Below are 57671 nucleotides of genomic sequence, written 5' to 3' on the forward strand. Positions count from 1 at the left end.
CCAACGTCGAAACCCTGGTTCCACGCCCGTAGAGCCATCCCGAATGCAGCGGTCGATTTCCCTTTACCCGGACCGGTGTGGACGGCCAAGATCGGCTGGTTTCGGCGCTGTCGCGTCGTCAGTCCGTCGTCGGGGACCGATCCCGGACTTGGCACTCCCTGTGGCATCGTGCAAACCCCCTCAGGCCGCGGCGCGAACGACGGCAGCAACCTGCTCCGCCGAAAGGTCGGCCAGTCGAACGTAGCCGCCCTGGAGGTGACGGGCGAAGTCGGCGGCAAGTCCCAGTCGAACCATGCCGGATTCGCAGTCGACGACGACCGACGCGACACCGTCGGCGGCGAGTCGAGCTGCCGCGATTCGCGCGCGACCGACCGGGTCGACGCCGCCGGTCGCTCGACCGTCCGTCATCGCGACCACCAGCGCTCGGCGCAACGGATCGCGGACCTTCTCGCGCAACACCACCTCGCGAGCTTTGACGAACCCTTGTGCGAGCGGTGATCTGCCGCCGGTCTTCATCCGACGCAAGAGCGTGGCCGCGACATCGACGCTGGAGGTCGGGGGTAGCACCAGGTCCGCGTCCCGGCCCCGGACCGTGACTACTGCAACCTTGTCTCGACGTTGGTAGGCGTCGCGTAGCAGTGAGCGCACCGCCCCTGTCACAGCGGAGAGACGATCCCGCGCGGCCATGGATCCGGATGCGTCCACGACGAACACGATGAGATTTCCTTCGCGCCCCTCACGCAGCGCGCCACGCAGGTCTGCCGGCTCCAGCCGAAATCGGCCGGACGTGCGACCCCTGGCGACCTGTTCCTCCGCGGCGGCGAACAGGGTGCCGACGAGGTGCAGTCCTTTGCCGCGCTCGGTGGTCGAGCGAACCGCTCGCCCCTGAGTCGAGCGAGAGCGGGATCTGCGCCCCGGCGCGCCGTCACCGACACCGGGTATTTCCATCGACCTGGCCCTGAATTCGCTGGCCGGTGCACCGGCGTTGTTCTCCCGCGCTCGGCTCCGCTCCGGGTCGCTGTCCTCTGACTTGCTGCTGGCTGGGTCGCTGGCGGTTGGGTCGCTACTGGTCGAGGGTTGCGGACCATCGGAGTCGGTGTCCGGAGCGCCGCCGCCATCCGGGTCGGTCGGGTCAGGGTCGGGCTCGGTCGGGTCGGGGCGTTCGGACTCTGCCTGCTCAGCGGCGTCGCGCATGGCGTCGTCCAACGCCTGTTCGTCGATGCCAGGCTCGTCGAATGGATCCCGTCTGCGGCGGTGCGGTAGGGCGAGCTCGGCTGCGACGCGCACATCGGACTCTTCGACTTTGTCCGATCCACGCCATGCTGCGTGGGCTGTGGCCGTTCGCGCGACGACCAGATCCGCTCGCATCCCGTCCACGTCGAACGCCGCACACAGGGCAGCGATTCGGCGTAGCTCGATATCGTCGAGCTCGATCGCGTCGAGAGCTGCTCGGGCAGCGAGGATCTTGCGCGCAATGTCGGCGTCCGCATCGGCATACGCGGCCGCGAACCGGGACGGATCGCGCTCGTAGTTCAACCGCCGACGCACGACATCCATCCGTGTGTCGACCTCCCGCGAAGCCCTCACATCGACGGCCAGACCGAACCGGTCCAGCAGCTGCGGACGCAACTCACCTTCTTCGGGGTTCATCGTTCCGACGAGGACGAACTGTGCCGCATGCGAATGTGAGACACCGTCACGCTCGATGTGAACGCGGCCCATCGCCGCGGCGTCGAGCAACACATCGACGAGGTGGTCGTGCAGGAGGTTCACCTCGTCGACGTACAGAACACCACGGTGGGCCGCGGCGAGCAGACCCGGTTGAAAGGCCCGCTCACCGTCCCGAAGCACCTTCTCCAAATCGAGGGAACCGACGACGCGGTCCTCCGTTGCGCCGACCGGTAGTTCGACGAGTCGAGCCGGTCGAGGCCCATCGCCGTCCTCCACGGCGGGCAGCAGGGCGGCGAGCGCGCGCACCACCGTGGACTTGGCAGTGCCCTTCTCCCCGCGCACCAGAACGCCACCAATACCGGGGTGCACCGCGCACAGGATCAACGACAAACGCAGTTGATCCTGGCCGACTATCGCACTGAAGGGGTACCCCGGTTGCGGTGCCGCCTCGACTCTCGATGAACCCCGGTCGCTGGATGAACCGCTGCCCTGCTGCACAAAAACTCCTTCGTAACCCGGTTTCCGCGCCGGGACGGTGTCGGCCACGCCGAGGGCGACGCGCCGTGTTCTACGAGACCGAGCGGTGATCTGGCTTCGAGTGAACGTATCGGTGCACTCGTACACAGTGGCGGGACCGCGCCTGATTCACACAGGACTTCCCCGCGTCGGCTTCGTTCGTGCTGTCTTAAGACTCGTTCCAGGGCGTACCGCCGCCGCGGCGCATAGGCGTGTGCGGAATGCCGTCTTCGAGCACTTCCTCACCGTCCGGCTGGAATCCGTGCTTGGCATACATGTCGACGAGGTAACTCTGCGCGTTGATCCGGCACGGTGCTTCCCCGACCTCCGCCAACGCCGCGCGAAGTATCCGAGTCGTGTGACCCTGACCGCGAGCGGAACGTTGGGTGCACAGACGCCCGATGCGGAACGCTTTCTCACCGTCGTCGTGCTCTTCCATCAGCCGAAGAGTGCAGACGACTTCACCGTTGCGCTCGAGCCAGAAGTGACGGGTTTCGGCGAGCAGGTCACGGCCGTCCAATTCAGGGTAGGCGCACGCCTGCTCGACGACGAACACCTCGACACGCAGCTTCAACAGGTCGTACAGAGTGTTGTTGGAAAGATCCAGAGCCCAGGATCTCTTGAGGGCAGCCGCTTGCGTAGTCATCAACTGTTGCTATCACACGCCGGTTGGCTGTGCGAGTTGAGTCGACTCGTCGAGCAGCAGTCGATCGGAGGTCCAGTCGAACACCTCGCGGAACAACGCGGGGTCCTCGGCGAGCTTTTTGCCCAGCGACGGGACCATCTCCTTCAGCTTGGGCTGCCACCCGTCGTAGCGGTCAGCGAAGCAACGCTGAAGCACGTCGAGCATCGCAGGCACGGCCGTCGACGCACCCGGAGATGCACCGAGCAGGCCGGCGATGGTGCCGTCAGCGGCGTTGATGACTGCGGTACCGAATTCGAGGACGCCGCCGCGCCCCTTCTTGCGGATCACCTGCACTCGCTGGCCGGCAGAAACCAGTTCCCAATCCTTGCCCAGCACCGTCGGTGCGAACTCCCGCAGTGTCTCCACGCGAGCGGCCTCGGACTGAGCGAGTTCGGATACCAGGTACTTGACCAATCCGAGCTCGGTGACACCGACACCCAACATGGACATCAGGTTGCCCGGCTTGATCGAACTGGGCAGGTCGGTGAGTTTGCCCTGCTTGAGGAACTTGGGTGACCAGCCAGCGTACGGCCCGAACAGTAGGCCCGGCTTGCCGCCGATGACACGGGTATCGAGGTGAGGCACCGACATCGGCGGCGCCCCGACGGACGCCTTTCCGTACACCTTCGCAGAATGCTGGGAAATCAGATCAGGATTGGTGCAGCGCAACCACTCACCGCTCACCGGGAAGCCGCCGAATCCCTTGATCTCCTCGATGCCGGACTTCTGCAGCAAGTGCAGCGCTCCCCCGCCCGCACCGACGAAGACGAACTTCGCGTTGACGGTCTTCTTCGCCCCGGTGCGCAGGTTGGCGACCTTGACATCCCAGGTGCCGTCGGACTGTTTGGAGATGTTTCGGACATCGCTACCGAAGTGAACGGTTGCGCCTGCACCCGCGAGGTAGTTGAGCAGCTGGCGAGTGAGGGCACCGAAATCGATGTCGGTGCCCTTGTCGCTCCAGTTCAGAGCAACCGGATCGCTGAAATCGCGGCCGCGGCCCATCAGTGGCAAACGCCTGGTGAACTCGTCGGCATCGGCGATGTACTCCATACCCTCGAACAGTGGGTTCGTCGCAAGCGCGTCGTACCTGGCACGCAGGTACTTCACGTTCTCTTCACCGTGCACGAAGCTGACATGGGGAATCGGGTTGATGAAGTTCTTCGGATCGCTGAGGATTCCGGAGTCGACGCTGTGCGCCCAGAACTGACGTGAGACCTGGAACTGCTCGTTGACGTTGAGCGCCTTCGAGATATCGACGGAACCGTCTTTGTTCTGCGGGGTGTAATTCAACTCACACAGGGCCGAGTGGCCGGTGCCGGCGTTGTTCCATGCGTCACTGCTTTCTGCAGCGGCCGCGTCGAGTCGCTCGTACACATCGATCGACCATTCAGGTTCGAGCTGCCGCAACAACGCGCCCAGAGTGGCACTCATGATTCCGGCGCCGACCAGAACCACGTCGGTCTTGACCCGTTTGACCTGCTCTTCGTTGGAACGCTGTTCGTTTGACACTGGAGATTCGACTTCCTTGTCCGTGAGTACTCGTTGCCGAGTTCTGCTTCAGGTAGCGGTTACGTTACCCGCCCGTACATACCCGTCCCGACCCCCGTGAAAAGCCCCGTGAAACGCCCGCGAAATGCACTGCCTCGATTGTGCTCCTCACGGCATCGCCGAACTGCCAACTACAGTTGTGATCTGTGACTACCTGGGTGCCCGATGTCCTCGGCGACGGCTACGAACAGACAACCATCCCACTCGGCGACGACCCGGACGGCGAGGGGCAGGTCGAAGCCACGCTGGTCCGTTACCAGCCGGCCGACGCTCGACCCGCCGGGCGTGCGGTGATCTATGTCCACGGATACACCGACTACTTCTTCCAGCAGCACCTCGCCGAACACTTCACCGAGCAGGGCTTCGCGTTCTACGCCCTCGATCTCCGCAAGTGCGGCCGTTCACTACGTGCCGGGCAGACACCGCACTTCGTAACGGATCTGGCGATCTACGACGCCGAACTCGACGAGGCTCTAGCGCTGGTTCGCGCAGACACCGGCGGGGGGTCGGTGGTTCTCACCGCTCACTCGACCGGAGGACTCATCCTCCCGCTGTGGCTCGACAGGCGCAATCGGCGTGAAGGGGGCACTGCGGCAATGGGGATAGACGGCGTCATCCTCAACAGCCCGTGGTTCGACCTGCAGGGCCCCGCAGCGATGCGAACCGTCGGGACCACGGCAATCGACGTCATCGGACGCGTCAGGGCCAAGGCTCCGGTACCCGGACAGGGCCTCGACACCTATGGACTTTCCCTCGCCAAGGATCACTTCGGCGAATGGGAATACAACCTGGATTGGAAGCCACTCGCCGGGTTCCCCGTTACGTTCGGCTGGATCCGCGCCATTCGACAGGGTCACGCTGCATTGCATCGTGGGCTCGACATCGGCGTGCCATCGCTGATCCTGCGTTCGAAGGTCACGCATTTCTCGCGCAAGTACAGCTCGCGAGTCGATGTCGCCGACGCCGTCCTCGACGTGCGCCAGATCGCGCGGTGGGCAGGGTGCTTGGGCGATCGAACGACCGTCGTACCGATCGAAGGTGCACGGCACGATGTGTTTCTCTCCCAGGAGATCCCGCGAACTCGGGCATTCGAAGAGGTCGACGAATGGCTGGGTTGGCTCTATCGCAGCGCCCACATCGAACGCGAATCGGGCAAGGACCACAACGAAACGGGTACCGCTCGATGAGCGAATACAGGCATTTCGATCTCGCCGTCATCGGCTCGGGCTCCGGCAACTCCATTCCCGACGAGCGATTCGGCGATCTGAAGGTTGCTCTGTTCGAGGAGCATTCCCCGTTCGGCGGCACCTGTCTGAATGTCGGGTGCATTCCGACGAAGATGTTCGTCTACGCGGCTGAGGTCGCGCAGACCATTCGCGAATCGGCTCGGTACGGGATCGATTCGACCATCGAGAAGGTCAGATGGACGGATATCGTCGACCGCGTCTTCGGCCGAATAGACCCTATCTCCGCCGGCGGGGAGAACTATCGCGAAACCGGAAGTGACAACGTCACGCTCTTCCGTGGCCACGCATCGTTCGTCGGCCCGAGAACGATCGACACCGGCACCGGTGAGGTGATCACAGCTGATCAGGTCGTCGTGGCCGCCGGTTCCCGACCGGTGGTTCCGGAGCAGGTACGCGAGAGCGGTGTCGCGTTCCACACCAACGAGGACGTGATGCGCCTGCCTTCGCTGCCCGAGCACCTCGTCATCCTGGGTTCCGGATACATTGCGTCCGAGTTCGCGCACGTGTTCGGCTCGCTGGGCTCGAAGGTGTCGATGGTCGCCCGCAAGGACAACGTCCTACGTGGGCTCGATACCGACATCTCGAACAGATTTACCGAACTGGCACAGAAGAACTGGGACGTCCACCTCAATTCCGGCGAGGCGCTGGCAGTCTCCGAGGGTGACCGAGTCGGCCTCGAACTGCGTGACGGAACGCGGGTTCTCGGCGACGCACTGCTCGTCGCAATCGGTCGTGTGCCGAACGGTGACCACATCGGCGCCGAAGCCGGCGGCATCGAACTCGACGACGAAGGACGGGTGGTCGTCGACGAGTTCGGGCGCACGACCGCCGAAGGCGTCTTCGCGGTCGGGGACGTGTCCTCGGAGCACCAGCTCAAGCATGTCGCCAACCACGAAGCTCGCGTGGTGCAGTACAACCTGCTTCAGCGCGAGTGGGACGACACCTCTCGATTTCGGGCGTTCGATCACCGATTCGTGCCTGCCGCTGTGTTCACGCACCCACAGATCGCTGTTGTCGGCCTCACCGAGGACGAGGCCCTCGAGGCAGGCCTCGACATCACGGTGAAAATTCAGTCCTACGGAGACGTCGCGTACGGCTGGGCCATGGAGGATCGCGAGGGCTTCTGCAAGATCATCGCGGAGAGGAAGACCGGCCGCATTCTCGGCGCGCACGTCATGGGCGCGCAGGCCCCGACGGTTCTGCAGCCCCTCATCCAGGCAATGAGCTTCGGAACGACCGCAACCGAGATGGCCCGTGGTCAGTACTGGATCCATCCGGGTCTGCCGGAGGTAGTGGAGAACGCCTTACTGGGCCTCGATATCTGACGAGGCTCGATATCCGACGAGGCTCGGCGGCTCGTCACCAGGGACTGGTGCGAAGAACGATCTCGGTGGCGAGCTCCGCCGTCGCATCGGCCGGAACCTTGCCGACGCCGTCGAGCTGAACCACGCGGAAGTCTCCGTAGACGAGACGGCCGCTGCTGTCGGCGACCGCGCGTCCGAGCGAATTTCCGACGACAATCGTCGTCGGAAGCTCGACCGGCGGGCAGTCTGCCGCGAGCACGAGGCCGTTCTGGTCTGCGACGGCCGGATGGCCGCGGTCGCAGACGACGAGACTGGCGATTCTGCCGAACGTCCGCGCCGCGAGTGTCCATGCCAGCTCAGCGCCCTCGTCGGTGCCGACGAGGTGGACCCATGGCAGCGACAACTCGTCCAGGACCGCCAGCACCGCACTGTGGTCCAGGCCTGCGATATCTTCCACGGCAACGGTTTTGAGATCCGAGTTGTGCAGCCGCTCGGCGACGCCGTCGTACAGGTCGGGAGGGTCACCCAGTCCCGGAAGCATCAGCACTGCGTGCCTGGAATCCGGCCCTGCGATACGCAGCGAGCAGCTCCCGTCTCGGGTCGTCACTTGCTTGTGGTCCATGGCCTCGACGCTACTGCACCACCCGCCTCCACCTCGATAGCCGGCATGGAGTTGCACAGCCGATGGACAGGTTCTATGGTTAATTACATGAGTAAGGAACCATGTAGCCAAACAGTCTCATGGCGATCGACTTGATCGACGAGGGCCGACCTCTCTTCGTACAGATCGCCGAAATGATCGAGAACTCGATCATCGACGGCACCTACGCCGACGAGGCGCAAGTTCCATCGACGAACGAGCTGGCTGCCTTCCATCGAATCAACCCGGCGACAGCAGGCAAAGGCCTCGCCAAACTCGTCGCCGACGGAATCCTCTACAAGAGAAGAGGAATCGGCATGTTCGTCACCACCGGCGCCTCGGATGCACTCCGCTTCCGCCGTCGCGAGGATTTCGCCAAGCAATACATCGAGCCGTTGATCACAGAAGCGAACAAGCTCGGCATGACCGTCGACGAGCTCAAGACCATGCTCGATACCTGGGAGGAAAGATCATGACCGATCGTCACGACCTCACCCTGGTCGACGACGCGCCCGTCATCGCATCCGCGCGCAATCTGACCAAGTCGTACGGAAACTTCACCGCGGTGGACGAGATAAGCTTCGACATCCGTGCCGACAAGATCTACGGTCTGCTCGGTCGCAACGGCGCCGGCAAGACCACGTTGATGCAACTCCTCACCGCGCAGTGTCGTCAAACCACCGGCAACATCGACGTTTTCGGAATGCAGCCCTATGAGAATCGCTCGGCGCTGGCTGACATCTGCTTCATCGGCGAAAGCCAAAAGTTCCCCGATGACTTCAGAGTGCGACACGTACTCGATTGTTCCGCAAGGCTTCTCCCACACTGGGACCGAGATTTCGCAGACGAACTGATGCGCGACTTCGATCTACCGACCACTCGGAAGGTGAAGAAACTCTCGCGCGGCATGACATCCGCACTCGGCATCGTCATCGGGTTGGCCTCACGCGCGCCACTGACATTCTTCGACGAGCCATACCTGGGACTCGACGCCGTCGCACGGCACATGTTCTATGACCGGTTGCTTGCCGACTATGCCGAGAACCCCCGCACCGTCATCCTGTCCACTCATCTGATCGACGAGGTCAGCGATCTGATCGAACACGTCCTCCTCATCGACAAAGGTCGCATCGTCATCGACTCCGATGCGGACGAGCTGCGGCGAAGCGCTTTCGTGGTCTCCGGCACCGCGAGCGCAGTCGAGCAGTTCGTTGGCGGACGTGCAGTGCTACACCGAGACTCGCTGGGGTCGCTCGCACGGGTCAGTATCGACTCTGCACTCTCGCTGGACGAACGCACCCGAGCGACAGCCCTCGGACTCGGTGTCGAACCGTTGTCACTGCAACAACTGATCGTTCGAAACACCACCGCGAAGGAGTCGGCTTCATGAAACGCACACTCGATGTCGCACGACTGCACCTCACCGCGTGGCCGTTGATCATCGGCTGGCCTATAGGTGTGCTCGTCATCGCCTTCGCGCTGAGCTACACGTTGTTCGCGCTCCTCCCCGAGACCGACAACGAGTACAACTTCACCGGAGGCATGTTCTCGATGTACGGATTCGCAGTGGGCTTCTACCTGCAGGCAGTGACCCAGACCTTCCCGTTCGCTCTCGGTATCAGTGTGACTCGCAAAGAGTTCTTCAGAGCGACCGCGCTGGTCGGAACCGTACAATCGGCACTGCTTGCGACACTGGTAGTCGTGCTGTCTGCGCTCGAAAACGCTACTGCCGGCTTCGGAGTGAAATCTCGGATGTTCGGCCCCTTCCGTTACGCCACCGAAAATCCGTTCCTGGAATGGCTCGGAATCTTCACGACACTGCTGCTCGTCGCCTCCGTCGGCATGGCCTTGGGCGTTGTCTATCAGCGCTACCGCGTTACCGGCATCCTGGCCACCGGTCTGGCCGCGCTCGTGGTGGTGGGCAGCGCTGTGATCGTAGTGTCGTGGCAGCAGTGGTGGCCCGCGGTCGGCCGCTTCTTCATCGAGACACCGACCGTGCTGCTCCTGGGTGCCATCCCGCTCGCACTGAGCGCACTCTTCGCTATAGCAAGCTGGACAGGACTGCGACGCGCAACCGCTTGAGCCACAGCAGACCTCACACGTCGATGCCGCGCTCGATGATCCCGAGCACGGCGTCGACATCGACATTGTTCTCCACCAGGTCCGCGAGTAGGTCGAGTTGCTGCTCGCGCATTGCCCCGACCGACGTATCCGCTGCCACCTCGAACCCTCCACGGCCGGCCCGGTCCGCCGCCCAACGCAACAGGTGTCGACGGAAGCCGTCGGATTCGAGCATCCCGTGCCAGTGCGATCCGAGCACGCTTCCGCGGACACTGCCCTCCGCTTCCCCGTCCGCGTCATGCAACAGCGGCTCATCTCCGTTTCGCACCACTCGGCCGTGGTGTATCTCGTAGCCGGTGACGTCACCGACGTCGAACAGAGGCGAGGACCCCGACACCCGCGCGAGCACCTTCTCCGAGCGAAACTCGACGTCGAGGTCCAGTAACCCGAGTCCTTCGACTCTTCCCGAAGAACTCTCCACGGTGTCGGTGACGGTGCGCCCGAGCATCTGATAGCCGCCGCAGATACCGAGCACCGGAAGATCCGCGTTCACTCGCGATACCAGGGCATCGGCCAAACCGGTTCGACGCAGCCACTGCAGATCCGACAGTGTCGCCTTGGTGCCCGGAACCACGACGAGGTCAGCATCGGTCAGCCGGGAGGGCTCGGTCACCCAGTGCACCGATACCCCCGGTTCACAGGCCAGCGCCTCCACGTCGGTGGTGTTGGAAATGCGAGGAAGACGGATCGCCGCCACCCGTAACCACTGCTCCCCCAACGGCGGCCGAGGACGACCGACCGGAGCATCGGCCACCGTCCCCAACGAGTCTTCCGCGTCCATCCACAGATCCTCGCAGTAGGGCACCACCCCGAAAGTCCGCCTGCCGGTGAGCGCTTCGAGTTGAACGAGGCCCGGATCCAACAGCGCGGGATCACCTCGAAACTTGTTGATGACGAAGCCTTTGATGAACTCCTGGTCCTCGGGTGACAGCACGGCGACGGTGCCGAACAGGTGCGCGAGCACCCCACCACGATCGATGTCCCCCACCACGATCACCGGCAGGGAGGCAGCAGTCGCCAAACCCATGTTCGCCAGATCCGTTGCACGCAGATTGATCTCGGCCGGTGAGCCCGCACCCTCACAGATAACCACGTCGTAGTCTTCCCGCAGCGATGCCAGTTCTGCAGCGACTACCTCCCGCAAGGACTGCCGATGCTCGATGTAGCTCGACGCCGACACCTGCGCCACCGCGTGACCACGCACCACGAGTTGGGATGTCCGATCACTACCCGGCTTCAGCAGCACAGGATTGAACCGCACGCTCGGCTCGAGACCGCAGGCACGAGCCTGCAACGCCTGCGCCCGGCCTATCTCACCTCCGTCGAGGGTGACCACCGAATTGTTCGACATGTTCTGCGCCTTGAACGGGGCAACCGACACGCCTCGTCGAGCCAGCATCCGACACAGGCCGGCGACCAGCACACTCTTACCGGCATCGGAGGTACAGCCCGCCACCAGCAGAGCACCCGTCACCCCGCTCAGTGCACCCGGGTTCACTCCGCAGGCTCCGCTCACGGCACCCGGGTTCACTCCGCAGGCTCCGCTCACGGCAGCGTCAGGATCTCGCTGCCTGTCTCGGTCACGACGAGCGTGTGCTCGAATTGTGCCGTCCACTTGCGGTCGCGCGTGACGACAGTCCAGCCGTCGTCCCACATCTCGGCATCGATCCCGCCGAGGTTGATCATGGGCTCGATCGTGAACGTCATGCCCGGCTCGATGACCGTCTCCACAGACGGCTGGTCGTAATGCAGCACAACCAGCCCGCTGTGGAAGGTGGTACCGATTCCATGGCCGGTGAAGTCCTCGACGACGCCGTAGCCGAAACGGTGCGCATACGACTCGATGACGCGGCCGACGACGTTGAGGGCGCGACCGGGCTTGACGGCCTTGATCGCACGCATAGTCGCTTCATGAGTCCGCTCCACGAGCAAGCGAGCCTCCTCGGAAACGTTGCCGGCAAGAAAAGTCGCGTTCGTGTCTCCGTGCACGCCGTCGATGTAGGCGGTGACGTCGATATTGACGATGTCACCGTCCTCGATGACAGTCGAGTCGGGGATGCCGTGACAGATGATCTCGTTCAGCGATGTGCAACACGACTTGGGAAATCCCTTGTATCCCAGCGTGGACGGATATGCACCGTGATCGATCATGTAGGCGTGTGCAATGCGGTCCAGTTCGTCGGTGGTGACACCCGGCGCAACCGCCTTGCCGGCTTCTTGCAGCGCGCCGGCCGCGATCTTCGAGGCCACACGCATCTTCTCGATGACCTCAGGCGTCTGAACCCACGGCTCGTTGCCCTCGTTCGCCGTCGGCTTCCAGGCGTACTCGGGTCGTTCGATCGAGCTGGGCACAGGCAGGGTAGGCGATACGACGCCCGGCACGAGTGGCTGACGGGGCTTGCTCTCGGCGGTCACAGACATGCCCACCAGGGTAGTCGTTGGCCTCAGCGGGCACGTACCGCGTCTACGGCCCGCAGGCGGCCCTACCATCGACGCACCCGAGGGCCTCAACTACTATGATTCAGCTCACATGAATCGAAGGGAGTCGCACGTGTCACGTAGTGACCTGTTACGCCCTCGCGACAGCGATGCACTGCGCAGCGAACTGCGGCGGATAGCCGCGGTTTCGGGTGTTCCCGTCGTGTTCGGCGGAGAAGTGTCGGCGCACACCCTGCGCCTGAGCGAGTTCCATGGCACCAGGACTCGTGGGCTCGACGGCCTGTTGATCCCGAGTCGATCAGGCCTCGGCGGTCGGGTGATGGACCAGTGCACACCCGCTGCGGTCAGCGACTACGGCAGCTCGCGCTACATCACCCACGACTACGACCGCCCGGTACTGAGCGAGGGACTTCGTTCGATACTGGCCGTTCCCGTCGTCGTCGGCGGAGCATCCCGAGCCGTGATGTATGCCGCCGTGCGCGAGCGTGGCCCTCTCGGTGACCGAGTGGCGGACACGATGGTGCAGGCCTCCAAGCGCCTCTCGCAGGAGTTCGCGATACGGGACGAAGTCGACCGCCGCGTCGACATGCTCGAAGCGCAGTCGCAGTCGGCGGGATCGACGGTCGCGACGGAGATCCTTCGCGAACTCCACGCCGAGCTGCGTACGTTGTCCACCTCGACCACCGAGGCCACGGTGAGAGAAAAGCTGACGCTGCTGTCCGATCGAATCACCGACGCGCTGCGCCCCGCTCCCATCGATACCGACGTCACGCTGACCGCCCGCGAATCGGACGTGCTCGCGCAGATTGCGCTCGGCTGCACCAATGCCCAAGCCGCCGAGAGGTTGTCGCTGCGACCGGAAACGGTGAAGTCGTACTTGCGCACGGTCATGACCAAGACTGGTACACGCACTCGCCACGAAGCCGTCGTCGCAGCACGAAAACTCGGCCTGCTCCCCTGACGAACTCGGTGGCTACTGCCGCCGTTTCAGTATCCCGGCGGTAGCTGCTCGAACATATCTCGCGTGACGGCCACAGCGTTGTCCGAACTGCCGCCACGCACCACCAGAGTCGCGAAGGCCAGGTCGCCGCGATAGCCGACGAACCATGCGTGTGAACCGCCTTCGACTTCAGCCTCTCCTGTCTTGCCGAACACCTCGCCCTGATCCGCGATGCGATCGGCTGTGCCACTCGTGACCACCGAGCGCATCATTCCGCGCAGCCCGTCGACCATGGCCGGCTCGATCGGGGGGTGATCGCCCTCGATCGTGGTGTCCGCACCGACGATCAACGTCGGGATCGGAGTCGATCCGTTCGCGACGGTGGCTGCGGCCAACGCCATTCCGAAGGTGGAGACGACAACTCGGCCCTGCCCGAATCCGTCCTCGGTTCGCTGCACGAGCTCGGCGGCGGGCGGAACCGATCCGGAGTCGGTGGGCAGGCCCGTCACCTCGTAGTCGGGTCCGATACCGAACTGCGATGCCGCAACCGTCAGTGCATCGGGCCGCATCTCACTGGCCAGCTTCGCGAACGAGGTGTTGCAAGAACGGGTGAACGCCGTCGCCATGCTCACGTTCCCAAGCGAGAACTCGTTGTAGTTGGGGATGCTGCGTTCGCCGATGACAATGCGGCCAGGACACGGAACAGTGGTTGCCGGACCCGCGATGCCCTCCGAGATCGCTGCTCCGGCGGTGATGATCTTGAATGTCGATCCGGGCGGGTACAACCCAGCCGAGGCAACGGGACCATCTCGATCTGCTTCCTCGTTCTGCGCCACGGCAAGGATCGCCCCCGTCGACGGTTCGATGACAACCATCATCGCCTGCTCGACACGCGCGTTCACCGCATTCTGAGCAGCTACCTGGATATTGCGATCCAGCGTGACCGAGAACGACGGCGCAGGCTCGGGCGGTGTGTCGGTCAGTACGTCGACTTCGACGCCGTTCCGATTCACCGTCACCACGCTCCATCCGGCCTGACCGTCGACCTCGTCGATCACGGCCTTTTTGACCTGCGAAACGAGATCGGGTGCGAAGGTCCGGTCGGTAGAGACGAGATCCGATTCGTCGGAGATACTCACGCCGGACAGCACCGAAAGCGGCGCCGCCACGCTTCGATAGTCCTCCTCACGGAGCAGAGCTACCGGGTATTCCCCGTCGATGGACGTCGCGGACTCGACGATGCTCTGGGCGGAGAGCCCGGGGGCCAACGGCTCGAGGATCTCGACGAGTTTCGTCGCCGACTCGACGACGTTCGCCGCCTCGTCGGCGTCGATCTTGATCCGGTACACGACGCCCGGGACCAGGACGTCGGTTCCGGACCTCTCGTTCACTCGCGCCCGTGGGGGCGCGGTGGAACGCAATGCCATGGTCTGGGTTTCACCGAGACCGGGGTGAATGTCGGTCGAGGTCCACCGAACACCCCATTGGTCGTTGGCTCTGCCCATCTGCAGTTCACCGTCGTAGGTCCAGACTCGATCCCGCGGTAGCTGCCACCGGTAGGTGTAGCCGACCGTTGCGGTGTCGCCGTTGACCCGTACGGAAGTTGTTGTCGCCTCGAGTGATTCGGCCTGCAGGTTGTCCCAGGTCTCGGCGAGTGCCGCGGCGGCCGCCGCCGGTCGATCCGTGTCGGACGCCGCGGTATCGATATCGCGGGCGGAAATGGCGGCGAGATACGCCTGCGCAGCAGGTTCGGGACCGTCCGGACTCGGCGTACACGCCGACGACGACGCCACGATCGCGAGGGCAACCGCAACAGTCGAGATTGCGCGCCGCGCGCGTCGGACATCCGGAAATCTCATCGTACCCATCGTAGTTCGGCTTCTGCGCAACTACAGTCAGCGAATCGCGGTCAGTCGAGAAGAACCGTCGCAAATGTCGCGACTTGAGTCAGTCCGATGCGCGCGTAGGCGCGCCTGGCCGGAATGTTGAAGCTGTTGACATACAGGCTTGCCGTTCGGCCGCTGCGCACGACTGCATCGACGACGCTGGCAGTGCCGGCGGACCCGATCCCGCGTCCCCGATAGAGCGGATGCACCCACACTCCCTGGATCTGGCCCACGGTCGCCGATTGAGATCCGATCTCCGCCTTGTAGATCACCTCGCCGTCTTCGATACGCGCCCACGCGCGACCGGCGGCGATGAGACTGCCGATTCGACGTCGGTAACCCCGACCACCATCGTTGGCGCGAGGATCGACCCCGACTTCCTCGATGAACATCGCGACCGCAGCCGTGAGATACACCTCGATTTCGTCGGCCCGAACGAGCCGCACACCAGGATCGGGCGCGAAGGTCGAGTACTGCGAGGTGGCGAGCAGCGGTTGCTCGCTGCGCAGTTCACGAGGCGGACCCCAATCCGGTTCCAACATCTCCCACAGCGGCAGCGTCAGCTCAGCCCGTCCGACGAGCGAGGAACACATACGCGGTCCACGGCAGGCCCGGTCTGCGAACGAACGCAGATCGTCCACCGAACCTCTCAGTGGGACGAGATTCGCACCGTAGAAACACAGCGACTCGTCCGGACCGCCGCGACTCCACATCTCACCGTGAAACGAGCGCGGGTCGAGACCGTTCTCCTGAACGCGCGCCGCAATCATGCAGGACGCTATGGGATCAGCATCGAGCACGCGCAGCACGTTGGACGTGTCCTTGCCACTCAGAGGCTTCGCACCGAGAAGCTTGAGCACCTGGGGTCACCTCCTGCCCGCCGCATCCACGTGGAGACAGCGTCACCGAGCACAACATCACCGAGCCGAACGTGCGCCGATCGCCGAGTCACCGCTCACAGATTGCCAGACTTTCGAGGCGACGTCGGGCATTCCTGCCACTTCGCCTCAACCGACCGTGACGACCGGCGTGCCGGGATCGGCACCCTCACCTTCGCCGAACTCCTCGGCGATGCGCATCGCTTCCTCGATCAACGTCTCCACGATCTGCGCTTCGGGGACCGTCTTGATGACCTTCCCCTTGACGAATATCTGGCCCTTGCCGTTGCCCGAAGCCACTCCGATGTCGGCGTCTCGCGCTTCGCCGGGACCGTTGACGACGCACCCCATCACGGCCACACGCAACGGTATGTCCATGCCCTCCAGCCCTGCGGTGACTTCGTCGGCGAGGGTGTAGACGTCCACCTGCGCGCGTCCACAAGACGGGCAGGAGACGATCTCGAGTTTGCGTGGACGCAGGTTGAGCGATTGCAGAATCTGATTGCCGACTTTGATCTCCTCGGCCGGCGGAGCCGACAGCGAGACGCGAATGGTGTCGCCGATGCCGCGAGAGAGCAGCGCACCGAAGGCGACCGCCGACTTGATGGTGCCTTGGAACGCGGGGCCGGCCTCGGTGACGCCGAGGTGCAGAGGGTAGTCGCACTGCGCTGCGAGCTGCTCGTATGCAGCGACCATGACAACCGGGTCGTTGTGCTTGACGGAGATCTTGATGTCGCCGAAGCCGTGCTCCTCGAACAGGCCGGCCTCCCACAGTGCCGACTCGACGAGCGCCTCGGGCGTCGCCTTTCCGTACTTGTCCATCATTCGCTTGTCGAGCGACCCCGCATTGACGCCGATGCGAATCGGAATGTTCGCATCACCTGCCGCCTTGGCGACCTCTTTGACTCGGCCGTCGAACTCCTTGATGTTTCCTGGGTTGACGCGCACTGCAGCGCAGCCCGCATCGATCGCGGCGAATATGTACTTCGGTTGGAAGTGAATATCCGCGATGACCGGGATCTGGCTCTTCTTGGCGATGACGGACAAGGCGTCCGCATCCTCCTGGGTGGGGCATGCGACGCGCACGATATCGCAACCGGATGCCGTCAGTTCCGCAATCTGCTGCAGAGTCGCGTTGATGTCGTGAGTCTTGGTCGTGCACATCGACTGCACCGAAATAGGATGGTCACTACCCACCCCAACCGATCCGACCTGCAGTTGACGCGTCTTCCGGCGGGGTGCGAGTACGGGAACCGGAGGAGCCGGTATTCCCAATCCGACTGACACAGTCACTTCGTTGCCTTCTTCCCTAGCTATATGCACGAGTCTAGCTAGAACAATTGAATGGGGTTCACGATGTCCGCTGTGAGCGTGAGCAACATGTATGCCCCACCGATCACGATCACCACATATGTCGCGGGCATCAGCTTCATGTAATCGACCGGCCCACCGTTCGGCAGACCACGCCGATTGCGGAAGAAGTTGCGAATCCGCTCGTAGATGGTCACCGCCATATGCCCACCGTCCAGCGGCAACAGCGGCAGCAGGTTGAAGATTCCGAGGAAGAAATTCAAACTCGCCAGCAGCAGAATGAACACCGGCCATAAGGACCGCTCTACCAGCTGCCCGCCGATGACACTGGCACCTACCACGCTGATCGGTGTCTCCGGATCGCGCTCACCGCCGGTGACGGAGGTCCAGAGGTCGGCAACCTTGCTGGGCATCTGCACCAGGCGCTCGGCGGTCTCGACGAACATTTCGCCGGTGAAGGCAAAGGAGGCCGGGATGGCCGCGAGCACGTTGTACGGCTCGACGATTTCCCGCGCCACACCCACGGCTCCGACAGTCGCGGATCTGATGCCATCCTCGGTTCCATCGCTGACCCAGCGCTGAACCTGCTGAACCTGCACCGGGAACGTCAGCTGCTCGCCATCGCGTTCGACGACGAAATCGACCGTCCCCGACAGTGGCTGCGTGGCCGCGACGACGTCGGAGAACGTCTCGGTCTCGGTGCCGCCCACCGAGGTGATCACATCGCCCGGTCGGATCCCCGCAATGGAGGCCGGGGAAGGACCGCTGCACGCGGGGAAGCTCAGGTCCTCGTTCTGTGTCGTCGTCACGCACGGCGTCTCTGCAACCACCGCCCCTGCAGTGAGTTGCGGCAGCCCCCAGCCCACGGCCAGGATGAAGATCAGCACGAAGCCCAGGAGGAAGTTCATCCAGATTCCGCCCATCATCACCAGCAGACGCTTCCACGTCTTCTGCCGGTACATGGCACGGTCTATCTCGTCCGGTTCGAGAACGTCGATCGCAGTCATTCCGGCGATGTCGCAGAAGCCGCCCGCAGGTATGGCCTTGAGGCCGTACTCGGTTTCGCCTCGCCGGAACGAGAACACCTTGGGGCCGAAGCCGATGAAGAACCGCCGTACCTTCATGCCCGTGGCGCGGGCGGTCCACATGTGACCGGCCTCGTGCAGGGCGATCGACACAGTGATGCCCAGAGCGAAGAGAATGACGCCGAAAGCGAACACCATCGTTGATTCAGTCCTTCTGGTTCAAGAACGAGCGGGCCTGCCTGCGTGCCCAGGAATCGGCTTCGAGTACATCGTCCACGCCGCGGGGGGTGGACGTCCAATCGCCGCTACCTGCGTCGACCACCTGAGCGACGGTCTCGACGATCCGCGGAAAGCTGATACGTCCGGCGAGGAACGCCTCGGCGGCTACCTCGTTGGACGCGTTGTAGACCGCGGTCATACATCCGCCGAGAATTCCGGCTTCGCGGGCCAGCTGGACGGCCGGGAACACTCGATCGTCGAGCGGTTCGAAATCCCAGGTGAAGGACGTGGTGAAGTCGATGGCCCGGGCCGCGTTACGCACTCGGTTCGGCCATGCCAGCGCCAGCGCAATGGGTAGACGCATATCGGGCGGGCTCGCTTGCGCAATCGTGGAACCGTCGAAGAACGTCACCATGGAGTGGACGATGGACTGGCGATGCACAGTGACGTCGATTCGGTCGTACGGAACACCGAACAACAGGTGTGTCTCGATGAGTTCGAGCCCCTTGTTCACCAGGGTGGCCGAGTTCAACGTGTTCATCGGCCCCATCGACCAGGTCGGATGCGCCGCTGCCTGCTCGGGTGTCACAGATTTCAGTTCCACCTCGGACCAGCCTCGGAACGGGCCACCGGATGCCGTGAGGATCAACCGCTCCACTTCCTCGGCGCGGCCACCGCGTAGACACTGAGCCAGTGCGGAGTGTTCGGAATCGACCGGAACGATCTGCCCCGGCGCGGCAGCGGAAACGACGAGCTCGCCGCCGGCGACCAGCGACTCCTTGTTCGCCAGAGCCAGGGTGGCGCCCGAGGCGAGCACGGCGAGAGTCGGTTCGAGCCCGCGCGAGCCGACCAGCGCGTTGAGGACGATGTCCGCCTGTACGGATTCGACCAATTCTGTGACTGCCCGATCACCGACCAGGGTGTCGGGCCGATTCAGTTCGGCGCCCGCCGCCGGGTCGGCCACCGCCACCGCAGTGACACCGGTTTCGCGAATCTGTTTGCTCAGTAGGTCGAGGTTGCCACCGCCCGCTGCAAGCCCGACCACTTCGAACTGCGACGGATTTGCTGCGATGACGTCGAGAGCCTGCGTACCGATGGATCCGGTGCTACCCAGAACGAGCACGCGCTTTCGAGGACGATCCCCCATGGCCGGCGTGTCGATGGCGATCTCGGCGTGTGTTCGATGCTCTGGCACCCGTTCATTGTCCCTGATGGAGTCTGAGAGACAGCTATGTGTCGACGGCCTGCCCGTTTCACGCCGGATGCGGGTGGTTCGCCGCCCAGTGTCGGGCGATATCGACGCGTCGCGCGATCCAGACCTTGTCGTGGCTCTGCACGTGGTCGAGGAACCGCTCGAGCGCGGCGATCCGAGCCGGGCGACCCACCAGTCGACAGTGCAGCCCGACCGAGAGCATCTTCGGTGCGCCCGCCACTCCCTCCGCGTACAGGACGTCGAAAGCGTCGCGCAGGTGCGCGAAGAACTCCTCGCCCGTCGAGAATCCGCCCGGCGACGAGAATCGCATGTCGTTGGTGTCCAGCGTGTACGGGACCACGAGGTGCTGCGTCGTTCCGGAACCCACGTCCACCCGTTCCCAGTACGGGAGATCGTCGGCATACGAGTCGGAATCGTAGAGAAATCCACCGTGCTCGACCACGAGCGATCGCGTGTTCGGCGAGTCACGTCCGGTGTACCAGCCGAGCGGAGCGCTTCCGGTCAACTCCGTCAGAATGTCCACGGCCTCGGCCATGTGGGCACGCTCGACATCCTCGTCGACCATCTGATAGTTGAGCCAACGCAACCCGTGCGAGGCGATCTCGTGACCGTGCTCGACGAAAGCAGCCGCGGCTTCGGGGTTGCGTTGCATCGCACGTGCGACAGCGAAGACCGTCAGGGGCAGACCGCGCCGTGAGAAGACCCTCAGCACTCGCCACACGCCGGCGCGTGAGCCGTATTCGTACAGAGATTCCATGCTCTTGTGTCGATTGGGGAAAGACTGAGCACCGATCATCTCCGACAGAAAGGTCTCCGAACCCGCGTCGCCGTCGAGAACATTGTTCTCCGAGCCCTCCTCGTAATTGAGGACGAACTGCAGCGCGATCCGCGCGCCCCCGGGCCACGCCGGATCGGGCGGGATGGCGCCGTAGCCGACCAGGTCCCGTGGATAGGCGGACCCTGCGGGACGAGCGGCCGGTGTACGAGGCGCACCTTCGGTGTTCACGCCGAGCAGTCTCCCAGCAACTGCCTGCCGGCGCTCGACTACTTCCCTGACGGGCGCGACTACTTCGCTGACGGGCGCCCGACACACACCGTCGGGGCCCAGCCGACCCTGCTGGCTACGACGGCCGGTCGTATGCAAACATTGTCACCATCGATGCATGCCGTACCGACGGTGTGAACATGACCCGAGAGGATCGACCGGTGGCCCAAACCGAGCTGACCCCCGCTTCGTACGACCCGGTCGAGTACACCCACGAGGACATCGCCGAGGTGCCGTCGGCCGATTGGGGCTGGACCGGGGAATCCCGGCGCGCCATGCGAATCGCCGCACTCGTCGTCGCGGCCTTCCTACTGTTCATGATGCACGGCAATCACACCGGACTGGTCGAGGACCTCTACCTCATCGGCTTCGCGGTCGTCCTCGTCGGCATCGTGGTGCGCGACATCATCGTCCGACGCAAGCCGCGGTAACGAACGGCCCGAAGCTCCTCGTCAGTTCTCCGCCGCGAGCTGACCGCAGGCGGCGGCAATTTCCTGTCCGCGGGTATCACGGACGGTGCACGAGACGCCCTGCGCGATCACTCTTCTGACGAATTCACGCTCGACGTCCTTGGGGCTCGCGTCCCATTCACTGCCCGGCGTCGGGTTCAGCGGAATGAGATTGACGTGCACCCGGGAGCCGAGCGCTTTGTGCAGCTTCTTGCCGAGCAGGTCCGCTCGCCACGGCTGATCGTTGACTTCCTTGATCATGGCGTACTCGATCGAGACTCGGCGGCCGGTTCGATCGGCGTAATAGCGGGCCGCTGCCAGAACCTCCGCCACCGACCAGCGGTTGTTCACCGGCACAAGGGTGTCGCGTAGTTCGTCGTCGGGAGTATGCAAGGAGACCGCCAACGTCACCGATAGCCCTTCGTCGGCGAGCTTGCGGATCGCCGGTGCCAACCCCACGGTCGACACGGTGACCGAACGCTGTGACAGACCCAGACCGTCCGGTGCGGGTGAGACGATCTTGCGTACCGCCGCGACGACGCGCTTGTAGTTGGCAAGGGGCTCCCCCATCCCCATGAACACCACGTTCGACAACCGTCCTTGACCGCCCGGCACGACACCGTCACGCAGGTCGGCGGCCGCAGAGCGGACCTGATCCACGATCTCGGCGGTGGTGAGGTTCCGGTCGAGTCCGGCCTGGCCGGTGGCGCAGAACGGGCACGCCATTCCGCAACCCGCCTGACTGGATATGCACAGCGTCGCTCGATCCGGATAGCGCATGAGCACGCTCTCGAGCAGCGTCCCGTCGTTCGCCTTCCACAAGGTCTTGCGTGTATCGCCGTCGTCGCAAGACAGATGCTTGAGCGGGGTGAGCAACGGGGGAAAGAGATCGGCACCGACCTTTTCCCGGGCCGAGGCGGGCAGGTCTGTCATGTTCTTCGTGTCGGCTTCGAGCCTGCCGTAATAGTGGCGAGCGAGCTGGTCGGCACGGAACGCAGGTAGGCCTAGTTTCTTCACAGCCTCCCTGAGGCCCTCCCGATCAAGATCGGCCAGGTGCCGCGGGGGCATACCGCGACGCTTGTCCGCGAACACCAACGGAAGCGACGGCCTCGTCGTCGTGGGCGTGTTGTCGTCGGTGGTCACATCGGATGCGGTAGCGGGGTCACTCATAATGCCTACCAGTGTCCCATTAGCAGGCCGTGAGTCCTATTCGTAGACCACGCGGGCGGTCTGGTTTTCACTCCCCCGCATACGGGTAAACACATGGCACGCTAGATCGGGCTTCGGCATGGAAGGATCGCACAATGACCACTCCGACAGGCGATGGCAAGTACGCGGACCCTACCGGTGAGCCCCTGAGCTCCCGAGATCGATCGGATTCGGACCGAGCACCGTCACCGATCACGACGCCCGATTCCGACGAGCACAGCGCACCCGACCCGGACTCAGTCCACGATGACCGGCTGCCATCCGGGCAGTCGCCCGACGGAATCGCGCACACGAGAGCTGCAGCTCTGTGGACCGGATTGGTCGTCGGCGCGCTCGTTCTGATTCTCTTGCTGGTGTTCATTCTGCAGAATCTCGATGCAGTCCCAGTGAACATCTTCATCTGGACATTCGACCTGCCTCTCGGCGTGGCGATGCTGCTGGCCGCAATCGCCGGCGCCCTGGTGATGGCCTTGGCAGGCGGGGTTCGCATCCTGCAGATCAGACGCGCAGCGAAACGAAAGTAGTTCACGAATCGATGAACACTATGCACAGAAGCTCGCTACGCCCGACTGAATCGATCACGATTGCGGTGCCCCACCTCACCGCAAGGAGTTGATGTGACCACTTTCATGCAGAATCGAGTGACACCAGCGGTCGCGCCGGACCGCGCACGCTCGTGGCTGCTGGTGCCGGCCACCCGGCCCCAAGCCTTTTCCGCCGCTGTCGACTCCGAGGTCGACGCGGTGATCCTCGACATCGAAGATGCCGTCGCCCCTGCAGCGAAACCGGCTGCGCGTGAGGCTGTCGTGTCCTGGCTCGAGGCCGGGAACACCGCGTGGGTTCGAATAAACGACGCCACCACGTCGTTCTGGGCCGACGATCTGGCCGCCCTCGCCGGTGTGGGAACCCTCGCCGGCATCATGCTCGCGAAGACCGAGAGCGGAAGTCAGGTCGACGCCACGGCGGCGAGGCTCCCTGAAGGCACCCGGATTCTTGCGCTCGTCGAATCCGCGGTAGGCCTCGAAGCCGTCGCCGAGATCGCGCGCGCCGATTCGACCTTTCGGCTCGCTTTCGGCAGCGGCGATTTCCGCCGCGACACCGGAATGAGCGACGAACCACTTGCCATGGCGTATCCACGGTCGCGACTCGTAGTCTCCTCGCGCGCGGCCCGACTCCCGGGCCCGATCGACGGACCGACTCTGACGGCGAACGACGGAATTCTTGCCCGGGACTCGGCGCTGACGGTGTCGATGGGCATGACCGGAAAACTGTGTATGCATGCCGAACAGGCACCCATCGTCAACCGAGAGTTGGCCCCGACACCGAACGACGTCACCTGGGCCCACGAGGTCGTCGAAGAACTCGGTGCAGACGGCGCACACGTCAAGGACGGCAGTGACCTGCCTCGATTGGCCAAGGCTCTGAAAATCCGCGCGGCCGCCGACGTATTCGGAATCCGAGCTGACTAGAGCGACCGAGGTCCGAGCCGGCTCGTCTCGAGCCCGCTGGGCTTGGCTCGCCAGTGCACGCGATACCGCACTCCGAATTCGAGGTTGGGAACACTTCGAGCCGCCCGCTCCGCTGTCCGCCTGGTGAATTCGATTCCCAGCACCGAACGCAGCGTTTGCCGGTCCTCGAAGCGCCATCGAGTATCGACTCTGCGCAACGCGAATCCTTGCGCGTCGAAGAACCCCTCGACGGCCGCGCAGTTGTATTTCGGTAGATCAGCCCGCATCCAATGACCATAGGGCGAAGCGGAAACATCGAGATCAACCACGATCAAGGTCCCACCTGGACGGAGAACTCGCATCGCCTCGGTGATTCCGGCTCCACATCCCGGACCGAAGAAGTACGCGGTGCGGGCGTGCACGATGTCGGCCACGGAGTCTTCGAGTGGGATTTCCTCGGCATGACCTGTGAGCACCTCGACATTGCTCGATCCTGAGACGCGTACTCGCGCGCGGCGGACCATCGGCTCATACGGTTCGATGCCCACCACTCGCCGAGCCGAGGCGGCGAACCCGGGAAGGTGAAAGCCGGTGCCACAGCCGACGTCGACGATGGTTGCGCCATCCCAGGGTGCAATTCGGCGCAGTTCGGCCGGGATCGCGCCATCGACATCCTGCGCTCGGTTCTCTGCCTCGTAGATCTCGGGCCAGTGCCAGATGTTCGGGCTGGGAATGGTCCGGCGATCGGTCACAACAGGATTGCGAAGACCAGCCACGCGACGAACGCCGACGGAAGCAGGGAGTCCAAGCGGTCCATGATGCCGCCGTGGCCCGGCAGCAGCGTACCCATGTCCTTGATCCGCAGATCTCGTTTCACCTGTGACTCGATCAGATCGCCGAGGGTTCCCGACACGACCAGGACGACTCCCAGCAGCACACCGATCAGCGAATTCGCTCCGAGAATGAGCGTGACGGTCAACAGTGAGCCGATCACGCAGAACAACAACGAACCCGCGAGTCCTTCCCAGGACTTCTTCGGACTGATTGCCGGCGCCATCGGGTGCTTTCCGAACAGCACCCCAGCGACGTACCCGCCCACATCGGAGCAGACCACGGCGATGAGGAAGACGAGCACCCGTTCGGGACCGTTGTCCTCGAGGACCATCAACACGGCAAACGAGGCGAGAAGCGGCAACCAGCATGCCACCAGCACCGTTACCGAGAGTTCGCGCAGATAGTTCTTCGGTGCAGACCTGAGACCCTGCTGTAGCAGCAGCCACACCATGCAGACCAGGACTGTTCCCGCGGTGGCGCTGAGGACACCGGTGGTCCCCCACGGCCAAGCCGACCAAATGATCGCCTGACCACCCAGTATCAGCGGGATACGCGGTACGAGAACAGCCGCTTCGCGGAGACGATCGGCAACCTCGTAGGTGGCGACCGCGAGCGCCACGGACACCACACCGATCCACACCAGGGGCACGAACACCATGATCAGGATCAACGAGATCCCCAACGCAGCGCCCACTGCAATGGCGGCGGGTAGATTTCGACCCGCCTTACCGGGGGGCTTCGCAGCGTGGTCCGGCGCGCCGGGCACCGAACCCGACGCGCCCGGGGTCTGTCCCGGCCCGTCGGCCGCCGAAGGATCGGAACCGGCAGACCCACGTGGCCGATCCGAACCCACCACGACGCCATCTCCTTGCTTTGTCATCTTGTACAACCGAACTCGACCGAGGTCAGACCTCCATCAAGTCGGCTTCCTTGCGCTTGACCAACTCGTCGATCGACGCGGTGTATTTCGCGGTGGTTTTGTCGAGTTCGTTCTCCGCACGCACCACATCGTCCTCGCCCGCTTCGCCGTCCTTCTGGATCCGCTTGAGCTCTTCCATCGTCTTGCGCCGAACGTTGCGGATGGAGATCTTCGCGTCCTCACCCTTGCCCTTCGCCTGCTTGACGAACTCGCGGCGTCGTTCCTCGGTCAACTGAGGCACGCCGATGCGAATGAGGTTGCCGTCGTTGGTGGGATTGACACCCAGATCGGAGTTGCGAATCGCAGTCTCGATCGGACCGAGCTGAGAAGCCTCGTACGGCTTGATGACCACCAACCGCGCTTCGGGGACATTGATGCTCGCGAGCTGGGTGATGGGCGTCAGCGCACCGTAGTACTCGACGACGATGCGATTGAACATGCCCGGATTCGCTCGACCGGTCCGGATGGACGAGAGGTCATCACGCGCAACGGTGACAGCCTTCTCCATCTTTTCCTCGGCATCGAATAGCGCTTCGTCGATCACGGTCTGTCCTCCATCGTCATCGCTGGAAATCCAGCTTGTCTACCTGTGTTGTCGGCGTCGCTCACGACTGCACCAGAGTTCCGATGTCCTCGCCTGCAACAGCACGCGCTATGTTCCCCTGCGTGAGGAGGTTGAAGACCATGATCGGCATCTGGTTGTCCATGCACAGGCTGAACGCCGTGGCGTCTGCGACCTTCAGGCCCTTCTCGATGACCTGACGATGAGTGATGGTCCGATACATCGTCGCGTCGGGATCGACACGAGGATCGGCGGAATACACTCCGTCGACGGCCTTGGCCATCAGAAGTACCTCCGCGCCGATCTCGAGCGCGCGCTGCGCCGCCGTGGTGTCAGTGGAGAAGTACGGCATGCCCATGCCTGCACCGAAAATGACGACGCGACCCTTCTCCAGGTGTCTGCGGGCACGCAACGGTAGATACGGCTCTGCAACCTGACCCATCGTGATCGCGGTCTGGACGCGGGTGGCTACCCCCTGCTTCTCCAGGAAGTCCTGCAGAGCAAGGCAGTTCATGACTGTTCCGAGCATGCCCATGTAGTCCGAGCGGGAACGATCCATTCCCCGCTGCTGCAGTTCGGCGCCGCGGAAGAAGTTTCCTCCCCCGATGACGACAGCAACCTGAACCCCGGTCGAGACGACCTCGGCGATCTGTTCGGCAACGTTGTTGACCACGTCAGGATCCAGACCCACCTGGCCTCCGCCGAACATTTCACCACCCAGCTTGAGCATCACACGCTTGAACCCGGGGCGGTCGGTGGCGGGATCGGTCATAGCTCTCCTCGGTTCTCGCCTGTCGATTGCGCACGATAAAGCAAGGTGCACTGATTTCCAACGATAATTCTGCGCACCCACACTCATCCTGCCCTATCGAGGGCGCCGTGGACGACACCACCTTCCATCGCCGTCGGTTCACCGCCCGGCCCCGGATCGAACGGTGCCGTCCGTTCGACTCGGAGTCGAACGGACGGCACCGTCGGTGGTACTACTGCGCGTTACGAACTCAGTTCGCGCCGACCTCGAAGCGAGCGAAACGAGTGATCGTCACACCGGCCTCGTCGAGGATGGCCTTGACGGACTTCTTGGAGTCCTGCACCGAGGACTGCTCGGTCAACACGACGTCCTTGAAGAAGCCGTTGACGCGGCCTTCGATGATCTTCGGCAGCGCCTGCTCGGGCTTGCCTTCCTCGCGTGCAGTCTCCTCGGCGATGCGACGCTCGGACGCGACGGTCTCCTCGGGCACCTCGTCGCGGGTGACGTACTTGGCCTTGAGCGCGGCCACCTGCATTGCAGCACCGCGAGCGGCCTCCGCTGCGGCTTCGCCTTCACCGGTGTACTCGATGAGCACGCCGACTGCCGGCGGGAGGTCTGCGCTGCGCTTGTGCAGGTACGCAGCGACGGGGCCGTCGAACGAGACGACACGACGCAATTCCAGCTTCTCGCCGATCTTGGCGGAAAGCTCGTTCAAGGCGACGTCGACACTCTTGCCACCGAGATCGAGCGCCTTGAGGGCATCGACATCGGCCGGCTTGCCCTCGGCTGCAACAACGGCTACGGAGTCTGCGAATGCCTGGAACTCTTCGTTCTTGGCGACGAAGTCGGTCTCGGAGTTGATCTCGAGCAGTACGCCGCCCTTGGCGACGACGAGACCCTCGGCGGTGGAACGCTCGGCACGCTTGCCGACGTCCTTCGCGCCCTTGATGCGAAGCTGCTCGACGGCCTTGTCGAAATCGCCGTCGGTTTCAGCGAGCGCGTTCTTGCAGTCCATCATTCCGGAGCCGGTGAGCTCACGAAGCCGCTTGACGTCAGCGGCGGTGTAGTTCGCCATGTCGGGCGAGCCTCCTCTATGGGTGTCTGTGACTGTGCGTGTCTGTGACCGTGTGTGCCTGTGACCGTGCGTGCGTGCACTGCGAGTCGGACACGAGGCTACGGGAAGCAATGCTCCCTGTACCTGTTCCCGGCATCGGAACTCCGGGCGAACAGCCCTGGCCCCGTGAAGGAGGCCAGGGCTGTTCTCGCGACAAGTCGCCGCACCAACGGTGGTCGGAGCGCGCCCGGGGTCGAGCGCTCTTCGATCAGGGCTGTACTGCGGGAGCTTCCGTTGCTGCGGGGGCTTCCGTTGCTGCAGGTGCATCAGCGGTGCCCTCGCCGAGGGTTTCGGTCAGGTTTGCCTCACCGGCGGCCGGCGCCTCGGTTGCAGCCTCGGTGACCGTCTCAGCGGCGGGCGATGCCTGCGCAAGCTGCTCGAGTTCCCACTCGGCGAGCGGCTCGCCTGCGCCGACCTCGGGCTTTGCATCGGTGCTCGTGTTCAGCCCTGCGCGGGCCTGAACACCCTCGGCCACTGCGGATGCAACGACCTTGGTGAGCAGTGCTGCGGAGCGGATCGCGTCGTCGTTGCCCGGGATCGGGTAATCGACCACGTCGGGATCGCAGTTGGTATCGAGGATCGCGATGACCGGGATCTTCAGCTTGCGAGCCTCGCCGACGGCGATGTGTTCCTTGTTGGTGTCGACGATCCAGATGGCCGACGGAACCTTGGCCATGTCCCGGATGCCACCGAGGGTGCGGTCGAGCTTGGTCATCTCACGCGTGAGCATGAGAATTTCCTTCTTGGTACGTCCCTCGAAGCCACCGGTCTGCTCCATCGCCTCGAGCTCCTTGAGGCGGAGCAGACGCTTGTGGACGGTCTGGAAGTTCGTGAGCATTCCGCCGAGCCAGCGCTGGTTCACGTAGGGCATGCCGACGCGGGTCGCTTCTGCGGCGATCGACTCCTGGGCCTGCTTCTTGGTGCCGACGAAAAGCACGGTGCCACCGTGGGCAACCGTCTCCTTGACGAACTCGTAGGCCTTGTCGATGAAGGTCAGAGTCTGCTGCAAGTCGATGATGTAGATACCGTTGCGGTCGGTGAAGATGAATCGCTTCATCTTCGGGTTCCAGCGACGGGTTTGGTGTCCGAAGTGTGTGCCGCTATCTAGCAGCTGCTTCATGGTTACTACAGCCATAGCTGAATAACTCGCTTTCGATTGCCGGTTGTCGCAGGGTGTCGTCGACCCCTGCCCTGGCGTCCGCTGGCTGCCGGACCGACTTCGTCAGAAGAGGGACCGCCGGCAACCGGTCACGAAGTACGAGCCCACCGTGGGTGGATACTTCGTTACGCAGACGCGCGAAGTCGACCTATGCAGGCACAGGTCGCTGTCACAGTGTACGACTTCAACGTCGCAGCTCATAACGCGGCCCGATGGTCAAGCCTTTTCAGCGCTTGGGGATGAATGGTGCCGCTATCCACAATCGAGGTTCACCTCTGTCGCTGACGACCTCGCGAGGCAACGCTGTCAGTCATGAGAGCTCTGATTCTGCTTCTTGCCGCGGTCGCAGTGATTGCGCACGCCGGCGGAGAGGTGCAGGCAGCGCCGTCGTTCGTATGGCCGCTCGATCCCCGTCCCGCGGTCGTCAATCCATTCGATCCACCCGAGCACGACTGGCTGCCCGGCCACCGAGGCGTGGATGTTGCCGGGCGCGACGGCCAAGAGGTTCGCGCGGTCGGCGAGGGACTGGTGGTCTTTGCCGGCACCGTCGCAGGCAAGCCGGTGGTGTCGGTGGATCATTCCAACGGGCTGCGCAGCACCTACGAACCCGTTGTCGCGACGGTCTCGGCCGGCGAGCGAGTTCGTACGGGCGAACGCATCGGACACCTGGTCGCGGGCCACTCCGGCTGCGCGAACGCGTGCCTGCACTGGGGGGTGCGCCGTGGCCGCGTCTATCTCAACCCGCTGGCGCTGGTCGATGCCATGACAATCCGGCTCAAACCGCTCGGGCCCCGGTAGCCGAGTAAAGAGCGGCCGTGGGTTCTCTCGAACGCTATCGCCAGCCAGGTCCTGAATGCCGACCGGATGCGGCCGGGAAATCGTCGGCCACCATCGCGGCGAGTTCGACGAACGCCGCCCGCGTCTGCGGCCGGAGAAGTTCGAGATCCACAACGGCGCCCTCCGCCAGATGCTCGTCGAACGGAACAACCAATACCGCTCTGCAACGTTCGAGAAAGTGCTGAGTCAGCAGATTCATGTCGACCGCCGACGAACCCGGCCGAACCGAACTGATCACAACCACCGTGCGTTCGACGAGGTGCCCGTAACCGTGCAGCTGCAACCAATCCAAGGTGGCCGCAGCCGAGCGTGCACCGTCGACAGCCGGTGACGACACCAGAACCAGCGCATTCGCGAGTTGGAGCACTCCGTTCATCGCCGAGTGCATGATGCCGGTGCCGCAGTCGGTGAGTATGAGGTTGTAGTACACCTGCAACATCTCGATGACCGAGCGGTAGTCCTGTTCACCGAACATCTCGGATGCAGCCGGATCACGCTCTCCGGCAAGCACTTCCAAACGACTCGGAGCCTGCGAAGTATGCACTCGAATGTCGGAGTAGCGCCGGATGTTCGGCGCATCGGCCAACAGATCACGAACGGTCGACGATGTCTGGCGCGGGACCCGTTCACCGAGAGTGCCGAAATCAGGGTTGGCGTCGACAGCGATGACACAGTCCCCGCGCAGCGAAGCGAACGTGGAACCTAGCCCCAGTGTCGTGGTGGTCTTGCCCACACCACCTTTGAGCGACAGAAATGCAATGCGGTAATCACCGAGTACCGGCTGACGGATGCGTTCGACCTGATTGCGGTAGCGCTCCTCGGCCGTGGACTCGCCGGGATTGATCACGCCGCCGGTGAGTCGGTGCACGCCGCGTCGCCACCCCGACGTAGAGGCACGTTTGGGTCGACGCAACAGACTGTCCGAAGCCAGGTCGGAACTGGTGGGCTGATAACGCGGGTTGTGTATCGGGTCCAGAAACGCAGGCTCGGGCGCGAACTGTCCGTGCCCCGATAGGTTGACCGCCTCGGGGCCCCGACGATTCGACGGAGCCTGCTGCCCGTCCGATTGTTGCCGCTCCGGCACAGAGGCCCAGGGCGGCGTCCATTCCTCGGCGCGCGCGGACGCAGTCGACTCGGCGGGAGCGGAGTATCGCGGCGGTGGCTGCCGGTCCGCTGGACGAGGCGACTGCCACGGCGGTGACTGCCTATCACCGTTCATGGACCCTCCTCCCGGGCGAAGCGGCTCGACACGTACTGGCTCGATTGGTGCCGAGCCGGGCTGCGAGGCCCGGCTCGAACTCTGTTGTGCACGGATCGACCACGCAGCGGCTGAGCCTCGTGGCTGGTCGCGGTCCACGGTCCCCCCGTATCCGGATTCTGGCGTTGATTCTCGGGCTTCGACTTTCTCCGGACCGACAATACTTCGCATGCGGTTTGTTTCGCCACGACGCTACCAAACGATGGTCTGCTCGGATGTGTCATCGCTCACGCTCGGGGATGTGCGCGGTCGTGGACTGCACGCAGCCGGTCCACTGACACGTGGGTGTAGATCTGCGTCGTTGCGAGCGATGAATGACCCAATAGCTCCTGCACAACGCGAAGATCGGCGCCACCTTCGAGCAAGTGGGTCGCGGCGGAATGCCGCAGTCCGTGCGGGCCCATGTCCGGAGCACCGGGTACAGCGGCGAGCGCATCGTGCACGGCGGTCCGGGCTTGTCGCGGGTCGATCCGCCCACCCCGCCGGCCCAGCAGGAGCGCAGGGCCCGATCGATCGGTCGCCAGTTCCGGACGGCCGTGTGCAATCCATGCGTTCAGGGCCGAGACGGCCGGACCCCCGAACGGGGTCGATCGTTCCTTGTCGCCTTTGCCCGTGACGCGCAGAACCCGACGATCTCGATCGACATCGTCGAGGTCCAGGCCGCACAACTCGCCCACTCGGATCCCGGTTGCGTAAAGCAGTTCGACGATCAACCGATCACGCAGCGCTATCGGCTCGAGTTCCCTTGCACCTACTTCAGCCCAAGTCAGAGCTTCCGCAGCCTGATCTTGCTTGAGCACAGACGGTAGCGACCGCCGCGCGGAGGGCCCCACCAGACGCAGCGCCGGATCTCGCTCGACTCGGCCGGTCCGGGTGAGCCAGGCGGTGAACGCTCGCGCCGACGACGTTCGACGCGCCATCGACGTCCGTGCCGAACCATCCCGCGCCTGCTGCGCCAGCCACGAGCGGAGTATCCGAAGGTCGAGCGCGTCGAGAGAGTCTGCCTCGGTGGCTCCGACGTAGTGCACGAGCAACGACTCGGCGTCCTTGACGTATGCGCGGACCGTGTTGACCGAACGCGACCGGCCGAGCGTGACGTACTCCGAGTACTCCTCGAGATGCACCGTCAGCGTGGGTGGCAGCGTATCGGTCACGGATGTCAGCCTTGCCTGCCATGGCGTCCCGAGCAACCGGGCGCGCCGACACGGAACGGGTCCGCTGCCGACGCGGGCGGCTTGCTCACGCTTGGACGCTTTCCTCGGCCTGGGCGAGCTCTCGCTTCCATACCCGGAAGCCCTCCTCTGTCCGCCCTCTGCGCCAGTAACCGGAAATCGATGCCCACTCGGCACCGATGCCGCGCTCCTTGCGGATGTAGCGCCGAAGATTGTGCATCACCGCTTGGGCTTCGCCGTGGATGAAGACCTGTGCCTGGCCGGGCAACCACTCTGTGGCTCTGACGGCCTCGATCAGCGGGGCATTGTCGCCCGCCCTGTCGTCGCCGACCTCGTTCGACCCCGCACCGCGGTGGACCCATGTGACATCCACCAGGGCGAGAGTCTCCATGTAGATCTCGTCCTTGCGGTCGGCGACCTCGACGAAGACCTTGGCGATGGCGTCCTCGGGGAGCGCTTCGACGGCTGCACTGATCGCCGGAATGGCCGATTCGTCGCCGGCGAAGAGGTGCCAGTCGGCGTCCGATCGGGGCGAATACGCCCCGTTCGGGCCGTAGAAGTCAATTCTGTCTCCGGTCACCGCGTTCGCTGCCCACGGTCCGGCGATGCCTTCGTCACCGTGCACCACGAAATCGATCGCGATCTCGCGGGCGTCCGGATCCACCGACCTGACGGTGTAAGTTCGCACAACTTCCTCGCCCTCCGACCCGAAGATCAGCTTCACGTAGGAATCTGTGAAGTTCGCCGGTTCGAAATTTTCGAATCCGGGATCGCCGAGGTACACCCGCTGCATGTGCGGTGTCAGAGCCTCGGTGCGTAGAACCGTCAGCGTCGTTCTGCGTCGTGCCACGTCGGTCAGCCTTCCCAAGCTGTCGGAGCTGTCTTGATCGCTCAGCGAATAAGTGTTACCTAACCAGGTTACCGCCAAGGGTTGTTCTGCAGTTCGTTCCGCCTGTGTGCAGTTGGCGCCCATGTTCATGCCCGGGCCACTCGATACCATCCTGTCTCGTCGCTCGCGACGAATCCTTCGAGCTCGAGCAGTGGCAGCACAGAGCGGACCTTCTCCACCGGTATCGCTGCCTGCTCGGACAATTCCCGGGGAGAGCGTGTACCCGAAGCTGGAAGTGCCTCGTAGACGAGCAGCGCATTCTCCGACAGTGCATCGATATCGCGGAACATCGACGGCCGCCCTTCGCCGACGGCGCCCACCGGGCCTGCCTCGGCGACCACATCGTGAGCGTCGGCGACCAGACGAGCCTCCCCCTCGCGAATCATGCGGTGGCACCCCTTGGACGAGGCCGACGTGACGGGGCCGGGAACGGCGAGCACCGGTCGACCGAGTTTGTGTGCCCACGCAGCAGTGTTTCGCGCACCACTTCGCCACCCCGCCTCCACCACCACCACTGCGGAACCGAAGGCAGCAACTACTCGGTTGCGCGCGAGAAAGCGATGCTTTGCGGGCGGCGTTCCTGGGGCGTACTCGCTCACGACAGCACCACTGCCGGCGATCCGCTGCAGTAGCCGCGCGTGTCCCGACGGGTATGCCCGATCGACTCCGCAGGCCAACACCGCCATCGTGCGGGCACCGACGCCGAGTGCTGCACGATGTGCCGCTGCGTCTATCCCGAATGCTGCACCCGATATCACCGTCCACCCGTCGATGGCCAGGTCGCCGGCGATCTCCGCGGTCACGTGTTCGCCGTAGGCGCTCGCCGCGCGAGTTCCGACGATGGCGACTGCCCGTTCCAGCAACTCCGTAAGCGGTGTACCGCCGAGAACCCATAATGCCAACGGTGCGCACTGGTCCGCCCCGTCCGACATACCTGCACCGTCGAACGAAAGAAGTTGCCACACAGGCCATTCCTCGTCATCGGGAGTGACGAGACGCCCACCGAGTGAGGCGATCACTTCGAGATCCGCCGCGGCCGTGTCGATATGCGAGCGCACGAGCAGTCTGTCACCGAGCTCACCACCGGCCACGGCTGCGCACGTTTCCTCCGGCCCAGCCTTCTCCGCATAGTCCGCCAACGCGCGGTGGGGTCCCTGCGCAACGCGAGAGAGATATGCCCATGCCAGCCGCCGAGGATCTTCTGCGCTACTCACATCGTCCCCTTGTCGCGAAAGTCCAGCGCGGCTCCGACCTCGTCGAGCCCGGGTACCACGCCCCCGGCCAGGTCGGCCAGGGTCCAGGAAACGCGCAGCGCTCTGTCTGCGCCGCGCGCGGTGATCGCACCGTTGCGGAGCGCGCGCTCGAGAGGACGTAGTGCTGCACTCGAGAGTCGAAACGTCTGGCGCAACGCCGGTCCTGGAACTTCGGCATTGGTCCGCCACCCGTATTCCCGCCAGCGTTCGGCTGCGGCGTCACGGGCACCGGTGACTCGTGCCCGCACGCGTTCGGTGGTCTCGCCGACCTCGTCCGTCAGGGCGCCGGTGGCGGGCGGCGGCATCGCGATCCGCAGATCCACTCGATCGAGCAACGGACCGGACAACCGGCCCAGGTACTTGCGGCGAACAGTTGGGGCACATACACAATCGACATTTCGGGCCGGTGCGCACGGGCAAGGGTTGGCGGCCAGGATCAGCTGGAATCGTGCCGGGTAGCGGGCCACACCGTCTCGACGCGCTATTCGGATCTCTCCGTCCTCGAGCGGGGTTCGCAACGCCTCCAGCACCTTCTGGCTCATTTCCGCGCATTCGTCCAGGAACAACACACCGCGGTGTGCCCGACTCACCGCCCCCGGCTTCGCCATTCCCGTACCACCGCCGACCATCGCGCTGACCGTGGTGGAATGATGCGGGGCAATGAACGGCGGCGACGAGATCAGCGGACGATCACCGGTCAACGTACCGGCGACGGAGTGAATTGCCGTCACTTCCAACGACTCTTCCTCAGTCAACGGCGGCAGAATTCCGGGAAGTCGCTGCGCCAACATCGTTTTGCCGATTCCCGGTGGCCCAGTCAGCATGACGTGATGCGCACCCGCCGCGGCAACCTCGAGCGCCCAGCGCGCCTCGGATTGCCCCACCACATCACGCATGTCCGGGTACGACTCGTCCTGTTGCCTTGTCGCCGGGAGCGGATGACTCAGCAGCACTTCCCCCTGTAGCCAGGCCACGACCTCCTTCAGCGAAGTCGCACCCAATACCTCGACGCCTTCCACCAGACCGGCCTCGGCCAGGCCCGTCATCGGAACCACCACCGAAGTCCATCCCGCGCGTTTGCCTGCCAGAACCGCAGGCAGCACGCCGCGCACGCCGCGGATGCGACCGTCGAGCGCCAGTTCACCCAGAAAGAGCGTCTTCTCCAGCGACCTGCGTGGAATCTGCTTGTCTGCGTCCAGCACCGACAACGCGAGGGCCAGATCGTAGACCGAGCCGACTTTCGGCAGTGTTGCCGGTGACAGCGCAAGAATCACCCTCGAATCCGGCCATCGCCGGCCCGAGTTCGTCACCGCCGCCTTCACGCGATCACGAGACTCGTGCAATGCGGTATCCGGCAAGCCCACCAGATGCACGCCGGGCAGTCCGCGGCCGATATCGGCCTCTATCTCGACCACTTGGCCGTCGACCCCGCTGACAGCGACGGAGAACGCACGCCCCAGTGCCATCAGAAGACCCCGCGCAGGTGCGAGACCACCGGATCACCGTCACGCGTCATCAGGATTGCGACCACGTCGAACCTCAGCTGGACCCACGGGCTACCTCGTTCGTCGAGCCATGCCAGCGCCAAACGCCGGATCCTCAACTGCTTGGCGTAGGTCACCGATTCGGCGGGAGTCCCGTACCCGATGCCCGACCGGGTCTTCACCTCGACGAAAACCATGACATCTCCGTCGCGGGCGACGATATCGAGCTCCCCGTATCTGCAGCGCCAATTACGGTCGATGATTTCCATACCGCCGTCGACCAGATGCAGCGCGGCCAAAGCTTCCCCGCGCGCCCCCAACTTCGAATTCGACACCGTCTCCCCCTGTGGTCATCGGATCGCCGATTGGCCAACCGATGTCCCGACGATGCCGCAGGACGTCATTGCACCCGTCGCAAAATCCAGGTCGCAGATCGCCCTGTGGACAAACGCGCTCCCTGTGGATAACCCGACCGCCGCACCACCCCGACGACGCGCCATGTCGGTGCCACCTGCTAGTGCCGGACCGTCTTTCGGGCGCATCCGCGCAACGAAATATGCCCCCGCCGAATCCGGCAGGGGCATATTTCGATGGAACGAACCAAACGGCTCCGCGTCAGTGTGCGGTCCGCCTCAGTGCGCAGCGTCGTACGCGGATTGCACGTCCTGGCTGATCCGTCCGCGCGCACTGACCTCGTAACCGTTCTCACGAGCCCACGTGCGAATATCCTGCAGATCGGTCTTTCCGCGTGACGATCCGGCCGGGCTCTTGCGTGCACGACGCCCCGACACCTTTTCGGCATGCTCGATCCAGAAAGCCAGTTGCTCGTGCAATTCGTTTGCGTGCTTCAGATTCAGATCGATGCGGTACTGGTTTCCATCGATAGCGAATTCGATGGTTTCTCCCTGGCCCTCTTTGATGACGGAACCATCCACATCATCGATCATTTGGACGAGAGTCTTACGCGCCATGGCCGAACCTCTAACGGTGAAGGGATAAACTTATCGAGACTTTTGTACCACCCCGGGACCGTCGACTACAAAGAATCAACGGAATACACAGCTTTGTTTCAGGAATTCAGACAAATTGTTTGCACACCGAACAGCGGAACTGAAACCGTAATGCGTTGCAGCACAGACAACCTGAACCGCAATTGCCGCTCGCGAGTCAAGAACGAAGAATCTGCCACACCACCTGGCCGAGGACCAGGCATATCGCAGCGGCACCGATCAGCTGCGCACATATGACCAGGGTGGTTCGCGAACGCCGGCGACCGAGCAGATAGACCGCACCTGCAATCAGCATCAGCCATACGAGGATCGACACCGGCCTGCGCTACTCGGGCAGTCGAAGGTCGGGCTTGTCCAGTTCTTCGATGTTGACATCCTTGAACGTGATCACGCGTACGTGTTTCACAAAACGGGCCGGACGGTACATATCCCACACCCACGAGTCGGACATACGCAGCTCGAAGTAGATTTCGCCGTCCGCATTGTGCGGAATGAGTTCGACAGAGTTCGCGAGATAGAACCGCCGTTCGGTCTCCACGACGTAGTTGAACTGACCGACGATGTCCCGGTACTCCCGGTACAGCGAGAGTTCCATCTCGGTTTCGTACTTTTCGAGATCCTCGGCACTCATCGGTTTTTTCTCATCCTCCGGTTGCTGTTACGAACCGCAATCATCGCGCACTCCGATCGTCGCAGTCCATTCGGCCCAGCATCGAGACCACCGCATCGGCCTCGCCCGATGCTGCCGCCGAGACATTCGCGTACGACATTCGATGCTCGGAACACGGACCCAGCCGCAACATCGCCTCGGCATGAGCTCGCGTGCTGTAGCCCTTGTGCACCGCGAAACCATAGCCGGGTATCCGCGCGTCCATCTCCACCATCACTCGGTCCCTGGACACTTTCGCAAGCACGCTTGCCGCGGCGATGCACGCCGCTGTTGCGTCGCCGCCGATCACGGGCAAAGACGGGGCAGGCAGACCGGGTACCCGAAATCCGTCTGTCAGCACATAGCCGGGCATCGCGCCCAGGCCCGCTACCGCGCGCCGCATTCCCTCGATATTCGCCACGTGCACACCGATGCGATCGATCTCCTCGGCCTCGATGAACACCACGCTCCAGGCGAGCGCAAGCTTCTGGATCTTCGGGAAGAGTTCTTCTCGACGCTTGTGCGTCAGCTTCTTGGAATCGTCGAGTTCCGCCAACGACGCGTACGGCTTGGGACCGAGAATGCACGCCGCGACGGTGAGCGGTCCGGCGCATGCACCCCGGCCGGCCTCGTCCACGCCTGCTACCGGTCCGAGCCCATTGCGATCGAGCGCGGACTCCATGGTCCGCAGGCCCCCGGATCTGCGGATGATCGGACGTGGCGGCCACGGCGGGCGTTGGCGAGAGCGGCTCGTTCTGGTGTCAGCCATCGAAACTTCGGCCTTCGGTCCTCACTTGCCCTGGATGTCCGGAGAGTCGAGGGTTCCCCAACGCGACGGGGGCAGTGCGATCATGAAGGCTTTGCCGATGACATTGTCGACCGGGACGGTTCCCATCAGCTCATCGGAGACGTGAAAGCGTGAATCGGCGGAATTGCTCCTGTTGTCGCCCATGACCCACAGATTTCCTTCGGGAACAGTCACGGCCGGGAAGCAGCGGCCCGATTTCAGCTCGGTGTCGCATGTGAGTTCTCCGGGCACGAACGGGAAGTCCATCTGCACGTACGGTTCGTCGAGGGGTTGGCCGTCCACGAGAACGCGTCCTTGGTCGTCGCAGCACTCGACGGTCTGACCGCCGGTTGCGATGACGCGCTTGACCAGATCGTTCTCGTCCGGCGCAACGATCCCGATGACCGACCCCACCTCCTGGGCGCCGCGAACGATCGTGTTCGACGAACGGGTGGACACGAAATCGCTGTTCCATGAATCCGGACCGCGAAAGACCACGACGTCTCCGGGTTGCGGGTCCCCGAATCGGTAGCCGATCTTCTCGACGACTATTCGATCACCGGTGCAGCCGACGCAACCGTGCAGCGTTGGTTCCATCGATTCCGATGGGATGAGGTAGACACGCGCGATGAACGTCTGCAGCACGAAGCTCAGGACGAGGGCGACGAGAATCAGGATCGGCAGCTCACGCCAGAAGGATCGCTGTTTCTTCCCGCGATGCGTGTTCTCCGAGTTCTCGCTCGGCGAGCTGTTCGGGCCGTGAGGATCCTGCGGGGAATCTGACACCGCACCAGATTAACCGCATCGGCGACGAGCCATGGACGGAGCGTCGACACGACGCGCCGCGGCAGGCTGGGCACCGTGACACACGAAAAGCGCCGTACCGCCTTGCGAGGCGATACGGCGCTGGTCGAACCACTGAATATGTGCAGTCAGCGCTTTTCTTTGATCTTCGCGGCCTTGCCACGGAGGTCGCGCAGGTAGTACAGCTTCGCGCGACGAACGTCGCCGCGTGTGAGTACCTCGAGCTGCGCAATGTTCGGGCTGTGAACCGGGAAGGTTCGCTCGACGCCGACGCCGAACGACACCTTACGAACGGTGAACGTCTCGCGGACGCCACCACCCTGGCGACGGATGACGACGCCCTTGAAGATCTGCACGCGCTCCTTCGAGCCTTCGATAACCTTGACGTGCACGTTGAGCGTGTCGCCGGGACGGAAGTCGGGAACGTCGCTGCGCAGCGACTGCTTGTCCAAGAAGTCCAAAGTGTTCATGTGGTGGGGCCATCCTTGCGTTCTTCGCACGAGTAGAGGAACCGAGCGGCGCCGCGGATTCGCGGCACTCGGACTGGTTCGTACTCCGATCAGGTGTGTGCCCGGAACAGGCAACCCCACCATTGTGCCAGATTGGGGGCGCGGTTACGAAATCACGCGTGCTCGCTGCCTCGAAGGCGACGGCGCCGGAGCGGCCTGCACGGTCCGATCGAGCTCGTTCTCCGTTGCGGCGACGGCACGGTCGATATCCGGCTTGCCCGCGATCAGATCCTGCAGGTAGATCTTCGCGCCGACAACCGGCCGCCGTAGATTCCGCTCGCGCTGCAGCGCCCGGTACATCTTCTTCGGCCGTTTCGTGTATCTCCACCTCGCCCACGGCGCACCCGGCCTGCTCAACCGCACCGCGCCGACGACGAGCAGCGGACCCACGAAGAGCCCGAGCAACCCCGTCCATATCTTCCCTTTGAGTACGACGACCGCGCACAGCCCGAGATGGGCGAGCGCGAGAGCGAGGTAGCCGAAGCGGATGAGCGGTTCGGGGTCTCGACGCATGTCGGTGACTTCGAGCAGCTCGAGCGGATGGAAGCCGAGAAGAAGCAGTCCGGTCCCGGCGACCGCAACGAACACGGCATCCACCGACGCTCGCCCCTGTTCCGACCAGTAGACATCTTCGAGGTAGAAGATCAGCGCGAACTCGTCGAGTACCAACGCGGCCCCGACGCCGAACAGCGCAGCGAGTACCGCCGCCGTCTCGCGGGTTGCGTCCTCGAACACGGCGATGAGCGCAACGCCTGCCACGAGCATCAGGACGACGCCGAACACGACGTGGTGCACGTGATGCCCACCCGGGGTGATGTTGCCGGGCCACCACGAAACCTGCGCCCTGATCATCCTGACGCTCAGGCGAATCAGGACGAAACCGGCGAGAAATCCCAACAGGAAGCACAGCAGTGGTAGCCGTCCTTGCGAAATGATCTCGCGGTTGAACCAGTCCACTTCGGCCCGCCACCCTTCCTCGGCCAAGATTCGCCCGAATCGCTTGCGATTACTTGCTCATCTTGCCCGAGGCCGTGGGTCTACTTCCCGAATCCGGCCTTTCGGAGTGCATCGGCCATCGAGCCGCCGGCAGGCGTGCTTGCCTGACGGCCACCGCGACTGTCCCGACGCTCGGACTGTCGGCGGCGATCCTCGCCACCGCGTCCGGCACCGGCGTCGGGCCTGCTGCCCCGCGGGCCGCCGCCGGACACCGCCGCATCACGTGGTTTGCCCTTCGTGGTGGAGCCGGGTTCGTCGTCCAGTCGCAGACTGAGGCCGATTCGCTGGCGGGGGATATCGACCTCCATGACCTTGACCTTGACGACGTCGCCGGACTTGACGACCTCACGAGGATCCTTGACGAAGCTGTGCGACATGGCGGAGACGTGGACGAGCCCGTCTTGGTGCACGCCGACGTCCACGAATGCGCCGAAGGCCGCGACATTGGTGCCCACACCCTCGAGTGTCATGCCCGGCTCGAGGTCGGCGACCTTCTCGATTCCCGCGGCGAATGTCGCCGTCTTGAACTCGGGACGTGGGTCCCGGCCGGGCTTGTCGAGCTCGGCGATGATGTCGGTCACCGTCGGGATCCCGAAGCGCTCGTCGGCGAACTGCTTCGGATTCAAGGTACTGAGCAGGGCACTGTTTCCGATCACTTCGCGTACACCTACACCGGCGGAGTCGACGATCCGGCGAACCACCGGGTACGCCTCCGGATGCACGCTGGACCGGTCGAGTGGGTCGGCACCGCCTGAGATCCGGAGGAACCCCGCACACTGTTCGAATGCCTTGGGGCCGAGGCGGGCGACATCCTTGAGCTCGGACCGGCTACCGAACGGCCCATGCTGGTCGCGATGCGAGACGATGCTCTCGGCGAGCGATCCGGCAATTCCCGACACCCTCGCCAGCAGCGGTACCGAAGCGGTGTTGACGTCGACGCCGACCGCGTTCACCGCGTCCTCGACCACGGCACCGAGCGAACGTGCGAGCAGCGATTCCGATATGTCGTGCTGATACTGGCCGACGCCGATCGACTTCGGATCGATCTTGACCAGTTCCGCGAGCGGGTCCTGGAGACGCCTGGCGATGGAGACGGCACCGCGAATCGACACGTCGAGTTCGGGTAGTTCGCTCGATGCATACGCCGAAGCCGAATACACGGACGCGCCGGCCTCGGAGACGACGATCTTGGTCAGTCCAGCTGCGGGGTACTTGGCGATCAACTCCGCTGCGAGCGAATCGGTTTCCCGGGAGGCCGTGCCGTTGCCGATGGCGATGAGCTGAACAGAGTGTTTGGCAGCAAGGGCCGCAAGGGTTGCGAGGGCCTGATCCCACTTGCCCTGCGGCTTGTGCGGATAGATGGTGTCGTAGTCGACGACCTTTCCGGTCGAATCGACGACGGCCACCTTGGTGCCGGTGCGAAAGCCGGGGTCCAGGCCCATGGTGGCTCTGTTGCCGGCGGGCGCCGCGAGCAACAGATCCTTCAGATTCGTGGCGAACACGTCGACAGCGTCCTTCTCGGCGGACTGCCGCAGCCGCATTCGAACATCGATAGCCATCGTGACCATGAGTTTGGTACGCCACGCCCACCTGACGGTATCGAGCAGCCAGCGGTCCGCGGGGCGACCACGGTCGGCGATGTCGAACTTGGTGGCGATACGACCCTCGTACACCGTCGGCACCCCCCGAGGCGTTTCCTCCTGGTCGGGCTCGAGGCCGAGTGAAAGGACATCCTCCTTCTCGCCACGGAATGCAGCCAGAATGCGGTGCGACGGGAGCGAGGTGAACGGCTCCGAGAACTCGAAGTAGTCGGCGAACTTGGCCCCCTCGTCCTCCTTGCCCTTCCGAACGGTCGAGGTCAGCCGTCCACGCGTCCACATCAGTTCGCGCAGTTCACCGACGAGGTCCGGATCCTCGGCGAACCTTTCCACCAGGATGGCGCGCGCCCCGTCGAGTTGCTCGCTGTCGAAACTCGCGGGGTCGGTGGACGGATCTGAGATGAGCGCGTCGGCGACGGGTTCATGTCCGGCCTCACGGGCGATCTGCGCTTTGGTGCGCCGCTTGGGCTTGAACGGGAGATAGATGTCCTCGACGCGCGCCTTTGTCTCGGCGAGCATCAGGGACTGCTCCAGCGCCTCGTCCAGCTTGCCCTGCGAGCGAATCGACTCGATCACCGCATCGCGTCGCTCGTCGAGCTCGCGCAGGTACCGCAGGCGTTCCTCGAGTTGACGCAGCTGCGCGTCGTCGAGCATGCCGGTGACTTCCTTGCGGTACCGGGCGATGAACGGGACGGTGGAACCTCCGTCCAAGAGGTCCACGGCCGCGGCCACCTGACCCTCACGAACGTCGAGTTCCTCGGCTATGCGCTTGTTCACAGTTTTCAGAGCAATCGTCACGGCGCACGACCCTACAGCTACCCTGGGACAGGTAGTTCAGGGACCAGTGTGGGAGACCTACAGATGTCCAGGCCGCTGCAGGTTTTGGCTGTTTCGAGCGCGGCCTTGGTCGTGTCTGTTGGGCTGCTGATTCAATCGGGGTGTTCCATCCCCGAGGAGTCACCAGCTTCCAAGTCGACGACTTCGACCGTGTCCTCACCCTTCCCTGATATCGAGACCGTCGACGGCCTCGCTCTCGAAGCACGTATACCCGAGGCACTCTCGTCCGCAGCTGGGCGCGGAGCGGATGTTCGCTTCGCGCTTCTGGACCGCCGGACCGGCGCATACTTCGCCAGTGGCGATACCGATCAGCTCGAAACAGCTTCTGTATCGAAGCTTTTCATCGTCGATGATGTGCTGCGTGGAGCCGAGCTGACGCAGACCTCGGTGGCCGCGGACGACCTCGCGTCGATCACGACGATGCTGACTTCCTCGGACGACAGCGCGGCGACCTACCTCTGGTCGAAGTACGGCGGAAGTGACATCGTCGAACGCGTCGCCCAGCGGTACGGGCTGGCATTCACCACAGCTCCGTGGGATGGGCAGTGGTGGAACACAACCACATCGGCCGGCGACATCGTGGCGTACTACAACAGACTGCTCGACGGCAGAGGCGGCCTATCGCCCGCATCGACAGCAGTGATGCTCGGATTGCTGCGCGAGTCCGCGCCGGTCGCGACGGACGGGTATCTACAACACTTCGGAATTGTGGACGGTCTTCCCAGCGAAGCGATTCACGCGGTCAAACAGGGGTGGATGTGCTGCATCGTGGGCCGTTGGCTCCACCTCTCGACCGGCACGGTAGGTGTCGACAACAGATACGTGATCGCGATTCTGTCACGCGAAGAGATCCAATACGACGATGGCGTCGAGCGATTTCCGGACACCTCGGTCTTCGACGTCAGCGATGACAGCAGCGCCCGCCACGCAAGGGACACGGTAACCGGCTTCGTGAACATGCTCTTTCCCGACGGACGCATCGACTAGCGGGTCCACAGAAGGGCGACTAGCCGTTGAGCAGATCGGGACGGCGTTCGGCGGTACGCCGCAAACCTTGTTCTCTGCGCCAGGCAGCGATCCGTCCGTGATCGCCCGAGAGCAACACCTCCGGTACGTCGAGCCCGCGCCAACTCACCGGTCGCGTATAGCTGGGGCCTTCGAGAACGCCATCGGAGAACGAATCCTCCTCGTGCGATCTCTGGTTGCCCAGAACACCGGGCAGCAAGCGAACGACGGCCTCGGTCATCACCAGCACCGCGGCCTCACCCCCGATCAGCACATAATCACCGATGCTGACTTCTTCGACTCGTACTCGTCTCGCTGCGTCGTCGAACACGCGCTGGTCGATTCCCTCATATCGCCCGCACGCGAACACCAAATGCTGTTCCTGCGACCAGCGCTCGGCAGTGCGCTGCGTGAACGGGACTCCGGCGGGAGTGGGTACCACCAGAACCGACTCGTCGGTGAGAACGTCGTCGAGGGCATCGCCCCATACTGTCGGCTTCATGACCATCCCAGGCCCGCCGCCGTACGGAGAATCGTCCACTGCCTTGTGTACATCGTGAGTCCAGGACCGCAGGTCGTGCACACCCACTCTCACGAGACCTCGGTCGATTGCCCTGCCGAGCAGAGCCGTGCGAAGTGGTGCGAGGTACTCGGGAAAAATCGTGATGACGTCGAGGTTCACTGCTACTCCGGGTCCAGCAGACCTTCGGGCGGATCGATCTCGACCACTCCGTCGGCCGGCGACACCGACGTGACGATCGCGGCCACGAACGGAATCAGAATCTCGGTTCGGCTACCGTCGGCCGGGCGGACGGAGAGCAACTCCCCCGCTGCCGAGTGGAGTACCTCGTGAACGGTTCCGACGACGGTGCCGTCGGACAGCCGGACGGAGAGACCTTCGAGTTCGTGATCGTAGAACTCGTCCGGGTCATCGGACGGGGACAGATCGGCCGAGTCGACGAGGAACAGTGTTCCGCGTAACGCGTCGGCCGCACCTCTGTCCTCGATGCCACGCAAACGCAGCAGAAGCCGCCCGGAGTGCTCCCGGGCGGCTTCCACCGTATAAGCGATCGTGTCGGTACGGGCCTTTTCCTGGCTCGAAGCCTGACGTGGGGACTTTCGTCCACGCAGCACCGATCCGACGGCGAACCGATCCTCGGGCTCGTCGGTGCGAACGTCTACGACCACTTCACCTTTGATGCCGTGCGACTTGGCAACACGACCGATCACAAGCTCCATCGGTGCTATCGATCGGTATCGACGACATCGACGCGAATGCCGCGTCCGCCGATTCCGGAGACGAGCGTCCGCAGCGCGGTGGCCGTACGTCCACCGCGGCCGATGACCTTACCGAGATCGTCGGGGTGCACGTGTACCTCGACGGTGCGCCCGCGACGGCCGGTGCTCATCTCGACGCGGACGGCGTCAGGATTGGCGACGATGCCGCGAACAAGATGTTCGACGGCATCGGCGACAACGGCACTCACTTCTCAGTAGCCTCGGCGGCCGGCGCCTCGGCCGTTTCGGTTGCAGCTGCATCATCAGACTTGGGAGCGTCAGCCTTGGGAGCGTCGGCCTCGTCGGTCTTGGCCGACTTCTTCTTCTTGGCGGTGGTGGCGTCGCCGAGCGGCTCGGCGTCGGCCTGAGCCAGCGCAGCGTTGAACAGATCCAGCTTGGACGGCTTGGGCTCGGCCACGCGGAGGGTGCCCTCGGTGCCGGGGAGTCCCTTGAACTTCTGCCAGTCACCGGTGATCTTGAGCAAGGCCTCGACGGGCTCGGTCGGCTGCGCGCCGACACCCAGCCAGTACTGCGCACGCTCGGAATCGATGTCGATGATGCTCGGATCCTGCTTGGGCTCGTACTTGCCGATGGTCTCGATTGCGCGGCCGTTGCGGCGGGTGCGCGAATCGGAGATCACTACGCGGTAGTGGGGGGTGCGGATCTTGCCGATACGCATGAGCTTGATCTTGACAGCCATGAAGAATAGAGCCTTTCGAGTGGTCACGGCGCAATTCGGCGGTGCGCATGGGGTGCGCACCCGGTTTTGCGTTGATGGGTGTTGTGACCGCCGTTCGGTACGTAACCGGTGGACGGGCGAACAGCAGCCTATTGTGCCAGACGAAGCCGCAGAGCAGTTAATCGCCCGCACGCAATCCGCTCAGGCAACGGTGAGGATTGCCAGCGCCGGGAGCGTGTTGTTCACCGAATGTGCGATGGCCGAGGCAGCCACCGACCCCGACCTCATCCGAGCGATTCCGATCGCGAGACCGCCCCATATCAGAATCACGAGCCGCCAGCTTTCGCGATGCCACAGCGCGAACAGGACTGCGGTGACGATGAGTACGACCCACCGATTGCCGAGCCAAGCGAACCGGACGGGCGCGACTCTGCGTTCGAGCGCCCCCCACACCATGCCTCGGAACATCACTTCCTCGCAGAACGGTGCGCCCAGCCAGATCCACAGAACGAGTACGACTTTCCACGGCATCGGGATGTCGAACAGTTCACTCAGTGGCGCTTGATCCGCGAGATCGCTGTTCGCCAGCACCACCAGGGCCAGCACGATCCCTCCCCCCAGTGCCGCAGTGCCCCAAGCGAATCCGGATCTGAGTTGTCCACCGAACTCCGACAGTGATGTCGGAAAACCGAAATCGACGATGGGCCCGTTTCCGCGGTAGGTGCTGACCACGAACGCCAGGGACATGGCGGCGACGCTCGGCACCATGATCGCGAACACGAACACAGCGTGAACGTCGGTGTCGACGACGAACGGCAACACGAGAAATCCTGCGAGATTGACCAGCAGGACGGCTGCAGCGGCGGGTATCCCCCACCGCTGACCGGGACGACGGCGGGCCGCAGCTTGCTCGGCTCGCCAACATGATTGCGAAAGACCATGATCCTGGTGGTGCACGGGGTTCATCGGCGGCATTGCAGCCCAACCAGGCAGAGCCTCATCCGGCTCGAAGTCCGATGATGCGTTCACACCGCCCTCGGTATCGGCCTACCGCGCAGTACGACGATGTCGGGCGCCGACAGTACGTCCGGGCCGCCGCGAGGGTCCGTCGAGTAAACGAGCAGATCCGCGGGCGCGTCGTGCTCGAGTCCCGGCCAGCCGAGCCACGTCCTGGCCGTCCAACTCGCCGCACCCAACGCCTCGGTGCGCGTCATCCCTGTGCCGACGAGAGCCTCGACCTCGTCCGCGATTCGGCCGTGCCGAATCGAACCGCCTGCGTCCGTTCCCGCGAAGATCGGCACACCGGCATCGTGCGCCCTGCCGATCGTCTCCCCGACGCGACTGTGCAGAGCGCGCATATGCCGCGCATAGACCGGATACTTCGTTGCCGACGCGGCGATGTCGGGGAAGGTCTCGATGTTGACGAGCGTCGGCACCAAAGCGGTACCGTGCTCGACCATCATCTGGACGGTGTCGTCGGTGAGGCCGGTCCCGTGCTCGATGCAGTCGATGCCTGCCCCGATGAGCCCCGGCAGCGCATCCTCCCCGAAGACGTGGGCGGTGACACGGGCCCCCTCGGCGTGTGCCGCGTCGATTGCGTCCTTCAAGATGCGTTCGTCCCACAGCGGAGCAAGGTCACCGACGGACCGGTCGATCCAGTCTCCGACGAGCTTGACCCATCCGTCTCCGAGGCGCGCCTGCTGGGCCACGGCTTCCGGGAGCTGCGAGTCGTCCTCGATGTCGATTGCCAGGCCCGGGATGTAGCGCTTCGGGGACGCGATGTGTCTGCCTGCCCGGATGATGCGCGGCAAATCCGCGTAGTCGTCGAGCTCGCGTGTATCGATGGGCGAACCGGCATCGCGTAGCAGCAGCGCTCCGACGTCGCGTTCGGTTCTCGCCTGCTCGATGGCTCCAGGTAGATCCTCGTGTCCACCGCCGTACCGGATTCCGACGTGACAGTGCGCATCGACCAGCCCGGGCAGAACCCAACCGTCCTCGCACAGGGTGGTCGCGCCGAGGATGGGATCGAGCGAGATCTTCCCGTCATGGATCCACAGCTCGATCGGATCCTCACCGGGAAGCCGCCGACCTCGGACCCGGAACGCGGACACCACCAGCCCTATTTCTTGGGCAACTTCAGCTGCGACAGGTCGATTCCCTCGAGACCCGGAGGAATCTGGTCGAGTCCCTTCGGCATACCCGACAGGTCGGGCATACCGGCGGGCATACCTCCCGGCATACCTGGGAATCCACCGCGGATCTTGGGCTGGGTCGGCCCACGGCCACCCTTCTTCCCCTTCTTGCCCTTCTTGCTACGAACCTGCTTGCGCGCGCCCGGCATTCCCATGCGGCCCGCCATCGCGGACATCATCTTCCGAGCCTCGAAGAATCGGTCCACCAACTGATTGACGTCGGACACTTTCACACCCGACCCGTTGGCGATACGCAGTCGGCGTGAGGCGTTGATGATCTTGGGATCGTTGCGTTCCTGCGGAGTCATGCCTCGGATGATGGCCTGCACCCGATCCAACTGCTTCTCGTCTACGTTGGCGAGTTCCTTCATCTGTCCGGCACCGGGGAGCATGCCGAGGAGATTGCCGATCGGACCCATCTTCCGGACGGCCATCATCTGTTCGAGGAAGTCGTCGAGGGTGAGCTGACCGGATCCGATCTTGTTGGCTGTGGCCTCGGCCTGTTCGGCGTCGAAGTGCTGCTCGGCCTGCTCGATGAGGCTCAGCACGTCACCCATACCGAGGATGCGACTAGCCATCCGGTCGGGGTGGAAGACATCGAAGTCCTCGAGCTTTTCGCCGGTCGAGGCGAACATGATCGGAGCGCCGGTGACCTCACGCACGCTCAGCGCGGCACCACCGCGGGCGTCACCGTCCAGCTTGGTGAGGACGACGCCGGTGAAACCGACTCCGTCACGGAACGCCTGCGCCGTGCTGACGGCGTCCTGGCCGACCATGGCGTCGAGGACGAACAGTGTTTCGTCTGGGTCGACCGCGTCACGAATGCCCGCGGCCTGCTCCATCAGTTCGGTGTCGATACCGAGACGACCAGCGGTGTCGACGACGACAACGTCGTACTGCTTGCTTCGCGCCTCGTCCAGTCCGGCCCGTGCGACCTCGATGGGATCGGCTGCCGTGACGCCGAGGGCGTTGTCTCCGCCGCCGATCGAGGTCCCGGGGTGCGGTGCGAACACTGCAGCACCCGCTCGCTCGCCGACGATCTGCAGCTGACTGACCGCGCCGGGACGCTGTAGGTCACACGCCACCAGAAGCGGTGTGTGCCCCTGGTCCTTGAGCCATTTCGCGAGCTTGCCGGCCAGCGTCGTCTTGCCCGAGCCCTGCAGTCCGGCGAGCATGATGACGGTAGGAGGGTTCTTCGCGAAAGTCAGGCGACGCGTTTCACCGCCGAGGATGCCGACCAGTTCTTCGTTGACAATCTTGACGACCTGTTGGGCCGGGTTGAGCGCGGCCGAGACCTCGGCGCCCTTGGCCCGTGTCTTGATGCGGGTGATGAACTCGCGCACCACGGGCAGGGCGACGTCCGCTTCGAGGAGCGCAAGTCTGATCTCACGTGCCGTCGCGTCGATGTCGGCACCGGAGAGACGCCCCTTGCCACGCAGGTCCTTGAGGGTCCCGGTCAACCTGTCGGAAAGGGATTCGAACACCGATTGCACTCCTGAGCCGATAGAAAGAAAGAGCCTGTTGGTCGAGCGATACGTGGCTCCAGACTAGCGCTCGCCGCGATCAGGCGTGGACAGCGCGTGCACCGGGCGGTGGCTCGGCCCGGTGTGGTCAGGCGTTGCGCGCGGAATCGTTCCAGGTCACCGCTACTCCTCGTGTCGCCAGCCAGGCAGCCGGATCGACCTTCACTCCGGACGGGTCGTGGACCTCGAAGTGCAGGTGTGGCCCGGTGGAATGCCCGCGATTACCGACAGTGGCGATACGTTGCCCCGCGGAAACGGTTTCCCCCTCCGTGACGGAAAACGTGTCGACGTGCCCGTACACAGTTTCGGTCCCGTCGACGTGACGGACCTTGACCCACAGACCGAACCCGGCGGCCGGACCCGCAGCGGTGACCACCCCGTCTGCAGCCGCGAGCACGGGCGTGCCGATGGGCGCCGCGATGTCGGTCCCGCTGTGGTGAGTACCCCACCGCTGTCCGAAGGACGACGTCAGCGTTCCCGAGACCGGTTGCACCGCACGCAGCCCGATCGGCTGCAGATCCTGCTCTCCGACCTGGGGCAGACCGAAGTCCGGTAGCTCGGGAAGCGTGGGCCACGGTGGGAGATCGAGATTCTCCGGCAATACGAGGCCATCCGGCACCTCGAAGTGCGGCATTTCGAAGCCCGCGGGTATCAGGTGTTCGGGGATGCCGAACGGGGTGCTCGCGGCGGGCGCCTCGGGCGCGGGAAGAGGCGCTGCGGTCGCAGTGCCGGTTCCGAGCGACGTCGCGCCGGCGACGATGGCTCCGGTGGCCACCACCACGGTGGCTGTCTTCAAGCCCGAGTCCTTCGTATCCTCCTTCGCTCGATGACGCCCGCGCGGGGTGTCGGCTTCTGCGTCGGCTGGAACGTAGATGTTCGACCGGCGGTGGGCTCCCACAGTCAGTACCTCGTCAATTCTCACGAACGGTGAAGACGAACCGTCGCGGCCGTTTTACGGATGGATTCGCTCTGGCTCAGGTGTCGTCGCTGTGGGGATCAAGGTAACAAAACGACATCGTTTCGAATGACAGTGGCCCAATCTTGATGACACTTCACAGTCGTCGGTTCGTTCTCACCCACTGAAACCGTTCGGCGACTAGGTTCCTTCCGGCTTCTCCGGCGGCTTGGGCGGTTCAGGCGCGGGCACCACATCGAGCAGTGCACGTTCGATTTCCTCCCTGGTGGCACGACTGTCGGAGCCGGTCAGGTCGATACAGAAGGCGTCGACGACGGAGGTTCCCAGCGTCGCGACCCTCGCCCACCGGATGTCCGCACCGATGGCTTCCAAGGCGGTGGCCAACCGGCACAACAATCCGAGTCGGTCCTCCGCCCGTAGCTCGAGCACCACCTGTCCCGGATCGGTTCCGTCGAACCACAGCACCCGGGGAGGCGCCAGTGCATACGTGACAGGAACCGAAGGCTCGCCCGCCTCCTCGTCGGCTTTGCCGTCCCTCGAGCCCTCGCTGCGGGAAGCGGCGTCGAACGGAGACTCGTCGAGAGGCGTCTCGTCGACGGGCGCAGGACGCGAGCTCTTCTCCTTGGCGTCCAACATCGCGACGAGATTCAGTTCGCCGGCTCGCGCCCTGATGATCTCCTGTCTCAGCAAACCGGCTTGCGGCGGCGTTCCGAACAGAGGCGCCACCACGAACGAGTTCACCGCAGAACCGTCGTGACTGCCGAGAGAGGCCGAAAGCACGCGAAGCGACTGCAGTGCCAGCACACCGGCAGCATCGGAAAGCAGGCCACGGGTGTCCGGTGCAACCACCGTGACGACGTAGGTGTGAGACCCGTTGGTCTGCTGCAGATCCACGTGCACGCCGCCTTTCTCGGCGAGTGCGATGTGGGCGGGGTCCAGTGGGTCCGGGACGGGCAGGTTGTCCCCTGCCATCACCATGCGGCACCGGCGGACGAGTTCCCGGATGAGCGAGGCCTTCCAGTCGCCCCACACCCCCGGCCCCGTCGCGAGCGAGTCCGCCTCGGCGAGGGCGTGCAGCAACTCCAGCAGCACGGTGTCGGCACCGAGTGCCTTCACCACCGTCTCCACCGTGACCGGATCGTCGAGATCACGTCGTGTCGCGGTGTCCGGTAGCAGCAGGTGATAGCGGACCATCGAACTGAGAAGAGCGACGTCGGACGGCCACAGTCCGAGCCTGTTTCCTATCTGGGTTGCCAACTCTGCGCCGACGACACTGTGATCCCCGCCGCGACCTTTACCGATGTCGTGCACGAGGGCACCGAGAACGAGCAGGTCCGGCCGCGCCACTCTCGTCGTGAGGGCACTCGCGTAGGCGGCCGTTTCCACCAGGTGTCGGTCCACCGTCCACGTGTGGACTGCGTCCCGAGGCGGTAGGTCGCGAACGGCCCCCCACTCGGGCATGAGTCGACCCCACAGTCCGGTGCGGTCGAGCGCCTCGATGGCGGCTATCGCCCGACGTCCAGAACCCAACAGCACCAGCAGGTCGTTGAGTGCTTCCTTCGGCCACGGTTCGCGTAGCTCGGGGGCACTGTCGGACAAACGGTTGAGCGTCGACGCCGACATCGGCATACCTGTCTGAGCCGAAGCCGCGGCAACCCGCATGATCAGACCTGGATCCTTGTTCGGCCGAGCGTCACGAGCGAGCACCACTTCGCCACCGTGCTCGACGACGCCCTCGTCCAGAGGTCGACGAACGGGTGCTCGACGGAGTCTCGAAAGACCGCGGCGGGGCAACGAGTTGCCCGCCGTTCGCAATCCGACGTCGACGGAATAGCTGATCGTGCGCGCCGAGTCGCTGAGCACACGAGCCAGGTCGAATCGGTCACCGATCCGCAAGGCTGCACCGATTTCGTCTGCATCCTGCGCGCGGAGCTGGTCACGGGCACGCCCTGCTACCCGATGCAGTTCGGTACGTACATCGAGCAGACGGCCGTGCGCAAACGCGAGACCACCACCGGGCGATTCGGGGCCGAGCCCGGGCATCCCGTCGGTCAGCTGGGCGATGGAGAGCGCGTCGAGCAGTTGGACATCGCGCAGCCCTCCTCGTCCGCTCTTGAGGTCGGGTTCGGCGCGATGGGCGATCTCGCCGCTGCGGGCCCACCTCGATCGGGTCTGTGCGATGAGATCGTCGAAACGCGACCTGATGCTGGTACGCCACTCACGGCGAACTCCGCCGATCAGGAGGTTGCTCAGCTCGACGTCACCTGCGATGTGACGAGCCTCGAGCATTCCCAGAGCGGCCGTGAGATCGGTGGATGCAACGTGAAGTGCCTGTGGGACCGTGCGGACGCTGTGATCGAGCTTGATGTGCGCGTCCCAGAGGGGGTACCAGAGTGCGTCGGCGACGCTTGCGACGATCTCGGAGTCCATGTCGTCGTGCAACAGGATCAGGTCGAGATCCGAGTACGGAAGCAACTCACGTCTCGCCAGCCCGCCCACAGCAACGATAGCGAATCCCGAGTCGGGCTTGATGCCGAGTTCGGCGCCCTTGGTGGTGAGCCAGAATTCGTGCAAGTCGACCAGTGCCCTGCGAAGCGAGGGCGCGTCGAGTCGGCGGTTGCGTGCACCACCGTCGAGCAACTGCTTCCTGGCACGCGCCAGGTCGGCTGCGGCATCGTTGTTCTTCGCGCCGGAGCCCATGGTGTTTCGAGATGTCGAGTTCGAGCCCATGTTCTTGGTGCCCTTCGAGGCCGAAGGCCCCGATCCTCCAGCTTTTGCTGAAGAATCGGGGCCGCCTGCGCCCGACCCGTGTGGGTCAGAGTGCATCTGCGCCGCGTTCTCCGGTGCGAACTCGGATGACCGAGTCGACCGGCGAAACCCAGACCTTGCCGTCACCGATCTTGCCGGTTCGCGCGGCCTCGACGATTACCTCGACGACCTTTTCCACTGCCGCGTCGTCGACGACGACCTCGACTCGAACCTTGGGGACGAAATCTACGGAGTACTCGGCGCCGCGGTAGACCTCCGTGTGCCCCTTCTGTCGTCCGTATCCCTGAACCTCACTGACCGTCATGCCAAGCACGCCGGCCTGTTCGAGGGCCGTCTTGACGTCCTCCAACGTGAACGGTTTGACGATTGCCGTGATCAGCTTCATATTTTGCTTCCCTTCGCCTGCTCTGGAGTGCCCGATTGCGTTCAGAGCGATCCCTCGCTCCTATCTTTACCCTGTCAGGCGAAGTCGTACGCAGTCTCCGCGTGCTCGGCTTCGTCGATGCCGTTGGCCTCTTCCTCGTCCGATACGCGCCATCCGAGCGGCTTGAGTGCCAGCGCGATTACGACGGTGACAATCGCGGTGAAGATCAGCGCGAACAGTGCGATGACGATCTGAACGACCAACTGCTTGTAGTCGCCACCGTAGAACAACCCGGTCTCGGAGCCGAGGAAGCCGATGGCAATTGTGCCCCACAGGCCGGCTACGAGGTGCACGCCGACCACGTCGAGCGAGTCGTCGTATCCGAACTTGAACTTGAGCCCGACCGCGAGTGCGGAGAGGACACCGGCGATGACACCGAGAATCATCGAACCAACCGGAGTGAGCGAACCTGCAGCCGGGGTGATGGCGACAAGTCCGGCGACGATTCCGGAAGCGGCTCCGAGGCTGGTGGCGTGCCCGTCGCGAATGCGCTCTGTGATCAGCCAGCCTGCGATTGCGGCGGCAGTGGCGGCCGTGGTGTTGACCCAGGCGAGGCCCGCAGCACCGTCGGCCGCGAACGCCGAACCCGCGTTGAAGCCGAACCAGCCGAACCAGAGCAGTGCTGCGCCGAGCATGACGAACGGAAGGTTGTGCGGCCGGAATGCCACCTTGCCGAAGCCTGCGCGTTTGCCGATGATCACGGCCAGGACGAGTGCGGCGATACCTGCGTTGATATGCACGACGGTGCCACCGGCGAAGTCGATGGGTGCGACCGAGGCAACCAGCCCGCCATCACCATCGTCAGTCGTGCCGAAGATCTTCGCGGCCAGACCGTCCTCGGAACCGGAGAGCAGACCGCCACCCCAGACCATGTGAGCCAGTGGGAAGTACGCCAGCGTGACCCAGATGCCGGCGAACACCAGCCAGGTTCCGTACTTGACGCGACCGGCGAGCGAACCGGAAATGAGTGCGACTGTGATGATCGCGAACGTGACCTGGAAAGCGACATCGATGACATTGGCGTAGCCGAAGGCTCCGGCAATGAAGTTGCCGTCCGCGTCGGTGATCGTGTCCTTCAGACCGAAGAACTCGAAGGGATTGGCGAACAGTCCACCGATGTCCTCGGTGCCGTACGACATCGACCATCCCCACAGGACATAGATGATGGACACAACCATCATTGCCCCGAACGACATCATCATCATGTTCAGGACGGACTTCTGCTGCGACATACCGCCGTAGAAGAACGCCAGGCCTGGCGTCATCAGCAATACCAGCGATGCTGCCATCAGCATCCACGCGGCGTTGCCGGAGTTGGCCAACATATCCTCGGGACTCACGTACACCCTCCATTCTCCTGCGCACCGGTTGTTGCGCCGTGAACAAAGGGTCGTGTCACAAAGTTTCAGCCATGACACTCAGGTGTTTCGCCCGTGTGAACGCATTACCCGAAACTGTTGCGAGCAGGTTTCGTCCAGGCATTTCGCCTTTTTGCCGGCTTCGTTTCAAGCCCATGGAAGCTGTGTCCGGTATGTCCAGACCGACGATTTTTCGGTACTCAGCCGAGCAAAGCATCCACGAAAGCACCCGGCTCGAAGGGCGCCAAATCGTCCGCTCCTTCACCGAGACCGACCAGCTTGACCGGAACACCGAGCTCGCGCTGAACCTGGAAAACGATGCCACCCTTGGCGGTGCCGTCCAGCTTGGTGAGCACGACTCCGGTGATGTCGACGACCTCGGCGAAAACGCGTGCCTGGGTCAAGCCGTTCTGGCCCACCGTCGCGTCGAGAACGAGCAACACGTCGTCCACGCGGGCTCGCTTCTCGATGACGCGCTTGACTTTGCCGAGCTCGTCCATCAGTCCCGACTTGGTGTGCAACCTGCCCGCTGTGTCCACCAGGACGACGTCGACACCCTGTTCGATCCCCTTGGTGACCGCGTCGTATGCCACAGCCGCCGGATCAGCGTTCTCCTTGCCGCGCACCACGTCGGCTCCGACGCGCTCTCCCCATGTCTGGAGCTGGTCTGCGGCCGCAGCTCGGAAGGTGTCCGCGGCGCCCAGCAGCACACGGCGACCGTCGGCGACGAGCACGCGCGCCAGTTTGCCGGTGGTGGTCGTCTTACCGGTGCCGTTGACGCCGACGACCAGCAACACCGCGGGAGTGCCCTCGTGCGGAAGCGCCTTGATGGAACGATCGAACTCCGGGTGCAGTTGATCGACCAGTATTTCGCGCAGCAGCGCTCGCGCGTCGGCCTCGGTGCGCACACTTCTGGCCGCCATCTGCTCGCGCAGTGTCGTCATGATCTCCGCAGTCGTGGACGAGCCGAGGTCGGCAATCAGGAGAGTGTCCTCGACCTCCTCCCAGGAGTCCTCGTCCAAGTCGCCGCCGCCGAGCAGGCCGAGCAGGCTCTTGCCCACCGCCGACTGCGAGCGCGACAGTCGACCCCGCAAGCGATCGAGCCGACCGTCGGTGGGCTCGATCTCGTCCAGCACGGGCGCCGTGGATACCGGCTCCGGTGCAGGCTCCGGTATCGGCGCGGGTGCAGGTTCCGGTTCAGGTGTCGGCTCGGGTTCCGGAGCCGGAACCGGCATCGCCGGGGGCGCCGGCGTCGGTTCGGGCTCGGGCGTCGGTTCGGGCGTCGGACGGGGCTTGGGAGCGAGCTCGGGCTCTACCGTTGCGGCACCCTGACTGAAGGAGAATCCCCCTCCTGCCTTGTAGCCGCCGGAACGATCCTTCTGTCCTTCTTCGATTCTGTCCGTCTCGGGCGCCTTCAGTGACACGCGTCGACGACGGAGGAGAACGAACCCGGCGACGAGTACGACGACGAGCACGGCCAGAACGGCCGCAAGGATGATCCAGGCTTGGGTACTCACGAGATCCATCCTGTCAGGACCGCCCGCAGCCCCCGCGGTCACCCTGGCCGGACCGGGCGAGCACCCGTCGGCATCGACATCTCAGTCCTCGACGGTCGCGCTACCGATGGTCTCGACCCGGTTTCGGTCGCGGTCGAGGCGCTGCGAGATGACGGTCGTGATGCCGTCGCCACGCATCGACACACCGTAAAGCGCGTCGGCGACCTCCATGGTCGGCTTCTGGTGGGTGATCACGATCAGCTGCGATTTTTCGCGTAGCTGTTCGAAAAGCCCGATCAGCCGCCTGAGGTTCGTATCGTCCAGGGCGGCCTCGACCTCGTCCATGACGTAGAACGGCGAGGGGCGAGCGCGAAAGATTGCGACGAGCATCGCCACCGCGGTCAGTGACTTCTCGCCACCCGAGAGCAAGGACAGGCGCTTGACTTTCTTGCCCGGCGGCCGTGCTTCGACCTCGATACCGGTGGTCAACATGTCGCCGGGGTCGGTGAGTATCAGCCGACCTTCGCCGCCGGGGAAGAGCTTGGCGAAGACCTGGGTGAATTCACGCTCGACGTCGAGCCAGGCTTCGGTGAAGACCTGCAGGATTCGTTCGTCCACATCGGCGACGACCTCGAGCAGATCCTTGCGGGCGGATTTCACGTCTTCGAGCTGAGTCGAGAGAAAGTTGTACCGCTCCTCGAGCGCCGCGAATTCCTCCAGCGCGAGCGGGTTGACCTTGCCCAGCGTCGCGAGATCTCGTTCGGCCCGTTTCGCTCGCTTTTCCTGGGTGGATCGATCGAACGGCATGGGTGCGG

The 57671-nt window shown here is 64.0% G+C and carries 57 protein-coding genes and 1 riboswitch (2 of these 58 cut by a window edge); of the genes, 11 read left to right on the forward strand and 46 right to left on the reverse strand.

What is annotated here, in order from left to right:
- The 4 genes from cobO to mqo all read right to left on the reverse strand — a co-directional run.
- On the reverse strand, nucleotides 1-167 hold the 5' portion of the coding sequence (gene cobO / locus J1M86_RS26445) for a cob(I)yrinic acid a,c-diamide adenosyltransferase (protein ID WP_075840223.1). Its footprint begins 454 nt before the window's first position; only the first 167 of its 621 coding nucleotides appear in the window; it begins with the start codon at nucleotides 165-167; its stop codon lies beyond the left edge, outside the window.
- Nucleotides 168-180: 13 nt separating this feature from the next.
- On the reverse strand, nucleotides 181-2085 hold the full coding sequence (locus J1M86_RS17720) for an AAA family ATPase (RefSeq protein ID WP_307786690.1): 1905 nt from the start codon (nucleotides 2083-2085) through the stop codon (nucleotides 181-183).
- Between the two features lie 146 nt (nucleotides 2086-2231).
- Nucleotides 2232-2383: riboswitch (cobalamin riboswitch) on the reverse strand.
- Nucleotides 2357-2833: a GNAT family N-acetyltransferase gene (locus J1M86_RS17725; protein WP_206510828.1), complete on the reverse strand. Its 477-nt coding sequence runs from the start codon at nucleotides 2831-2833 to the stop codon at nucleotides 2357-2359. Its footprint overlaps the riboswitch before it by 27 nt.
- A 12-nt stretch (nucleotides 2834-2845) precedes the next feature.
- Nucleotides 2846-4381: a malate dehydrogenase (quinone) gene (mqo, locus tag J1M86_RS17730; protein WP_206510829.1), complete on the reverse strand. Its 1536-nt coding sequence runs from the start codon at nucleotides 4379-4381 to the stop codon at nucleotides 2846-2848.
- A gap of 185 nt (nucleotides 4382-4566) precedes the next feature.
- Here mqo and J1M86_RS17735 point away from each other — a divergent pair, with 185 nt between their 5' ends.
- Both J1M86_RS17735 and mtr read left to right on the forward strand, forming a co-directional pair.
- Nucleotides 4567-5607: an alpha/beta hydrolase gene (locus J1M86_RS17735; RefSeq protein ID WP_206510830.1), complete on the forward strand. Its 1041-nt coding sequence runs from the start codon at nucleotides 4567-4569 to the stop codon at nucleotides 5605-5607.
- Nucleotides 5604-6992, forward strand: a complete 1389-nt coding sequence (gene mtr, locus J1M86_RS17740) for a mycothione reductase (protein WP_206510831.1) — start codon at nucleotides 5604-5606, stop codon at nucleotides 6990-6992. Before J1M86_RS17735 ends, mtr begins: the two co-directional genes overlap by 4 nt.
- Nucleotides 6993-7026: 34 nt before the next feature.
- Here the strand turns inward: mtr and J1M86_RS17745 are convergent, their stop codons facing one another.
- On the reverse strand, nucleotides 7027-7593 hold the full coding sequence (locus tag J1M86_RS17745) for an alpha/beta fold hydrolase (protein WP_206510832.1): 567 nt from the start codon (nucleotides 7591-7593) through the stop codon (nucleotides 7027-7029).
- Nucleotides 7594-7724: 131 nt separating this feature from the next.
- Here J1M86_RS17745 and J1M86_RS17750 point away from each other — a divergent pair, with 131 nt between their 5' ends.
- The 3 genes from J1M86_RS17750 to J1M86_RS17760 are packed head-to-tail and all read left to right on the forward strand — an operon-like array spanning nucleotide 7725 to nucleotide 9693.
- Entirely contained in the window at nucleotides 7725-8087 is a 363-nt protein-coding gene (locus tag J1M86_RS17750) for a GntR family transcriptional regulator (RefSeq protein ID WP_206511101.1), read from the forward strand.
- Nucleotides 8084-9001, forward strand: a complete 918-nt coding sequence (locus J1M86_RS17755) for an ABC transporter ATP-binding protein (protein ID WP_206510833.1) — start codon at nucleotides 8084-8086, stop codon at nucleotides 8999-9001. Before J1M86_RS17750 ends, J1M86_RS17755 begins: the two co-directional genes overlap by 4 nt.
- Entirely contained in the window at nucleotides 8998-9693 is a 696-nt protein-coding gene (locus tag J1M86_RS17760) for an ABC transporter permease (protein WP_206510834.1), read from the forward strand. The genes J1M86_RS17755 and J1M86_RS17760 overlap by 4 nt, the downstream gene beginning before the upstream one ends.
- 13 nt (nucleotides 9694-9706) lie before the next feature.
- Here the strand turns inward: J1M86_RS17760 and J1M86_RS17765 are convergent, their stop codons facing one another.
- Together J1M86_RS17765 and map are read right to left on the reverse strand one after the other, a co-directional pair.
- The gene (locus tag J1M86_RS17765) at nucleotides 9707-11206 is read right to left on the reverse strand and encodes a cobyric acid synthase (protein WP_206511102.1); all 1500 of its coding nucleotides are present in this window, start codon (nucleotides 11204-11206) and stop codon (nucleotides 9707-9709) included.
- 71 nt (nucleotides 11207-11277) lie between these two features.
- On the reverse strand, nucleotides 11278-12153 hold the full coding sequence (gene map, locus J1M86_RS17770; RefSeq protein ID WP_206510835.1) for a type I methionyl aminopeptidase: 876 nt from the start codon (nucleotides 12151-12153) through the stop codon (nucleotides 11278-11280).
- A 109-nt stretch (nucleotides 12154-12262) separates the two neighbouring features.
- On the opposite strand from map, the gene J1M86_RS17775 reads away from it, so the two are divergent.
- On the forward strand, nucleotides 12263-13132 hold the full coding sequence (locus tag J1M86_RS17775) for a LuxR C-terminal-related transcriptional regulator (protein WP_206510836.1): 870 nt from the start codon (nucleotides 12263-12265) through the stop codon (nucleotides 13130-13132).
- A 26-nt stretch (nucleotides 13133-13158) separates the two neighbouring features.
- Here the strand turns inward: J1M86_RS17775 and J1M86_RS17780 are convergent, their stop codons facing one another.
- The 6 genes from J1M86_RS17780 to puuE all read right to left on the reverse strand — a co-directional run bounded on the left by J1M86_RS17780 (nucleotide 13159) and on the right by puuE (nucleotide 20649).
- A complete protein-coding gene (locus tag J1M86_RS17780) occupies nucleotides 13159-14970 on the reverse strand; it encodes a penicillin-binding transpeptidase domain-containing protein (protein WP_206510837.1) in 1812 nt (603 codons plus the stop codon).
- A gap of 50 nt (nucleotides 14971-15020) precedes the next feature.
- On the reverse strand, nucleotides 15021-15857 hold the full coding sequence (locus J1M86_RS17785) for a GNAT family N-acetyltransferase (protein WP_206510838.1): 837 nt from the start codon (nucleotides 15855-15857) through the stop codon (nucleotides 15021-15023).
- Nucleotides 15858-16004: 147 nt separating this feature from the next.
- A complete protein-coding gene (ispG, locus tag J1M86_RS17790; protein ID WP_206510839.1) occupies nucleotides 16005-17168 on the reverse strand; it encodes a flavodoxin-dependent (E)-4-hydroxy-3-methylbut-2-enyl-diphosphate synthase in 1164 nt (387 codons plus the stop codon).
- Nucleotides 17169-17206: 38 nt separating this feature from the next.
- The gene (locus J1M86_RS17795; protein WP_206510840.1) at nucleotides 17207-18409 is read right to left on the reverse strand and encodes an RIP metalloprotease; all 1203 of its coding nucleotides are present in this window, start codon (nucleotides 18407-18409) and stop codon (nucleotides 17207-17209) included.
- A gap of 7 nt (nucleotides 18410-18416) precedes the next feature.
- On the reverse strand, nucleotides 18417-19577 hold the full coding sequence (gene dxr, locus J1M86_RS17800; protein ID WP_206511103.1) for a 1-deoxy-D-xylulose-5-phosphate reductoisomerase: 1161 nt from the start codon (nucleotides 19575-19577) through the stop codon (nucleotides 18417-18419).
- 106 nt (nucleotides 19578-19683) lie between these two features.
- Nucleotides 19684-20649: an allantoinase PuuE gene (gene puuE, locus J1M86_RS17805; RefSeq protein WP_368857268.1), complete on the reverse strand. Its 966-nt coding sequence runs from the start codon at nucleotides 20647-20649 to the stop codon at nucleotides 19684-19686.
- 200 nt (nucleotides 20650-20849) lie between these two features.
- Here puuE and J1M86_RS17810 point away from each other — a divergent pair, with 200 nt between their 5' ends.
- The gene (locus J1M86_RS17810; protein ID WP_139318232.1) at nucleotides 20850-21119 is read left to right on the forward strand and encodes a DUF2631 domain-containing protein; all 270 of its coding nucleotides are present in this window, start codon (nucleotides 20850-20852) and stop codon (nucleotides 21117-21119) included.
- Between the two features lie 21 nt (nucleotides 21120-21140).
- On the opposite strand, the gene rlmN is transcribed toward J1M86_RS17810, so the two are convergent.
- Nucleotides 21141-22205 (reverse strand): 23S rRNA (adenine(2503)-C(2))-methyltransferase RlmN, encoded by a 1065-nt coding sequence (rlmN, locus tag J1M86_RS17815; RefSeq protein ID WP_241260324.1) that lies wholly within the window; start codon nucleotides 22203-22205, stop codon nucleotides 21141-21143.
- Nucleotides 22206-22441: 236 nt separating this feature from the next.
- On the opposite strand from rlmN, the gene J1M86_RS17820 reads away from it, so the two are divergent.
- Together J1M86_RS17820 and J1M86_RS17825 are read left to right on the forward strand one after the other, a co-directional pair.
- Nucleotides 22442-22870, forward strand: coding sequence for a lipopolysaccharide assembly LapA domain-containing protein (locus tag J1M86_RS17820; RefSeq protein WP_241260191.1), 429 nt, complete (start codon nucleotides 22442-22444; stop codon nucleotides 22868-22870).
- Nucleotides 22871-22975: 105 nt separating this feature from the next.
- On the forward strand, nucleotides 22976-23815 hold the full coding sequence (locus tag J1M86_RS17825; protein WP_206511107.1) for a CoA ester lyase: 840 nt from the start codon (nucleotides 22976-22978) through the stop codon (nucleotides 23813-23815).
- On the opposite strand, the gene J1M86_RS17830 is transcribed toward J1M86_RS17825, so the two are convergent.
- The 6 genes from J1M86_RS17830 to rpsB form a co-directional block, all read right to left on the reverse strand.
- The gene (locus J1M86_RS17830) at nucleotides 23812-24546 is read right to left on the reverse strand and encodes a class I SAM-dependent methyltransferase (RefSeq protein ID WP_075840112.1); all 735 of its coding nucleotides are present in this window, start codon (nucleotides 24544-24546) and stop codon (nucleotides 23812-23814) included. The two genes, J1M86_RS17825 and J1M86_RS17830, sit on opposite strands and share 4 nt — an antisense overlap.
- Nucleotides 24543-25508, reverse strand: a complete 966-nt coding sequence (locus J1M86_RS17835) for a phosphatidate cytidylyltransferase (protein WP_075840113.1) — start codon at nucleotides 25506-25508, stop codon at nucleotides 24543-24545. The genes J1M86_RS17830 and J1M86_RS17835 overlap by 4 nt, the downstream gene beginning before the upstream one ends.
- A gap of 25 nt (nucleotides 25509-25533) precedes the next feature.
- Entirely contained in the window at nucleotides 25534-26091 is a 558-nt protein-coding gene (frr, locus tag J1M86_RS17840; protein WP_075840114.1) for a ribosome recycling factor, read from the reverse strand.
- A 61-nt stretch (nucleotides 26092-26152) separates the two neighbouring features.
- Nucleotides 26153-26881 (reverse strand): UMP kinase, encoded by a 729-nt coding sequence (pyrH, locus tag J1M86_RS17845; protein WP_075840115.1) that lies wholly within the window; start codon nucleotides 26879-26881, stop codon nucleotides 26153-26155.
- Between the two features lie 229 nt (nucleotides 26882-27110).
- Complete coding sequence (gene tsf, locus J1M86_RS17850) at nucleotides 27111-27935, reverse strand: translation elongation factor Ts (protein WP_206510841.1); 825 nt, start codon at nucleotides 27933-27935, stop codon at nucleotides 27111-27113.
- A 247-nt stretch (nucleotides 27936-28182) separates the two neighbouring features.
- The gene (gene rpsB / locus J1M86_RS17855; RefSeq protein ID WP_206510842.1) at nucleotides 28183-29109 is read right to left on the reverse strand and encodes a 30S ribosomal protein S2; all 927 of its coding nucleotides are present in this window, start codon (nucleotides 29107-29109) and stop codon (nucleotides 28183-28185) included.
- A 336-nt stretch (nucleotides 29110-29445) separates the two neighbouring features.
- Between rpsB and J1M86_RS17860 the strand changes: the two genes are divergently transcribed.
- Complete coding sequence (locus J1M86_RS17860; RefSeq protein ID WP_206510843.1) at nucleotides 29446-29931, forward strand: M23 family metallopeptidase; 486 nt, start codon at nucleotides 29446-29448, stop codon at nucleotides 29929-29931.
- Nucleotides 29932-29965: 34 nt separating this feature from the next.
- On the opposite strand, the gene J1M86_RS17865 is transcribed toward J1M86_RS17860, so the two are convergent.
- From J1M86_RS17865 to J1M86_RS17925, 13 genes are all read right to left on the reverse strand, one after another.
- Complete coding sequence (locus tag J1M86_RS17865; RefSeq protein WP_241260192.1) at nucleotides 29966-31189, reverse strand: MinD/ParA family protein; 1224 nt, start codon at nucleotides 31187-31189, stop codon at nucleotides 29966-29968.
- A gap of 266 nt (nucleotides 31190-31455) precedes the next feature.
- On the reverse strand, nucleotides 31456-32382 hold the full coding sequence (locus tag J1M86_RS17870) for a tyrosine recombinase XerC (RefSeq protein ID WP_206510844.1): 927 nt from the start codon (nucleotides 32380-32382) through the stop codon (nucleotides 31456-31458).
- Between the two features lie 85 nt (nucleotides 32383-32467).
- Nucleotides 32468-33250, reverse strand: coding sequence for a siderophore-interacting protein (locus J1M86_RS17875; RefSeq protein ID WP_206510845.1), 783 nt, complete (start codon nucleotides 33248-33250; stop codon nucleotides 32468-32470).
- 125 nt (nucleotides 33251-33375) lie between these two features.
- Nucleotides 33376-34503 carry a DNA-processing protein DprA gene (gene dprA, locus J1M86_RS17880; protein WP_307786670.1) on the reverse strand — a complete coding sequence of 376 codons (1128 nt, stop codon included), beginning with the start codon at nucleotides 34501-34503 and terminating at the stop codon, nucleotides 33376-33378.
- Nucleotides 34500-36008, reverse strand: a complete 1509-nt coding sequence (locus J1M86_RS17885; protein WP_206510846.1) for a YifB family Mg chelatase-like AAA ATPase — start codon at nucleotides 36006-36008, stop codon at nucleotides 34500-34502. Before J1M86_RS17885 ends, dprA begins: the two co-directional genes overlap by 4 nt.
- The gene (locus tag J1M86_RS17890) at nucleotides 36008-36361 is read right to left on the reverse strand and encodes a YraN family protein (RefSeq protein ID WP_075840118.1); all 354 of its coding nucleotides are present in this window, start codon (nucleotides 36359-36361) and stop codon (nucleotides 36008-36010) included. The genes J1M86_RS17885 and J1M86_RS17890 overlap by 1 nt, the downstream gene beginning before the upstream one ends.
- 297 nt (nucleotides 36362-36658) lie before the next feature.
- Entirely contained in the window at nucleotides 36659-36997 is a 339-nt protein-coding gene (locus tag J1M86_RS17895) for an Lsr2 family protein (RefSeq protein WP_075840119.1), read from the reverse strand.
- 364 nt (nucleotides 36998-37361) lie between these two features.
- Entirely contained in the window at nucleotides 37362-37667 is a 306-nt protein-coding gene (locus tag J1M86_RS17900) for a DUF2469 domain-containing protein (protein WP_008717288.1), read from the reverse strand.
- A gap of 40 nt (nucleotides 37668-37707) precedes the next feature.
- On the reverse strand, nucleotides 37708-38454 hold the full coding sequence (locus J1M86_RS17905; RefSeq protein WP_075840120.1) for a ribonuclease HII: 747 nt from the start codon (nucleotides 38452-38454) through the stop codon (nucleotides 37708-37710).
- 21 nt (nucleotides 38455-38475) lie between these two features.
- Nucleotides 38476-39258: a signal peptidase I gene (gene lepB / locus J1M86_RS17910; RefSeq protein ID WP_075840121.1), complete on the reverse strand. Its 783-nt coding sequence runs from the start codon at nucleotides 39256-39258 to the stop codon at nucleotides 38476-38478.
- A 146-nt stretch (nucleotides 39259-39404) separates the two neighbouring features.
- The gene (rplS, locus tag J1M86_RS17915; protein ID WP_075840232.1) at nucleotides 39405-39746 is read right to left on the reverse strand and encodes a 50S ribosomal protein L19; all 342 of its coding nucleotides are present in this window, start codon (nucleotides 39744-39746) and stop codon (nucleotides 39405-39407) included.
- 144 nt (nucleotides 39747-39890) lie between these two features.
- Nucleotides 39891-40742: a hypothetical protein gene (locus tag J1M86_RS17920; protein WP_206510847.1), complete on the reverse strand. Its 852-nt coding sequence runs from the start codon at nucleotides 40740-40742 to the stop codon at nucleotides 39891-39893.
- Nucleotides 40743-40822: 80 nt separating this feature from the next.
- Entirely contained in the window at nucleotides 40823-43177 is a 2355-nt protein-coding gene (locus J1M86_RS17925; RefSeq protein ID WP_206510848.1) for a Tex family protein, read from the reverse strand.
- 189 nt (nucleotides 43178-43366) lie between these two features.
- On the opposite strand from J1M86_RS17925, the gene J1M86_RS17930 reads away from it, so the two are divergent.
- Nucleotides 43367-44203 (forward strand): serine hydrolase, encoded by an 837-nt coding sequence (locus tag J1M86_RS17930; RefSeq protein WP_307786671.1) that lies wholly within the window; start codon nucleotides 43367-43369, stop codon nucleotides 44201-44203.
- Between the two features lie 19 nt (nucleotides 44204-44222).
- Here the strand turns inward: J1M86_RS17930 and trmD are convergent, their stop codons facing one another.
- From trmD to smc, 13 genes are all read right to left on the reverse strand, one after another.
- A complete protein-coding gene (gene trmD, locus J1M86_RS17935) occupies nucleotides 44223-44903 on the reverse strand; it encodes a tRNA (guanosine(37)-N1)-methyltransferase TrmD (protein ID WP_075840123.1) in 681 nt (226 codons plus the stop codon).
- A 2-nt stretch (nucleotides 44904-44905) separates the two neighbouring features.
- Nucleotides 44906-45460: a ribosome maturation factor RimM gene (rimM, locus tag J1M86_RS17940; RefSeq protein WP_075840124.1), complete on the reverse strand. Its 555-nt coding sequence runs from the start codon at nucleotides 45458-45460 to the stop codon at nucleotides 44906-44908.
- 5 nt (nucleotides 45461-45465) lie between these two features.
- The gene (locus J1M86_RS17945) at nucleotides 45466-45708 is read right to left on the reverse strand and encodes an RNA-binding protein (protein ID WP_075840125.1); all 243 of its coding nucleotides are present in this window, start codon (nucleotides 45706-45708) and stop codon (nucleotides 45466-45468) included.
- Complete coding sequence (gene rpsP, locus J1M86_RS17950) at nucleotides 45705-46199, reverse strand: 30S ribosomal protein S16 (protein ID WP_206510849.1); 495 nt, start codon at nucleotides 46197-46199, stop codon at nucleotides 45705-45707. Before rpsP ends, J1M86_RS17945 begins: the two co-directional genes overlap by 4 nt.
- 180 nt (nucleotides 46200-46379) lie before the next feature.
- Nucleotides 46380-47207, reverse strand: coding sequence for a CPBP family intramembrane glutamic endopeptidase (locus J1M86_RS17955; protein ID WP_075840126.1), 828 nt, complete (start codon nucleotides 47205-47207; stop codon nucleotides 46380-46382).
- Complete coding sequence (locus tag J1M86_RS17960) at nucleotides 47204-48289, reverse strand: amidohydrolase family protein (protein WP_206510850.1); 1086 nt, start codon at nucleotides 48287-48289, stop codon at nucleotides 47204-47206. The genes J1M86_RS17955 and J1M86_RS17960 overlap by 4 nt, the downstream gene beginning before the upstream one ends.
- An 8-nt stretch (nucleotides 48290-48297) precedes the next feature.
- On the reverse strand, nucleotides 48298-49854 hold the full coding sequence (gene ffh, locus J1M86_RS17965) for a signal recognition particle protein (RefSeq protein ID WP_075840233.1): 1557 nt from the start codon (nucleotides 49852-49854) through the stop codon (nucleotides 48298-48300).
- Between the two features lie 127 nt (nucleotides 49855-49981).
- Nucleotides 49982-50791 (reverse strand): M23 family metallopeptidase, encoded by an 810-nt coding sequence (locus J1M86_RS17970; RefSeq protein WP_206511110.1) that lies wholly within the window; start codon nucleotides 50789-50791, stop codon nucleotides 49982-49984.
- 198 nt (nucleotides 50792-50989) lie between these two features.
- Entirely contained in the window at nucleotides 50990-53635 is a 2646-nt protein-coding gene (locus J1M86_RS17975; protein ID WP_206510851.1) for a [protein-PII] uridylyltransferase, read from the reverse strand.
- The gene (locus J1M86_RS17980) at nucleotides 53625-53963 is read right to left on the reverse strand and encodes a P-II family nitrogen regulator (RefSeq protein WP_075840128.1); all 339 of its coding nucleotides are present in this window, start codon (nucleotides 53961-53963) and stop codon (nucleotides 53625-53627) included. Before J1M86_RS17980 ends, J1M86_RS17975 begins: the two co-directional genes overlap by 11 nt.
- A gap of 74 nt (nucleotides 53964-54037) precedes the next feature.
- Complete coding sequence (locus J1M86_RS17985) at nucleotides 54038-55327, reverse strand: ammonium transporter (RefSeq protein WP_187346805.1); 1290 nt, start codon at nucleotides 55325-55327, stop codon at nucleotides 54038-54040.
- Nucleotides 55328-55560: 233 nt separating this feature from the next.
- Nucleotides 55561-56886 carry a signal recognition particle-docking protein FtsY gene (ftsY, locus tag J1M86_RS17990; RefSeq protein WP_206510852.1) on the reverse strand — a complete coding sequence of 442 codons (1326 nt, stop codon included), beginning with the start codon at nucleotides 56884-56886 and terminating at the stop codon, nucleotides 55561-55563.
- A 72-nt stretch (nucleotides 56887-56958) separates the two neighbouring features.
- Nucleotides 56959-57671, reverse strand: the 3' portion of a protein-coding gene (gene smc / locus J1M86_RS17995) for a chromosome segregation protein SMC (RefSeq protein WP_206510853.1). Its footprint extends 2920 nt past the window's final position; 713 of the gene's 3633 nt are visible here — the last part of the coding sequence; its start codon lies off the right edge, out of view; its stop codon occupies nucleotides 56959-56961.

Source organism: Rhodococcus sp. KRD197 (assembly GCF_017168235.1).
Classification (GTDB): domain Bacteria; phylum Actinomycetota; class Actinomycetes; order Mycobacteriales; family Mycobacteriaceae; genus Rhodococcoides.

Bases quoted from the DNA above. Each gene is read 5' to 3' on its own strand.
- dxr (WP_206511103.1), bottom strand. From the start codon at position 19,577: ATGGGGGATCGTCCTCGAAAGCGCGTGCTCGTTCTGGGTAGCACCGGA.
- J1M86_RS17780 (WP_206510837.1), bottom strand. From the start codon at position 14,970: ATGAGATTTCCGGATGTCCGACGCGCGCGGCGCGCAATCTCGACTGTT.
- J1M86_RS17985 (WP_187346805.1), bottom strand. From the start codon at position 55,327: ATGTTGGCCAACTCCGGCAACGCCGCGTGGATGCTGATGGCAGCATCG.
- J1M86_RS17760 (WP_206510834.1), top strand. From the start codon at position 8,998: ATGAAACGCACACTCGATGTCGCACGACTGCACCTCACCGCGTGGCCG.
- map (WP_206510835.1), bottom strand. From the start codon at position 12,153: ATGTCTGTGACCGCCGAGAGCAAGCCCCGTCAGCCACTCGTGCCGGGC.
- pyrH (WP_075840115.1), bottom strand. From the start codon at position 26,881: ATGACCGATCCCGCCACCGACCGCCCCGGGTTCAAGCGTGTGATGCTC.
- rplS (WP_075840232.1), bottom strand. From the start codon at position 39,746: ATGAACACTTTGGACTTCTTGGACAAGCAGTCGCTGCGCAGCGACGTT.
- rlmN (WP_241260324.1), bottom strand. From the start codon at position 22,205: ATGCCCCCGCGGCACCTGGCCGATCTTGATCGGGAGGGCCTCAGGGAG.
- J1M86_RS17835 (WP_075840113.1), bottom strand. From the start codon at position 25,508: ATGACAAAGCAAGGAGATGGCGTCGTGGTGGGTTCGGATCGGCCACGT.
- J1M86_RS17975 (WP_206510851.1), bottom strand. From the start codon at position 53,635: ATGCACTCTGACCCACACGGGTCGGGCGCAGGCGGCCCCGATTCTTCA.
- J1M86_RS17775 (WP_206510836.1), top strand. From the start codon at position 12,263: ATGAATCGAAGGGAGTCGCACGTGTCACGTAGTGACCTGTTACGCCCT.
- J1M86_RS17825 (WP_206511107.1), top strand. From the start codon at position 22,976: ATGCAGAATCGAGTGACACCAGCGGTCGCGCCGGACCGCGCACGCTCG.
- mtr (WP_206510831.1), top strand. From the start codon at position 5,604: ATGAGCGAATACAGGCATTTCGATCTCGCCGTCATCGGCTCGGGCTCC.
- J1M86_RS17755 (WP_206510833.1), top strand. From the start codon at position 8,084: ATGACCGATCGTCACGACCTCACCCTGGTCGACGACGCGCCCGTCATC.
- J1M86_RS17820 (WP_241260191.1), top strand. From the start codon at position 22,442: ATGACCACTCCGACAGGCGATGGCAAGTACGCGGACCCTACCGGTGAG.
- J1M86_RS17865 (WP_241260192.1), bottom strand. From the start codon at position 31,189: ATGAACGGTGATAGGCAGTCACCGCCGTGGCAGTCGCCTCGTCCAGCG.
- rpsB (WP_206510842.1), bottom strand. From the start codon at position 29,109: ATGGCTGTAGTAACCATGAAGCAGCTGCTAGATAGCGGCACACACTTC.
- J1M86_RS17980 (WP_075840128.1), bottom strand. From the start codon at position 53,963: ATGAAGCTGATCACGGCAATCGTCAAACCGTTCACGTTGGAGGACGTC.
- J1M86_RS17860 (WP_206510843.1), top strand. From the start codon at position 29,446: ATGAGAGCTCTGATTCTGCTTCTTGCCGCGGTCGCAGTGATTGCGCAC.
- J1M86_RS17725 (WP_206510828.1), bottom strand. From the start codon at position 2,833: ATGACTACGCAAGCGGCTGCCCTCAAGAGATCCTGGGCTCTGGATCTT.
- rimM (WP_075840124.1), bottom strand. From the start codon at position 45,460: ATGGAGCTTGTGATCGGTCGTGTTGCCAAGTCGCACGGCATCAAAGGT.
- rpsP (WP_206510849.1), bottom strand. From the start codon at position 46,199: ATGGCTGTCAAGATCAAGCTCATGCGTATCGGCAAGATCCGCACCCCC.
- J1M86_RS17900 (WP_008717288.1), bottom strand. From the start codon at position 37,667: ATGAGTGCCGAGGATCTCGAAAAGTACGAAACCGAGATGGAACTCTCG.
- J1M86_RS17795 (WP_206510840.1), bottom strand. From the start codon at position 18,409: ATGGTGTTCGCTTTCGGCGTCATTCTCTTCGCTCTGGGCATCACTGTG.
- ftsY (WP_206510852.1), bottom strand. From the start codon at position 56,886: ATGGATCTCGTGAGTACCCAAGCCTGGATCATCCTTGCGGCCGTTCTG.
- J1M86_RS17905 (WP_075840120.1), bottom strand. From the start codon at position 38,454: ATGGCTGACACCAGAACGAGCCGCTCTCGCCAACGCCCGCCGTGGCCG.
- J1M86_RS17885 (WP_206510846.1), bottom strand. From the start codon at position 36,008: ATGGCACTGGGGCGTGCGTTCTCCGTCGCTGTCAGCGGGGTCGACGGC.
- J1M86_RS17895 (WP_075840119.1), bottom strand. From the start codon at position 36,997: ATGGCGCGTAAGACTCTCGTCCAAATGATCGATGATGTGGATGGTTCC.
- J1M86_RS17745 (WP_206510832.1), bottom strand. From the start codon at position 7,593: ATGGACCACAAGCAAGTGACGACCCGAGACGGGAGCTGCTCGCTGCGT.
- tsf (WP_206510841.1), bottom strand. From the start codon at position 27,935: ATGGCGAACTACACCGCCGCTGACGTCAAGCGGCTTCGTGAGCTCACC.